Source organism: Allobosea sp. GW822-FHT03F07, assembly GCF_058801345.1.
Genome location: NZ_JBXAND010000012.1, coordinates 1 through 57,671, shown reverse-complemented (window position 1 = coordinate 57,671; position 57,671 = coordinate 1). Strand labels below are relative to the sequence as shown.

39 protein-coding genes (1 of these 39 running past the window's edge) are annotated in these 57,671 nt (G+C 65.1%); 23 read left to right on the top strand and 16 right to left on the bottom strand.

Annotation, left to right across the window (positions count from 1 at the left end; genetic code table 11):
• The 7 genes in view from AC1RMY_RS23785 to AC1RMY_RS23755 are tightly spaced (at most 48 nt apart) and all read left to right on the top strand, a layout consistent with a single transcriptional unit that may run on beyond the window.
• Positions 1-324 carry the end of an NAD(P)/FAD-dependent oxidoreductase gene (locus tag AC1RMY_RS23785; protein ID WP_492868807.1) on the top strand. 891 nt of this gene lie to the left of the window's left edge, so only the last 324 of its 1,215 coding nucleotides appear in the window; the start codon falls outside the window, past its left edge; its stop codon occupies positions 322-324.
• Between the two features lies 1 nt (position 325).
• Positions 326-3,046, top strand: a complete 2,721-nt coding sequence (locus AC1RMY_RS23780; protein ID WP_492868805.1) for a nitrate reductase — start codon at positions 326-328, stop codon at positions 3,044-3,046.
• Positions 3,047-3,094: 48 nt separating this feature from the next.
• Positions 3,095-4,003, top strand: coding sequence for a nitrate ABC transporter permease (gene ntrB / locus AC1RMY_RS23775; protein ID WP_492868804.1), 909 nt, complete (start codon positions 3,095-3,097; stop codon positions 4,001-4,003).
• A gap of 10 nt (positions 4,004-4,013) precedes the next feature.
• A complete protein-coding gene (locus AC1RMY_RS23770) occupies positions 4,014-4,805 on the top strand; it encodes an ABC transporter ATP-binding protein (protein ID WP_492868802.1) in 792 nt (263 codons plus the stop codon).
• 10 nt (positions 4,806-4,815) lie between these two features.
• Entirely contained in the window at positions 4,816-5,235 is a 420-nt protein-coding gene (locus AC1RMY_RS23765; RefSeq protein ID WP_492868801.1) for a globin family protein, read from the top strand.
• A 21-nt stretch (positions 5,236-5,256) separates the two neighbouring features.
• Positions 5,257-7,056: a NirA family protein gene (locus AC1RMY_RS23760; RefSeq protein WP_492868799.1), complete on the top strand. Its 1,800-nt coding sequence runs from the start codon at positions 5,257-5,259 to the stop codon at positions 7,054-7,056.
• On the top strand, positions 7,053-8,636 hold the full coding sequence (locus AC1RMY_RS23755) for a sulfite reductase subunit alpha (protein WP_492868798.1): 1,584 nt from the start codon (positions 7,053-7,055) through the stop codon (positions 8,634-8,636). Before AC1RMY_RS23760 ends, AC1RMY_RS23755 begins: the two co-directional genes overlap by 4 nt.
• Before the next feature lie 153 nt (positions 8,637-8,789).
• Here AC1RMY_RS23755 and uxuA read toward each other — a convergent pair whose 3' ends face one another.
• Together uxuA and AC1RMY_RS23745 are read right to left on the bottom strand one after the other, a co-directional pair.
• Complete coding sequence (gene uxuA / locus AC1RMY_RS23750; protein ID WP_492868796.1) at positions 8,790-9,986, bottom strand: mannonate dehydratase; 1,197 nt, start codon at positions 9,984-9,986, stop codon at positions 8,790-8,792.
• A gap of 88 nt (positions 9,987-10,074) precedes the next feature.
• Positions 10,075-10,770 (bottom strand): GntR family transcriptional regulator, encoded by a 696-nt coding sequence (locus AC1RMY_RS23745; protein WP_492868794.1) that lies wholly within the window; start codon positions 10,768-10,770, stop codon positions 10,075-10,077.
• Positions 10,771-10,930: 160 nt separating this feature from the next.
• Between AC1RMY_RS23745 and AC1RMY_RS23740 the strand changes: the two genes are divergently transcribed.
• The 5 genes from AC1RMY_RS23740 (at position 10,931) to AC1RMY_RS23720 (ending at position 16,196) form a co-directional block, all read left to right on the top strand.
• Positions 10,931-12,121: an ABC transporter substrate-binding protein gene (locus AC1RMY_RS23740; protein WP_492868792.1), complete on the top strand. Its 1,191-nt coding sequence runs from the start codon at positions 10,931-10,933 to the stop codon at positions 12,119-12,121.
• A gap of 149 nt (positions 12,122-12,270) precedes the next feature.
• On the top strand, positions 12,271-13,344 hold the full coding sequence (locus tag AC1RMY_RS23735) for an ABC transporter ATP-binding protein (RefSeq protein ID WP_492868790.1): 1,074 nt from the start codon (positions 12,271-12,273) through the stop codon (positions 13,342-13,344).
• A complete protein-coding gene (locus tag AC1RMY_RS23730; protein ID WP_492868788.1) occupies positions 13,341-14,231 on the top strand; it encodes an ABC transporter permease in 891 nt (296 codons plus the stop codon). The genes AC1RMY_RS23735 and AC1RMY_RS23730 overlap by 4 nt, the downstream gene beginning before the upstream one ends.
• Before the next feature lie 4 nt (positions 14,232-14,235).
• Positions 14,236-15,066 (top strand): ABC transporter permease, encoded by an 831-nt coding sequence (locus tag AC1RMY_RS23725; protein ID WP_492868786.1) that lies wholly within the window; start codon positions 14,236-14,238, stop codon positions 15,064-15,066.
• Positions 15,067-15,164: 98 nt separating this feature from the next.
• Positions 15,165-16,196, top strand: a complete 1,032-nt coding sequence (locus AC1RMY_RS23720) for a DNA topoisomerase IB (protein WP_492868784.1) — start codon at positions 15,165-15,167, stop codon at positions 16,194-16,196.
• Between the two features lie 3 nt (positions 16,197-16,199).
• Here the strand turns inward: AC1RMY_RS23720 and AC1RMY_RS23715 are convergent, their stop codons facing one another.
• On the bottom strand, positions 16,200-17,489 hold the full coding sequence (locus tag AC1RMY_RS23715) for an NAD(P)/FAD-dependent oxidoreductase (RefSeq protein WP_492868782.1): 1,290 nt from the start codon (positions 17,487-17,489) through the stop codon (positions 16,200-16,202).
• Positions 17,490-17,629: 140 nt separating this feature from the next.
• On the opposite strand from AC1RMY_RS23715, the gene dusA reads away from it, so the two are divergent.
• Positions 17,630-18,634: a tRNA dihydrouridine(20/20a) synthase DusA gene (gene dusA, locus AC1RMY_RS23710; protein WP_492868780.1), complete on the top strand. Its 1,005-nt coding sequence runs from the start codon at positions 17,630-17,632 to the stop codon at positions 18,632-18,634.
• Positions 18,635-18,829: 195 nt separating this feature from the next.
• On the opposite strand, the gene AC1RMY_RS23705 is transcribed toward dusA, so the two are convergent.
• The 9 genes from AC1RMY_RS23705 to AC1RMY_RS23665 all read right to left on the bottom strand — a co-directional run bounded on the left by AC1RMY_RS23705 (position 18,830) and on the right by AC1RMY_RS23665 (position 32,160).
• The gene (locus AC1RMY_RS23705; RefSeq protein WP_492868779.1) at positions 18,830-19,681 is read right to left on the bottom strand and encodes an alpha/beta hydrolase; all 852 of its coding nucleotides are present in this window, start codon (positions 19,679-19,681) and stop codon (positions 18,830-18,832) included.
• A gap of 2 nt (positions 19,682-19,683) precedes the next feature.
• Positions 19,684-21,681, bottom strand: a complete 1,998-nt coding sequence (gene fhuB, locus AC1RMY_RS23700; protein ID WP_492868777.1) for a Fe(3+)-hydroxamate ABC transporter permease FhuB — start codon at positions 21,679-21,681, stop codon at positions 19,684-19,686.
• 3 nt (positions 21,682-21,684) lie between these two features.
• The gene (locus tag AC1RMY_RS23695; RefSeq protein ID WP_492868775.1) at positions 21,685-22,557 is read right to left on the bottom strand and encodes an ABC transporter substrate-binding protein; all 873 of its coding nucleotides are present in this window, start codon (positions 22,555-22,557) and stop codon (positions 21,685-21,687) included.
• Between the two features lie 11 nt (positions 22,558-22,568).
• Complete coding sequence (locus AC1RMY_RS23690; RefSeq protein ID WP_492868773.1) at positions 22,569-24,980, bottom strand: TonB-dependent siderophore receptor; 2,412 nt, start codon at positions 24,978-24,980, stop codon at positions 22,569-22,571.
• Between the two features lie 99 nt (positions 24,981-25,079).
• A complete protein-coding gene (locus tag AC1RMY_RS23685) occupies positions 25,080-26,018 on the bottom strand; it encodes a FecR family protein (protein ID WP_492868771.1) in 939 nt (312 codons plus the stop codon).
• 93 nt (positions 26,019-26,111) lie between these two features.
• Positions 26,112-26,612, bottom strand: coding sequence for an RNA polymerase sigma factor (locus AC1RMY_RS23680; RefSeq protein WP_492868769.1), 501 nt, complete (start codon positions 26,610-26,612; stop codon positions 26,112-26,114).
• 370 nt (positions 26,613-26,982) lie between these two features.
• Positions 26,983-27,483 (bottom strand): hypothetical protein, encoded by a 501-nt coding sequence (locus AC1RMY_RS23675; protein ID WP_492868768.1) that lies wholly within the window; start codon positions 27,481-27,483, stop codon positions 26,983-26,985.
• Between the two features lie 1,285 nt (positions 27,484-28,768).
• Positions 28,769-30,847: a capsule polysaccharide biogenesis protein gene (locus tag AC1RMY_RS23670; RefSeq protein ID WP_492868766.1), complete on the bottom strand. Its 2,079-nt coding sequence runs from the start codon at positions 30,845-30,847 to the stop codon at positions 28,769-28,771.
• On the bottom strand, positions 30,820-32,160 hold the full coding sequence (locus AC1RMY_RS23665; protein ID WP_492868764.1) for a hypothetical protein: 1,341 nt from the start codon (positions 32,158-32,160) through the stop codon (positions 30,820-30,822). The genes AC1RMY_RS23670 and AC1RMY_RS23665 overlap by 28 nt, the downstream gene beginning before the upstream one ends.
• Before the next feature lie 286 nt (positions 32,161-32,446).
• On the opposite strand from AC1RMY_RS23665, the gene AC1RMY_RS23660 reads away from it, so the two are divergent.
• Both AC1RMY_RS23660 and AC1RMY_RS23655 read left to right on the top strand, forming a co-directional pair.
• Positions 32,447-33,451: an NAD-dependent epimerase/dehydratase family protein gene (locus tag AC1RMY_RS23660; RefSeq protein ID WP_492868762.1), complete on the top strand. Its 1,005-nt coding sequence runs from the start codon at positions 32,447-32,449 to the stop codon at positions 33,449-33,451.
• 291 nt (positions 33,452-33,742) lie between these two features.
• Positions 33,743-35,581 carry a glycosyltransferase gene (locus tag AC1RMY_RS23655; protein ID WP_492868760.1) on the top strand — a complete coding sequence of 613 codons (1,839 nt, stop codon included), beginning with the start codon at positions 33,743-33,745 and terminating at the stop codon, positions 35,579-35,581.
• A gap of 420 nt (positions 35,582-36,001) precedes the next feature.
• Here AC1RMY_RS23655 and AC1RMY_RS23650 read toward each other — a convergent pair whose 3' ends face one another.
• Positions 36,002-36,139: a hypothetical protein gene (locus AC1RMY_RS23650; protein WP_492868844.1), complete on the bottom strand. Its 138-nt coding sequence runs from the start codon at positions 36,137-36,139 to the stop codon at positions 36,002-36,004.
• Here AC1RMY_RS23650 and AC1RMY_RS23645 point away from each other — a divergent pair.
• Positions 36,075-40,484, top strand: coding sequence for a sialate O-acetylesterase (locus tag AC1RMY_RS23645; RefSeq protein ID WP_492868842.1), 4,410 nt, complete (start codon positions 36,075-36,077; stop codon positions 40,482-40,484). The two genes, AC1RMY_RS23650 and AC1RMY_RS23645, sit on opposite strands and share 65 nt — an antisense overlap.
• Before the next feature lie 82 nt (positions 40,485-40,566).
• Here the strand turns inward: AC1RMY_RS23645 and AC1RMY_RS23640 are convergent, their stop codons facing one another.
• The 3 genes from AC1RMY_RS23640 to AC1RMY_RS23630 all read right to left on the bottom strand — a co-directional run bounded on the left by AC1RMY_RS23640 (position 40,567) and on the right by AC1RMY_RS23630 (position 45,910).
• Complete coding sequence (locus AC1RMY_RS23640; protein WP_492868759.1) at positions 40,567-42,609, bottom strand: pectate lyase; 2,043 nt, start codon at positions 42,607-42,609, stop codon at positions 40,567-40,569.
• A 165-nt stretch (positions 42,610-42,774) separates the two neighbouring features.
• The gene (locus tag AC1RMY_RS23635) at positions 42,775-44,073 is read right to left on the bottom strand and encodes an HlyD family type I secretion periplasmic adaptor subunit (RefSeq protein WP_492868757.1); all 1,299 of its coding nucleotides are present in this window, start codon (positions 44,071-44,073) and stop codon (positions 42,775-42,777) included.
• Positions 44,066-45,910: a type I secretion system permease/ATPase gene (locus AC1RMY_RS23630; RefSeq protein WP_492868755.1), complete on the bottom strand. Its 1,845-nt coding sequence runs from the start codon at positions 45,908-45,910 to the stop codon at positions 44,066-44,068. The genes AC1RMY_RS23635 and AC1RMY_RS23630 overlap by 8 nt, the downstream gene beginning before the upstream one ends.
• 395 nt (positions 45,911-46,305) lie before the next feature.
• Here AC1RMY_RS23630 and AC1RMY_RS23625 point away from each other — a divergent pair, with 395 nt between their 5' ends.
• The 7 genes from AC1RMY_RS23625 (at position 46,306) to AC1RMY_RS23595 (ending at position 57,428) form a co-directional block, all read left to right on the top strand.
• A complete protein-coding gene (locus tag AC1RMY_RS23625) occupies positions 46,306-47,625 on the top strand; it encodes a polysaccharide biosynthesis/export family protein (protein WP_492868753.1) in 1,320 nt (439 codons plus the stop codon).
• Positions 47,626-47,728: 103 nt separating this feature from the next.
• Positions 47,729-48,490 (top strand): ABC transporter permease, encoded by a 762-nt coding sequence (locus tag AC1RMY_RS23620; RefSeq protein WP_492868752.1) that lies wholly within the window; start codon positions 47,729-47,731, stop codon positions 48,488-48,490.
• Positions 48,487-49,176, top strand: coding sequence for an ABC transporter ATP-binding protein (locus AC1RMY_RS23615; protein ID WP_492868750.1), 690 nt, complete (start codon positions 48,487-48,489; stop codon positions 49,174-49,176). The genes AC1RMY_RS23620 and AC1RMY_RS23615 overlap by 4 nt, the downstream gene beginning before the upstream one ends.
• A complete protein-coding gene (locus tag AC1RMY_RS23610; protein WP_492868748.1) occupies positions 49,173-50,531 on the top strand; it encodes a KpsE/RkpR family capsule polysaccharide export protein in 1,359 nt (452 codons plus the stop codon). Before AC1RMY_RS23615 ends, AC1RMY_RS23610 begins: the two co-directional genes overlap by 4 nt.
• Positions 50,532-51,169: 638 nt before the next feature.
• Positions 51,170-54,274 (top strand): Ig-like domain-containing protein, encoded by a 3,105-nt coding sequence (locus AC1RMY_RS23605; protein ID WP_492868746.1) that lies wholly within the window; start codon positions 51,170-51,172, stop codon positions 54,272-54,274.
• Positions 54,275-54,348: 74 nt separating this feature from the next.
• A complete protein-coding gene (locus tag AC1RMY_RS23600) occupies positions 54,349-56,085 on the top strand; it encodes a type I secretion system permease/ATPase (RefSeq protein ID WP_492868744.1) in 1,737 nt (578 codons plus the stop codon).
• Positions 56,086-56,102: 17 nt separating this feature from the next.
• A complete protein-coding gene (locus AC1RMY_RS23595) occupies positions 56,103-57,428 on the top strand; it encodes an HlyD family type I secretion periplasmic adaptor subunit (protein WP_492868742.1) in 1,326 nt (441 codons plus the stop codon).
• Positions 57,429-57,671: the final 243 nt, after the last annotated feature.

Below are 57,671 nucleotides of genomic sequence, written 5' to 3'. Positions count from 1 at the left end.
CTGGCGACGCGGCTCGCCGGCAAGCCCGCCGCCTATGAGGGCTCGCTGCTTGCGACCAATCTCAAGGTCAGCGGCGTCGGCGTCTTCTCGGCCGGCGATTTCGAGGCGGGCGAAGCCGACGAGACGCTCGTGCTGCGCGACCGTTTCGCCGGCATCTACCGCAAATTCGTGCTCCGCGAGGGCCGTGTCGCCGGCTGCGTCCTCGTTGGCGACACGCAAGGGGCGCTGTTCTATCTCGGCCTGATCCGATCCGGGCGGGACATCTCCGCCATACGTGCCGACCTGCCCTTCGGCGAGCCCTACTGCATCGGGAGGGCTGCCTGAGATGCGTGGCGAGACGATCCTCCCTGAAACCGGCACGCCCCGGGGCGATCTGCCCAAGGCGGCGGTCTGCACGACCTGCCCTTATTGTGGCGTCGGCTGCGGCGTTCTGGCGACCCCCGACGGCAAGGGCGGCGCGATGATCGCGGGCGATCCGTCCCATCCCGCCAATCTCGGCCGGCTCTGCTCGAAGGGCTCCGCTCTGGGCGAGACGCTGGGTCTGGGCTCGCGCGTGCTGCATCCGATGCGCCGCAACGCCGAAGGCGGCTATGACCGGGTGGGTTGGGATGTCGCGCTCGACGCGGTGGCCGATGGCCTGCGGACGATCAGCGAGCGCGACGGGCCCGATGCGGTCGCCTTCTACCTCTCGGGCCAGCTCCTGACCGAGGATTACTACGTCGCCAACAAGCTGATGAAGGGCTTCATCGGCTCGCCTCATGTCGACACGAATTCGCGGCTCTGCATGTCCTCGACGGTCGCGGGCCATAGGCGCGTGCTCGGTTCCGACACCGTGCCGGGCAACTACGAGGACCTCGACAGCGCCGATCTGATCGTGCTCGTCGGCTCCAATACCGCCTGGTGCCACCCTGTCCTGTTCCGCCGCATGCAGCAGAACCGGGCGCAGCGCGGCGCCCGGATCGTCGTCATCGATCCGCGCGTCACCGCGACGGCGGAAGACGCCGACATGGTCTTAGGCATCAAGCCCGGCTCGGATTCGGTGCTGTTCGCCGGCCTGCTCGTGCATCTCGCCGCGAACGGCCTGACCGACGGCACCTGGCTCGCCCGCCATGTCGCCGGTTACGACGCAGCGCTCGAAAATGCGCGCGAGCTCGCCCCGAGCATCGCGAAGGTGGCCGAGCGGACCGGGCTGACCCCGGTCGATATCGCCGCCTTCTACGAACTCTGGGGTGCGACGCCGGCCGTTGTCACGGCCTGGAGCCAGGGCGTCAACCAGTCGGCGCAGGGCACCGACAAGGTCGCTTCCATCCTGCATTGCCACCTCGCCACCGGCCGTATCGGCCGCCCGGGCGGTGGGCCGCTCTCCCTGACCGGCCAGCCCAACGCGATGGGCGGGCGCGAGGTCGGCGGCCTCGCCAACATGCTCGCCGCCCATATGGGCTATTCGGCCGCCGAGATCGACCGCGTCGGGCGCTTCTGGAAGGCGCCTAGCATGGCGCAGGCCGAGGGGCTCAAGGCGGTGGCGATGATGGAGGCCGTAGCCAGCGGCCGCATCAAGGCGCTCTGGGTGATGGCGACCAACCCGGCCGTCTCGCTGCCGCGCGCCGACGCGGTCAAGGCCGTGCTCGGCGGCCTCGATCTCTTCATCGTCTCCGAAAACGTGCTCTCGAACGACACGCTTTCGGCCAAGCCCCATTTCATCCTGCCGGCCGCAGCCTGGGGCGAGAAGGACGGCACCGTCACCAATTCCGAGCGCCGCATCTCGCGCCAGCGCGCCTTCCTCGACCTTCCGGGCGAGGTGAAGCCGGACTGGTGGATCATCTGCGAGGTCGCGAAACGCCTCGGCTTCGGCGAGGCCTTCGCTTATGCCGGCCCCTCCGAGATCTATGCCGAGCACGCCGCGCTCTCGGCCTTCGAGAATGACGGCAGCCGCGACTTCGACATCGGCGCCCATGCCGGCCTGCCGAAGCGGACCTATGATGCGCTCAAACCCGTGCAATGGCCGGTGCCTGCCGGCAAGCCGCTGGGAACGCCGCGTCTCTTCGCGCAGGGCGGCTTCTTCACCGGCGATGGCCGCGCGAAGATGGCGCCGCTAGCGGTCCCGGCGCTGGCCAATTCAACGAACGCGGACTTCCCGCTGCTGCTCAACACCGGCCGTATCCGCGATCACTGGCACACCATGACGCGCACGGGCCTCAGCCCCCGTCTCAGCGCCCACATTTCCGAGCCGTCCGTCCAGGTGAACCCGGCCGACGCCGCGCGCTTCGGGCTGACCGAGGGCGGTTTCGCCCGCATCAGCAACGCCTTCGGTGCGGTCGTCCTCAAGGTCGTATTCGACCAGGGCGTCCAGCCCGGCTCGCTCTTCGCGCCGATCCATTGGTCCGGCGAGACGGCCTCGCATGCCCGCATCGGTGCCGCCGTCCAGCCGGCCTGCGATCCCTTCTCCGGCCAGCCCGAGATGAAGGCGACGCCCTCGGCCATCGCGCCGGCAGCCTATGCCTCGCAGGGCTTCGTGCTGTCGCGCGACGGGTTCGCGCTGCCGGAGGGGAGCTGGTGGTCGAAGCTCGCCGTGGAGGGTGGCGAGGGCCGCCTCTTCGCGACCGATGCCACGCCGGCCGAACTGATGGCGGCCGTCCGCGCCGCCTTCGGCGAGGAGGGCCTGACCGAGATGGTCGATGCCAAGGGCGGCGTCTATCGCTGCGCCGTCCTGCGCGAGGGCCGGTTGGGCATGGCGCTTTTCGTAGCCCCGGCCGGTCGCGCGCCGCTCTGGGACACGGTCAAACTCGCCTTCGCCGATGCGCAGGCCCTGCCGGAGAACCGGCTGGCACTGCTCGCCGGGCGCAGCCTCGACGGCGCGGCCGATCCCGGCCCGACCGTCTGCGCTTGCTTCGGCGTCGGCCTCAACGCGATCCGCGCCGCCTTCGCCGGCGGCGCGGCCAGCCCTGAGGACATCGGCCGGCAGCTCAAGGCCGGCACCAATTGCGGTTCATGCCTCCCGGAAATCCGCCGGATCGGCGCGCAGGCGCGCGCCACGGTCGCGGCGTGAGGAGGGCGGCATGAACCTGTTCAAAACCAGCAACCAGAGGAGGACCCGATGGGTCAGGCTGTCTTGAAGGAAGCCACAGTGGGAGCGACCGTCGTCGCCCTGCCGGGCGCCAAGCCCGGCGTGGTGTCGTTGCCTGCGCCGACGCGCAAACCGCTGAGCCAGCGCCTGCTGACCTGGCTCAGGGCGGTGCTGGTCAATGTCCTGCCCCCGCTGGTGACGGTGGCGCTGATCGCGCTGTTCTGGCAGATCGCCGCGTCCGGTCCGCAATCCTCGCTGCCGCCCCCGACCAAGATCTGGGAGGAGGCCAAGGATCTGATCGTCGAGCCGTTCTACTGGGCAGGCTCGCAGGATATCGGGCTCGGCTGGCGCATCCTGGTCTCGCTCCAGCGCGTCGCCATCGGCTTCAGCCTGGCGGCGGTGGTCGGCGTCCTGCTCGGCGCCGTCGTCGGCCAGTCGGTCTGGGCGATGCGTGGGCTCGATCCGGTCTTCCAGGTGCTGCGCACCGTGCCGCCGCTGGCCTGGCTGCCGCTCTCGCTCGCGGCCTTCCGCGACAGCCAGCCCTCGGCGATCTTCGTGATCTTCATCACCGCGATCTGGCCGGTGATCATCAACACGGCGGTCGGCATCCGCAACATTCCGCAGGACTACCGCAACGTCGCGCAAGTGCTGCGGCTGAACCAGGTCGAGTTCTTCTTCAAGATCATGGTGCCTTCGGCTGCGCCCTACATCTTCACCGGCTTGCGGATCGGCGTCGGCCTGTCCTGGCTCGCCATCGTCGCGGCCGAGATGCTGACCGGCGGCGTCGGCATCGGCTTCTTCATCTGGGATGCGTGGAACTCCTCGCGCCTGTCCGACATCATCGTGGCGCTCATCTACATCGGCGTCGTCGGCTTCCTGCTCGACCGCCTCGTCGCCTTCGTCGGCACCATCGTCACCCGCGGCACCCTGACCAACTGAGGAGGCGAGCATGAGCTATCTCAAGATCGACCACGTCGACAAACGCTTCCAGCGCGGCGCCGCCACGACCGAAGTGCTGAAGGATATCAATCTCGTCATCGACAAGGGCGAATATGTCTCGGTGATCGGCCATTCCGGCTGCGGCAAGTCGACCCTGCTCAACATCATCGCGGGGCTGACGCCGGTGAGCGAAGGCGGCGTGCTGCTGGAGAACCGCGAGGTCCGCGAGCCCGGCCCGGAGCGCGCCGTGGTCTTCCAGAACCATTCGCTGCTGCCCTGGCTCACCGTCTACGACAATGTCGCGCTCGCCGTGAACAAGGTCTTCGGCGCCACCAAGAGCCGGGCCGAGCGGCATGACTGGATCATGCACAACCTCGAGCTCGTCCAGATGGGACACGCCAGGGACAAGCGCCCGGGCGAGATTTCGGGCGGCATGAAGCAGCGCGTCGGCATTGCGCGCGGCCTGTCCATGGAGCCGAAGATCCTGCTGCTCGACGAGCCCTTCGGCGCGCTCGACGCCCTGACCCGCGCCCATCTGCAGGACTCGATCATGCAGATCCACGCCACGCTCGGGAACACGATGATCATGATCACCCATGACGTCGATGAGGCCGTGCTGCTCTCGGACCGGATCGTGATGATGACCAATGGCCCCTCCGCCCGCATCGGCGAGGTGCTCGACGTCCGGCTCGACCGGCCGCGCAAGCGTCTCGACCTCGTTTCCGACCGGACCTACATCGCCGCCCGCGAGGCGGTGCTGAAGTTCCTCTATGAGCGCCACCGCTTCGTCGAAGCCGCCTGAGGAGCAGCAAATGACCCCCGATCAGGTTTCCGAGATCAAGGCGAGCTTCTCCAAGGTCGCCCCCATCGCCGAGCAGGCCGCCGCCTTGTTCTACGGCCGCCTGTTCGAGATCGCCCCCGAAGTCCGCCCGCTGTTCAAGGCGAGCGACATGAAGGAGCAGGGCCGCAAGCTGATGGGCACGCTCGCCGTGGTGGTGAAGGGGCTCGACGACCTGCCGGCCCTGATGCCGGCGGTGAACGCGCTGGCGGTCAAGCACAATGGCTATGGCGTGACCGCGGCCCACTACGCGCCCGTCGGCGCGGCATTGCTCTGGACGCTGGAGCAGGGGCTCGGCGACGGCTTCACGCCCGCTGTTCGGGACGCCTGGACGAGCGCCTACGGCACCTTGTCCGGCGCCATGATCGCCGCAGCCGGCCAAGGCACGGCCTGATCCGTCAGCCAGAGCAAGATCATGAGCGAAGATTTCACCCCCGACCAGAAGCGCTACCTCGAAGGCTTCATGAGCGGCATGCAGTCGGCCCGCACGGCGCGCGGACTGGGCCCGCTCGGCGGCGCGCCCGGCGCAGGCGGCTCGGGCAAGCCGAGCGGCCCGGACCGGGAACATCAGGAGGCGCAGGCGAGGACCGTCGCTGCTGGCGGCAAGCTTGCGCAGCAGGAGAAGTGGAAGCAGGCCGAGCACCCCTTCGACGCCTATGCCCGCTTCAAGGCACAGGCCGCAGCCGGCGTCTATCCCAAGCCGGAGGACGATTTCCGCTGGCGCTATCACGGCCTGTTCTACGTGGCCCCGGCGCAGAACAGCTATATGTGCCGCCTGCGCATTCCCAACGGCATCCTGAAGGCTTGGCAGTTCGCGGGCGTCGCCGACCTCGCCGAGAAACTCTGCGGCCCCTATTCCCATGTCACCACGCGCGCCAATCTGCAGGTCCGCGAGATTCCGGCCGAGAACGCCGCCGCGCTGCTCGAAGGCCTCGCCGATCTCGGGCTGACGGCGAAAGGCTCCGGCGCCGACAACATCCGCAACGTCACGGGTTCCGCCACGGCCGGCATCGATCCGCTCGAACTGCTGGACACGCGCCCCCATGCCCGCGCCTGGCACCACCACATCCTGAACGATCGCTCGCTCTACGGGCTGCCGCGCAAGTTCAACGTCGCCTTCGACGGCGCGGGCTCGATCGCGACGCTGGAGGACACCAACGATATCGGCTTCCAGGCGATCGAGGTCGGCGACGGCGCCTCCTTTGAGGGCCAGCCGGTCGAGCCCGGCATCTGGTATCGCCTCGCTCTCGGCGGCATCACCGGCCACAAGGACCTCGCCCGCGACACCGGCGTCATCGTCGCGCCATCCGATGCCATCGCGGTCTCGGATGCGATCGTGCGCGTCTTCATCGCCAACGGCAACCGCACCGACCGCAACAAGTCGCGGTTGAAATACGTTCTCGACGCCTGGGGCTTCGACACGTTCCTCGCCGCGGTCGAGGAGAAGCTCGGCCGCAAGCTGATCCGGCTCGATGCCGCCTTCGTGAAGCCCCGGCCGGTCTATGACCGCCTCGGCCATATCGGCGTGCACGCCCAGGCCCAGGCCGGCCTGAACTGGATCGGCGTCGCGCTTCCGGTCGGCAAGCTCACCGTCCAGCAGATGCGCGTCATCGCCTCGATCTCGCAGGCCTGCGGCGATGGCGACATCCGCCTCACCGTCTGGCAGAACCTGCTGATCTCCGGCGTGCCGGATGCCAAGGTCGAGGACGTCATCGCCAATCTCCAGGCCATCGGGCTTTCGGCGGAGACCTCGATCCTGCGCGCCGGGCTCATCGCCTGCACCGGCGCCACGGGCTGCAAGTTCGCCGGCGCCCACACCAAGGAAGATGCGCTCGCCATCGCCGCCCATTGCGAGCCGCGCATCACGCTGGATACGCCGGTCAACATCCACCTGACCGGCTGCCACAACTCCTGTGCCCAGCACTATATCGGCGATCTCGGCCTGATCGGCGCCAAGGTGCCGGTCAGCGACGAGGGCGACACGGTGCCGGGCTATCATGTCTTCGTCGGCGGCGGCTTCGGCGTCGAGGGCGGCATCGGCCGCGAATTCCGCACCAATGTGAAGGCCGAGGAGGCGCCGGCGCTGGTCGAGTCGATCCTGCGCGCCTGGCAGGAGCATCGCGCCACGCCCGACGAGAGCTTCGTCGCCTTCGCGCGGCGCCACGAGATCGCGGCGCTGCAGGCCCTGGTCGCGCAGACGGGAGACGCGGCATGACCATCCAGACCCCGTCCCCCATCGTCCAGGTCCTGCCGGAGACCGCGCCGTTCAGCGAGGAACAGCGGTCCTGGCTGAACGGCTTCTTCGCCGGCCTTCTCTCGCTCGACAATGCCGGCGTCACCGCGCTGTCGCCGGCCGAGAACGCTGCCGTCATGGGCGAGGCCGATGACGGCGCCCCCTGGCACGATCCGTCGATGGAGATGGCCGAGCGCATGAAGCTGGCCGAGGGCAGGCCGCTGCCGCGCAAGCTCTTCGCCGCGATGGCGCAGCAGGATTGCGGCCAGTGCGGCTATGTCTGCGAGACCTATTCGGCGGCGATCGCCGAGGGCAAGGAACCTCGTCTCAATCTCTGCGCTCCCGGCGGCAAGGACACGCTGCGGATGCTTAAAGCCCTGACGGAGGAGGCGGGTTCTGCGCCGGCCCCTCTTTCGGCGGAACCCGCCGCCGCAGCTCCGCTCGGTCCGCTCGGGCGCTGCCGCGAGAACCCGGCGATGGCAACCTTTCTGTCGCGCAGGAAGCTCAATGGCGAGGGCTCCGAGAAGGAGACCTGGCATGTCGAGTTCGATCTCTCCGAATGCGGGCTCGACTACATCGTCGGCGACGCCTTCGGCATCGTCGCGCAGAACGACCCGCGTCTCGTCGATGCGGTGATAGCGCTGCTCGGCGCCCGCCCCGATGCCGATGTCGGCGGTACCACGTTGCGGCAGGCGCTGATCGCCGAGCGCGCGCTCGGGCCGGCGCCGGATGCGCTGTTCCAGCTCATCTCCTACGTCACTGGCGGCGAGACGCGCGCCAAGGCCAAGCGGCTGGCGGCGGGCGAGGACCCGGACGGCGATCTCGACCGTCTCGACGTGCTCGGCACTCTGCACAAGTTCGGTCAGGCCAGGCTTTCGGCGGAGGCCTTCGTCGAGGCGCTCGATCCGCTGCAGCCCCGGCTCTACTCGATCTCCTCCTCCTGCATCGCCACGCCCGGGCGCATTACGCTTACCGTCGATACGGTGCGCTACAAGATCGGCAGCCGCCCGCGCTGGGGCGTCGCCTCGACCTTCCTCGCCGAGCGCGTGCAGCCCGGCGACAAGGTGCCGGTCTACGTCCAGCGCGCCCATGGCTTCGGCCTGCCGGAGAACCCGGAAACGCCGATCATCATGTGCGGCCCCGGCACCGGGGTCGCCCCCTTCCGGGCCTTCCTGCACGACCGGCGCGCGACCAAAGCGCCGGGCAAGAACTGGCTGTTCTTCGGCCATCAGCGCCGGGCCAGCGACTTCTTCTACGAGGACGAACTGACCGCAATGAAGGAGGAGGGCGTCCTCACCGGCCTGACGCTGGCCTGGTCGCGCGACGGCAACGAGAAAATCTATGTCCAGGACCGCATGCGCGAGCGCGGTGCCGAACTCTTCGCCTGGCTCGAGCAGGGTGCGCATTTCTACGTCTGCGGCGATGCCAAGCGCATGGCCAAGGATGTCGAGCGCGCGATGGTCGACGTCGTCGCCGAGCACGGCAAGCGCTCGGCGGACGAGGCAGTGGCCTATGTCGCGGCGCTGAAAAAGGCCGGCCGCTATCAGGCCGACGTGTATTGATGTCCGGAAAGCTCGCTCGGAACCACAACGTCATCCCGGACGTAGCGAAGCGGAGCTCCGGGATCCATCGTAGAGCGCCGGAGCCCTCCGATGGATCCCGTGGCAGGCACGGAATGACGGGCGTGGCAACGAGCAAGCCCGCTTATCGACTGCTCAGGCGTGATACCCACGGAGCGAGCTCACCGCTGCCATCACGCCACGCAGTTCCGCGAGCCCGCGCAGGCGCCCGACTGCCGGATAGCCCGGGAACGAGCCCTTTCCGGCATCGTCGAGCAATTCATGGCCATGGTCCGGCCGCATCGGGATCTGCCAATGCGCCCATCCTGCCGCCTTGCGGCGCTGTTCCTCGGCCAGCAGGACTTCGACGAGGGCGACCATGTCGGTGTCGCCGCCGAGATGCTCGGCTTCCATGAAGGAGCCATCCGGGTCCTTGGCGACATTGCGCAGATGCGCGAACCAGATCCGGTCGGCGAAGCGCTTCGCGATGCCGGGCACGTCGTTCTTCGGATTGGCGCCGAGGGAGCCAGAGCACAGCGTCAGCCCGTTCGACGGGGAATCGACCGCGCCGAGGATGTAGGCGATGTCGTCCTCGTCCGAACAGATGCGCGGCAGGCCGAAAAGCGGGCGCGGCGGATCGTCGGGATGGATGCACATCCGGATGCCGACCTCCTCTGCGGTCGGGATCACGGCTTCGAGGAAGCGCTTGAGATTGGCGCGAAGCTGATCGTGGCTCATGCCGTGATAGCGCTCCAGCATGCGCTTCAGCCCCGGCACGTCGTAGCGGTCATAGGCGCCGGGCAGGCCTGCCATGATGTTGGCGAGAAGCCGGTCGCGATCGGCCTCGGAGGAGCGCTCGAACCAGGCCTTGGCGCGATCCATGATGTCGGCCGAATGCCCCTCCGCCGCGCCGGGGCGCTGCAGCATGAAATGGTCGAAGGCGACGTATTCGTGGATGTTGAAGCGCAGCGCCGTGCCGCCGCCGGGCAGGCGGTGGGCAAGCTCGGTGCGCGTCCAGTCCAGCACCGGCATGAAGTTGTAGCACACCACCTCCAGCCCACAGGCGGCGAGGTTGCGCAGGGACTGCCGATAGTTCTCGAAGATCGGCTCGAGATCGCCTTCGCCGATCTTCACCGTCTCATGGATCGGCAGGCTTTCGACCACGTTCCAGCGCAGCCCGAGGCTCGCATCACCCGTGATGATCGCCTTGCGCGCCTCGATCTCCTCGACGCTCCAGACCACGCCATAGGGGATCTGGTGCAGGGCGTTGACGATGCCGCGCGCGCCCGCCTGCCGGGCCTGCGAGAGCGTGACCACGTCGTCGGGGCCGAACCATCTCCAGCTCTGTTCCATCAGAAGCCCCGTTCGTTGAGAACATGGGTCATGGTCGCGTATCCTCTTCGTGTCTTTGCGTGGTCGTTGTTGCGGACCGGCCTGTGGATCAGTCGAGTCGGGCAGGGGTGGCGCTGCCGGCGAAGGCATCGACCTGGTCGCGCGCGATCGTCTCGATCGCGTCGAAGACGGTGCGCAGATGCGCCCGCATCGCGGCTTCCGCGCCCGCTTCGTCGCCCGTGACGACGCAATGCAGGATTTCGCGGTGCTGCGTCAGGATCATGTTCGGCCAGGCCGCGCTTTCGAGGGAAAGGCAGCGGACGCGGTCGAGCTGCGCCTTGACGCCCTCGATCAGGCTCCACACGGAAGGGTGGCCGGCGAGCCTCGCGAGTTCGGCATGGAACGCCTCGTCATGGCGGAAGAAGGAGACCCTGTCACCGGCGGCAAGGTCGCGCTCCTGCTGGCGGACGTTCTGCTCGAGCGCCGCCTTGCCCGCTGCATCGGCATGGCGGGCGGCCAGCGCGACCGTCCGGCATTCCAGCGTCTCGCGGACGAACTGGCTGTCATGCACGGCGGCGAGATCGATCGGCGCGACGAACGTCCCGACCTGCGGCACCACCATCAGGAAACCCTCCTCGACGAGGCGCTTGAACGCCTCGCGTACGGGCGTGCGGCTGACCCCGAAACGCACCGCCATGCGCGCTTCAGACATCGCCTCGCCCGGGCGCAGCGCCGCCGCGAGGATGTCTCCTCGCAACAGGCGGTGGATCTGATCGGTGCTCTGACGTGCTGCGGGGATGCCCATTGCCAAGCTCTGGTCGACTAGTATACTAGGATACCGACTATTCCGGGGTCGCGTCAATCGGCGCGAGCAACGGAGCCATCGAGGTGGCATCCTGATAGGGGTGCCGGCAGCTCGATCAACAAGAACGAAGCGGAAAATCCGCATCACCGGAGGAGAGGTCATGGTCCAGAGCAGAATCAATCGGCGTGAATTCATCGGCGGCGTCGCGGGCCTCGCTGGCGCCGCGCATGCGCCTTCCGTCTTCGCCCAGCAGCTCAAGCTGCCGACATCTCCGGTCGTCCTGTCGATCGTCGACGTCGCCGGCAATCTGGCGCTGACGCAGAAGGCGATCGAGAATTACCGCAAGGCCAAGCCCAACCTGGTCTCGCGCATCGTCTTCACCAAGGCGCCGTCGCCGGAACTCCCCGGCAAGATCAAGGCTCAGCAGGATGCCGGCCGCGTCGACATCGACATGGTGCTGACCGGCACGGATGCGCTCTCGGCCGGCGTCGACCAGAAGCTCTGGGTGCCGCTGCTGCCGCAGCTGGCCGGCAGCCTGCCCAAGCTCGACGAGATTTACCTCGAAGGCGCCGCCAAGATGCAAGCGCTTGCCAGCGGGCAGGGCGTCGTCGTCACCTATTATCCTTCCGGGCCGCTGCTCGAATACATGCCGGCCAAGGTCAAGACGGTCCCGACGACCGCTGAGGAATTGCTGGCCTGGACGCGCGAGAACAAGAACCGCTTCATCTATCCGCGCCCGGGCAATTCCGGCCCCGGCCGCACCTGGATGATGGGCCTGCCCTATCTGCTCGGCGACTCCGACCCGAAGGATCCGGTCAAGGGCTGGGACAAGACCTGGGCCTATCTCAAGGCGCTCGGCGAGAACATCGAATACTATCCCGGCGGCACCGGCGCGACGATGAAGGAGCTCGGCGACGGCTCCCGCGACATGACCGTGACCACGACGGGCTGGGACATCAACCCCCGCGTCCTCGGCGTCGTGCCGAAGGAAGCCAAGATCGCCGCGCTCAAGGGTTTCCACTGGGTCACGGACGCGCACTACATGTGCATCCCCAAGGGCGTTTCGGACGAGAAACTCGCCGTCCTCGTCGACCTGATGAACTTCCTCCTGACCAAGGAGCAGCAGGCCTACACCTATGACGAGGGCTATTTCTATCCGGGCCCGGCCGTGAAGGGCGTCACGCTCGACATGGCGCCGGCGGAAAGCCAGGCGGCGATCAAGGAATTCGGCCGGCCCGAATACGAGAAGCTGATCGCCGACAACCCGCTCCAGACACCGCTCGACCCGGAGAAGATGGTCGTCGCCTTCCGCATCTGGGACGAGCAGGTCGGCGGCGCCAAGCGCAAATGATCTAAGCGCAAATGATCTAAGCGTAAGCGGTCATTGCACAAGTAGCGCTGCGCAGGTGATCTTGCGCAGTCGGATGAATCGACCGGCGGCAGCCCGATATGAGCTGCCGCCGACCGGATCCTCGATCGAGACTTCAGCACGCGGTGGCCATGACGATTCACGCAGCTTCTTTCAGCGAGCTTAGGCTCGATCGCCTGAGCCGGGACTTCGGCACCCACAACGCACTGAAGGACGTCTCGCTGACGATCGGCAAGGGCGAATTCATCGCGCTTCTCGGCCCATCGGGTTGCGGCAAGTCGACGACGCTGAACATCATCGCGGGCCTCCTGCCCGCGACCGGCGGCGGCATCTGGCTCGACGACAAGCGCATCGACCCGCTCCGGCCGGAAGAGCGCGGCTTCGGCATGGTCTTCCAGAACTACGCGCTGTTCCCGCATATGAGTGTGACCAAGAACATCGGCTTCGGGCTGAAGATGCGTGGCGTGGCCAAGGCCGAGATCGAGCGCCGTGTCGCCGAGGCGGTGGCGCTGGTCCGCCTGCAGGGCCAGACCGAGAAACTCCCCGGCCAGCTCTCCGGCGGCCAGCAGCAGCGCGTCGCGATCGCGCGCGCCATCGTCGTCGAGCCGCCGCTAGTGCTGATGGACGAACCGCTCTCCAACCTCGACGCCAAGCTGCGCCTCGAGATGCGTGCCGAAATCCGCCGCATCCACAACACATTGGGCGCCACCACGATCTATGTGACGCACGACCAGGAAGAGGCCCTGTCGCTGGCTGATCGCATCGTGGTGATGCGCGACGGACAGGTCCGTCAGGTCGGCGTGCCGGAAGATCTGTTCTCACGACCCGACCATCTCGACGTCGCCGAATTCATGGGCTTCCGCAACAAGGTCGCCGGCCGTGCCGTTTCGGTCGCCGGCGAGCATGCGACGGTCGCCGTCGGCGAGGCCGCCATCGTCGGCCGTGCCCGCAGCACGATCGCGCCGGGCGGTGCCGCCCATGTCGCTGTTCGCCCCGAGGATCTGCACCCGGTTGCGGCCGGCAGCGCGGGCCTCAAGGCGCAGGTGATCTCGACCGAGTTCCGGGGGCGCGAATTCGTTGGCTTCGCCCGCATGGCCGACGGCACGGACCTGTCCTTCCTCGCCCATGACAAGCTCGCGCCCGGCGCCGAGGTCACGCTCGCTGCCGAGCCCGACCGCGTCCTCGTCTATGGGGATGCGGCGTGACCAGCTCCGCTCCCTCCATCCCGCTGAGCCAGAGGCTCGCCGCGCGCGGGCTCGACGGCCTGACCCTGCTGGTCCTGCCGGCGGTGTTCTTCTCGCTCGCGTTGTTCATCTACCCGTTCTTCTACGGGCTGTTCCTGTCCTTCACGCCGAAGGCGGGCGGCGTCCTCGCCAATTACCAGCGCTTCTTCTCGGACTCGTTCCTCTACGGCACGATCTCGACCACGCTCTGGCTGGCGCTGCCGGTGACAATCCTGACCTTGCTGATGGCGATCCCGATCGCTTTTCGCGTCCGGCTGATGACACATCAGCGCCTGCTGACCACGATCCTGGTGATCCCGATCACGCTCGGCACCGTGCTGGTCGCGCAGGGGCTGCTCAACTATCTCGGCCCGCAGGGCTGGTTCAACCGCGCCCTGATGACCGCGGGGCTGATCTCGTCTCCGGTGAAGCTCCTTCACAATTACTGGGGCGTGATGATCTCGCTGGTCATCACCGGCTTCCCCTTCACCTTCCTGCTGACGCTGTCCTATCTGTCGGGCGTCGATCCGGCGCTCGAACAGGCCGGCGCGACGCTGGGCGCCGGCCCGTGGCAGCGCTTCAAGCACATCCTGCTGCCCCTGCTGCTGCCGGGGCTCGCCATCACCTTCTGCCTGAGCTTCGTGCAGGCCTTCTCGGTCTTCCCCTCGGCTGTGCTGCTCGGCGCGCCTGCGGGCCCGACGCGCGTGATCTCGATCGCGGCCTATCAGGCGGCGTTCGAGGAATACGACTACTCGATGGCCTCGGCCGTCGCGATGATCATGGGCGTCGTCCAGCTCTCGATCGTCGTCGCGGTCCTGGCAGCGCGCGGGCTGCTCTATCGCGGCCCGGCCGGCGGCGGAAAGGGCTGATCCGATGGTCAAGGACACCCGCCTTTCGACCCGTCTCTGGGCCTTCGCCAACTGGGCCGTGATCGCCTTCTTCATCCTGAACCTGTTCGGGATGATCGCGACCGTGGTGACGAGTTCCTTCGCCACGCGCTGGCTCGGCACCTGGCTGCCGGCAGGCTGGACCACGCGCTGGTATTCCTCTGCCTGGGACGAGTTCCAGCTCTACGATGTGCTCTCGGTCACCTTCCAGATCGTCTTCCTGGTGGTCTTCCTCTCCGGCCTGATCGGCGTCCCGGCCGCCTATGCCCTGGCGCGCCGGGATTTCCCGGGCAAGAAGCTGATCATGCTGCTCTTCCTGCTGCCGCTGCTGGTGCCGCCGATCACCTTCGGCATTCCGCTGGCGACGGTGCTCTATCGGGCGGGACTGGCCGGCCAGATGTCGGGCGTCGTGCTCGCCAATCTCGTGCCGACGGTGCCCTTCGTCATCCTGGTGATGATCCCCTTCATCGAGCAGATCGACACCAAGATCGAGGCTGCGGCGCGCGTCTTCGGCGCCAACACCTTCAAGCTCTTCATCTACATCCTGCTGCCGCTGCTGGCGCCGGGCATCCTGGCGGCGCTGCTGCTCGTGCTGGTGCGCACCATCGCGATGTTCGAGCTGACCTTCCTCACCGCCGGCCCGACCAGCCAGACATTGGTCGTCGCGCTCTACTACGCCGTCTTCGCCGCCGGTGTGCGCGCGGTTCAGTCGATTGACGCCATGGCGGTGATCTACATGGTGACGACGCTGGTCTGGCTGCTGATTGCGCTGCGCTTCGTCAACCCGACGCAGATCGTGGCCCGCGCCAAGCGCTGACGGGCGGCACGCCGCCATCGCGGGACAGAAAACGAAGCCCCGTCCGGAACCGGACGGGGCTTTCGCGATTGAATCCGGGCAATCCCGGAGTTCCTGTCATGGCGCGCGTGATCTTCGACGAAGCCGATCCTGCCCCGGCGCCTTCGGCTCGCCTCAAACGCAGTTCGGCGGACAGGCTGACCATCACCCGCCGCAAGTCCGGCAAGGGCTTCAGCTATCGCGACGGCGACGGTGAGCGCATCACCGATCCGGCGACGCTCGCCCGCATCCGCTCGCTGGCCATCCCTCCGGCCTATTCGGACGTCCGCATCGCAGCCGATCCGCGCGCGCATCTCCAGGCCGTCGGCCATGACGAGGCCGGCCGCATCCAGCATCGCTACCATCCGGATTGGGAGAAGGTCCGCGAGCGCCGCAAGCTCAAGCGGCTGAAATGCCTGATCGATGCGCTACCGAAGCTGCGAATGGCGGTCGCGCGCGATCTCCGGGGTCGCAAGCTCAGCCGGGACAAGGCGCTGGCCTGCGCCGCAGCGATGATCGACCGCTGCCATATCCGCGTCGGCAACGAAGCCTATGCCAGGGCCAACGGCAGCCATGGCGCCTCGACGCTGCTGAAGCGCCACGTCACGATCGCGGGCAACCGGATCGAATTCGCCTTCAAGGGCAAGAGCGGCAAGCAGATCGCTTGCGCCCATGAGGACCGGACGCTAGCGCGCGCCCTGACCCGTGTCATGGCCCTGCCGGGCCGGCGCCTGCTGCAATATCGCCGCGACGACGGCAGCGTCGCCGAGATCAGGGCGAGCGAGATCAACGCCTATCTCAAGCGCGTCAGCGGCCTGCCGGTCAGCAGCAAGGATCTGCGCATGCTCGCCGCCAATGCCGCAGCGGCCGAACTGCTTCTGGCCGGCGAAACGGTCGCGACCGAAACCGGCAAGAAGCGCCAGCTCGCCGACATCATGCGGGCGATCTCCGAGCGGCTGGTCAACACGCCGGCCGTGGTGCGCAAGAGCTATGTCCACGAGATCGTGCTGCGCGCCCATGCCACCGGTCGGCTCAAGCGCGCTTACGACAAGGCGAGGGCGCGTGGCGCCTGCTCGCGCATCGAAAGGGCGCTCGGGCTGCTGGCAGCGTGAGCGTCAGGGCTTCGCCTCGGGCCCCTTGCGCCCCTGCGTGATCAGCCTGGCGCTGTGCTGGCCTGAGATGAAGGTCCAGAACCAGCTCCAGGCGACCGCGACGCGGCTGCGTGCGCCGATCAGGAAGAAGATGTGGGCGATGCCCCAGAACCACCAGGCGATCCAGCCGCGCAATTGAAGCCAACCGAAATCGACCACCGCCGCGCTCTTGCCGATGGTTGCGAGATTGCCCTGATGGCGATAGCGGAAGGGCGGCGGCGCCGGCTGACCCGCCAGACGCGCACGGATCACCCGCCCGACATGGGCGCCCTGTTGCTTGGCGGCTGGCGCGATGCCGGGAACCGGCTTGCCGTCGGCGGTCGGGACAGCAGCCGTATCGCCGACAACGAAGATCTCGGGCCGCCCCGGCATGTTCAGATTCGCATCGACGATGGCCCGTCCCGCCCGGTCCGCCGGCATGCCGAGCCAGGCGGCGGCGGGCGAGGCCGCGACGCCGGCCGCCCAGACGACCGTGCGGCAGCCGACGAACTCCTCCCCGACCGTCACCCCGTCCGCCCGGATGTCCGAAACCGGCCTGCCGAGCAGGACTTCGACGCCGAGCTTGTCGAGCGCCGCCTTCGCATAGTCCGACAGCGAGGTCGGGAAGGCGGCCAGCACGCGCGGCCCCGCCTCGATCAGCAGGATCCGCGCCTCGCGCGTGTCGATGTGGCGGAATTCCTGCCAGAGGACCTGCTTGGCGAGTTCGGCTTTGATGCCGGCGAGCTCGACGCCGGTGGGGCCTGCCCCGATCACCGCGAAGGTCAGGAGCGCGCGGCGCGCGGCCGGGTCGGTCTCGCGCTCGGCCTGCTCGAAGGCGAGCAGCATGCGCCGGCGGATCGTCGTCGCATCCTCCAGCGTCTTCAGCCCCGGCGCCAGCGCCTCCCATTCGTCGCGTCCGAAATAGGAGTGCCTCGCGCCGGTGGCGAGAACCAGCGTGTCGTAGCCGATGGTCGAGCCGTCGGAGAGCAGGACCTGCCGGCCATCCGCATCGACGCCCGTCACCTCCGCCAGTAGCGTCGTGACATCCGCTCGCTCCCGGAACAGCCGCCGGATCGGCCAGGCGATCTCGGACGTGGCGAGGATCGTCGTCGCGACCTGATAGAGCAGCGGCTGGAAGAGATGGTGGTTGCGCTGGTCGATCAGCGTGATCCGCAGGCCGGCACCCTTGAGATCGCGCACGAGCTGCAGCCCGGCGAAGCCTCCACCCACGACGACGAGATGGTGTGCTGCTCGAGATGGCGCTGCCTCGGCCATGACATGCGGCCCCTTCGCATTCGGCGCGGCTGCGAGACCGCCTTCACAGGCCGCCATCTTGCCCGGCCGCCCGGCCGGCGCAAGGCCAGCCCTCACGCGCCGGGGATGCGCGAAGGCCGGTTTTGCGCTAGTCAGCCGCCATGACCTCGCTTTCGCCAGAGCTTTTGCGCTTCTCCGTTGCGCCGATGATGGACTGGACTGACCGGCATTGCCGCGTCATCCATCGCCTGATGTCGCGCCGCGCCCGGCTCTATACCGAGATGGTGACGGCGCAGGCCGTGATCCGGGGTGACCGGCAGCGGCTGATCGGCTTCGACGCAATGGAGCATCCCGTCGCTCTCCAGCTCGGCGGGAATGATCCCCACCTGCTGACGCAAGCCGCCCGGATCGGCGCCGATTTCGGCTATGACGAGATCAACCTCAATTGCGGCTGCCCCTCCGACCGCGTGCAGGGCGGCGCTTTTGGCGCCTGCCTGATGCGCGAGCCGGCGCTGGTCGGCGATTGCGTCGCGGCGATGAAGGCATCCGTGTCGATCCCGGTCACGGTGAAATGCCGCCTCGGCGTCGATGATCAGGACCCGGAAGCCGCGCTCGACGCGCTCACCACCGCCGTTCGCGAGGCCGGCGGCGGCGCGCTCGTCGTCCATGCCCGCAAGGCCTGGCTGCAAGGGCTCTCTCCCAAGGAAAACCGCGAAATTCCGCCGCTCGATTATGAGCGCGCCTATCGCCTGAAGGCTGCGAACCCTGATCTGCTCGTCGCCATCAATGGCGGCATCCGCGGCCCCGAGGAATGGGCCGGCCATCTCGTCCATCTCGACGGCGTCATGATCGGCCGCGAGGCCTACCAGAACCCCGAGATCCTGTTGCAGGTCGATCCGCTGCTCTTTGGCGAGGCCGCGCCGGTTTCCGACGCCTTCGCCATGCTGGAGGCGCTCGAACCGCATCTGGCCGCGCATCTGGAAGCCGGCGGCCGGCTGCATGCGTTCACGCGCCATCTCGTCGGGCTCTTCCCGGGGCGCCCGGGCGCACGCCAGTTCCGCCGCCATCTCGCCGAGCATTGCGTTGCGGCAGGCTCCGGCATCGCTGATCTTCGCGCTGCGATCGCCCATGTCGCACGCCATGAAAGTGCCCGCGCGGCCGCCTGACGAGTTCGTCATGAGCGATGCGCCGCAGGCCGAAGCCGAGATCGTCAGGCGCATCGAGGCGAGCTTGGGCAAGCAGAGCTTCACGACGATGATCGGAGCGCGGCCGAGCCGTGTCGCTGCCGGCAAGCTCGAGTTAGAATTGCTGAGCCGAGGCCGCTTCACCGGTGTTGAAGTCGGATCCTTGCTCGATCCGATTCACGCACGGCCCTCCGCTTGTGGCCCGAGGGCGAAGCGGATTGCGCGGTTGATCGCGACGGGCAGCACGGACATGTGCGTCTCGCCTTCGAATACGGCGAATTCGACGGGCCGACCGGCACTCTGCAGCCGCACGGCCATGGCATGCGTTTCGTCAATCGTCCGCGCCTCCTGAAGGCGCTGGCGCCGGGCGTCCTCATCGGGCGCCCCGATCTGGAAGGGGGCGAGCGCCTGCTCATATTCGCCGACGCCGAGCAGGATGCGGGCGGGCGCCTGCGGCGCTGTCGCGTGGCGCAGCAGATTGTACCCCTCCCACCAGATCGCGGGGCTGATCGCAATCCAGTCACGAAAGGCCTGTGGGCGCGTGAACAGGGCGTAGAGCACGAAGAGGCCACCAAAGGAGTGGCCGAAAATCGCCTGATGGTTTCGGTCGATGGGCACGCGCCGGGCGATCTCGGGCTTCAGCTCGTCTTCGAGGAAGGCCAGGAATTCTTCCGCGCCGCCGGTGCGGACATCGGGACCGCCCTCGCTATGCGGCGGGTAGGTCTTGCCGGGCGGCGGACCGTAGTCCCATGAGCGGCGCACGCTGTCATAGGCACCGTCGGTCGGATAGCCGATGCCGACCACCACTGCATCGCGAATGCCGGTGCCGAGCGGATAGGCGGCCTGCACGCGCAAGGCTTCTACTGTCGTTGCGATCACGGCATTCGCGTCGAGGAGGTAGATCGCAGGCCAGCGCGACGCGGGTGGCGACCCGGGCGGTATCCGCAGAAAGATGCGATAGGGCGAGCCCCCCTTGCCGGGGGCGAGATCGAACTGGATCGTTTCGGGGAGCGGCGGCGCGCGTTCCATCGTCATTTCCTTGCGAGCAGCACGAACAGCACCGGCCCGCCGATCAGCGTCGCGATCAGCCCGGCCGGCATCTGCCAGGGAAAGGCGATGACGCGGCCGAGCCAGTCGGCGGCGACCATCACGAGCGCGCCGGAAAGCGCCGCCGCGGCGAGTTGTGGCATCGCGCGACGCAGACCGAGCAGCCGGGCAAAGTGCGGCGTCATCAGGCCGACGAAGGTCAGCGGTCCGACGATCAGCGTAGCGGTAGCGGTCAGCGCCGCAGCCAGGAGGAGTAGCAGGAGCCTCGCCAGAGACAGTCGGACGCCGAGCGCCTGCGTGGTCGCATCGCCCAGGATCATCAGGTCGAGCCAGCGCAGCAGCATCGACACGGGCCCAACGAGAACGATCGCGACCCCGGCCGCCCACGCCATCTGCGTTTCGTCGACACCATAGGTCGAGCCCGTCATCCAGCTCATCAGCAGCATTGCGCGGGGGTCGCCGCCGGCGAGCAAGGCGCCGACCAGTGCGTCCAGCAGGGCGTCGATAGCGATCCCGGCAAGCAAGGTGCGCTCCGGCGTGAAGCCTGACCGGCGCCCCAGCGCCAGCATCACCGCGAGGATCGCGGCCGAACCCGCTGTTGCGGCGACGAGTTGCTGGTGGCGGCTCACCGCCGGCAACAGGAACAGCGCCACGATGAGGCCGAAGGCGGCACCGGCGCTGATGCCCAGCACTTCCGGACTCGCCATCGGATTGCGCAGGAGCCGCTGCAGGATCACGCCCGCAAGGCCGAGCATGACGCCGGCGGCAAGCGCGGCCACGGTGCGTGGCAGCCGCCAGGGCGAGAGCGCTGTGAAAGCCTCGCCCCAGGCGAAGGACCAGCCACCCGTCGCGGAGCGCCCGAAAGTCAGGGAGATCGCGACCGTCGCCGCCAGGCCGAGGGCGAGCAAGGCGAGGATCAGGCCCGGATGTCGGCTGCGCAGCTCGCTGCGAGGGCTGTCGGTCGGGAGCGAGGCGGTGGCGCGCAGGCGTGGCAGCAGCCACAGCAGAACGGGCGCCCCGAACAGGGCCGTGACCGCGCCGGTCGGCAAGGGGCTGCCACCCTGTCCACCGAGCTGCAGCACGAGCTGGTCGGTCAGCCACAGCAATCCGGCGCCGATCACAGGCGCCCACAGCATCTGCTCGTCCAGTCGTCTCGCGCCGGCCAGCCGGGCGATGGCGGGCGCGACCAGGCCGATGAAACCGATCACGCCGACGAGGCTGACGACGACCGTGCTCAGGGCCACGGCGACGGCGAGCGCCGTGAGCCTTGCGAGGTGGAGCGAGAGACCGAGGCTGCGCACGCCCTCGTCGTCGAGCGCTAGCAGAGTGAGTGGCCGGATCAGCAGGATGGCGAGGAGGCCGAGCAGGGTGATCCGCCAACTAAGCGCCTGCGCGACATCCCAGCCTTGCTGGATAAGCGAGCCGTTGCCCCACAGGAAGAGACCCTGGAGGTAGTGCTCCTTGAACAGCAGCAGGAGCGCCGAGAGCGCACCGCAATAGAGGCCGAGCACGAGGCCGCCGAGCACCAGGACGAGCGGCGCAAGGCCACGCCGCCAGGCGAGCGCGACCGTCGCCGCCATCGCCGCCGCCCCGCCGATGAAGGCGATGCCGTCGCGCCCCAAAGTCGACAGGAGCGGCGCGCCCAGCACCGTCGCGAGGCCAAGCGCGAGCTTGGCGCCGGCCGCGACGCCGAGGGTCATCGGGCTCGCGAGTGGATTGCGGAGGACCTGCTGGAAAACCGTACCGGCCAGCCCGAGCGCCGCTCCGCAGAGAATGCTCACGACCATGCGCGGCAGCAGCGATTGCTGCAAAATTAGGATGTTCATGTCGCCATGGGCGCCGGCCGTCAGCAGGCTCGGCCATTGCTGGGGCGGCAGCCTCGCGGCAAGGGTCCAGAGCGAGAGCGCGAATGCCGCCGCGAAGAGCGGCAGGGCGAGCCGCCATGGGCTTGCCGGGATGGCCTCGCCTGTCAGCGCTCTCATCGCTCAGCCTCGCGACGCGACGACTGTGTCGCTGATCAATCGCGCGAAGCGCATCGCCGAAGGGATGCAGCCGAACATCAGCACGGGCGGAAGCCGATAGTTCCGGCCGCTCCTGACGAAAGACAGCGATTGCCAGATCGGATTTCCCGAGAGCGAGGACAGCACGCCGGGCGGGACCGGATCGAAATAGATCAGCAGCGCATCGGCACCCGTCTGTAGGGCCTCGATGCCGACGGTCGCGAAGCCCCAGTAGTTGGTCTGTCCGGTCCAGGCATTGGTCAGGCCGATCCGACGCAGCACGTCGTCGAACAGGCTCTTCGCGCCGTAGACCCGCACATGGCGCTGATCCATGAAGTTGACGAGATAGACCGGCGGCAGCGGCCGGCCGCTCAGTGCTGCGCGCGCTTGCGCGAACACCGCCTCGGCCTCGGCCTTCAGGCGTTCCGCGGCGTCCGGGTCTCCGATCAGGGTGGCGAGCCGCGTGGCGGCTTCCCCCGCCAAAGCGAGCGGCCGGCCTTCGGGCACATAGACCGGCAGCGAAATCACCGGAGCGATCCGTTCGAGCCGGTGATGGATGCCTGCGAGATAGGGTGTGCTGATGATCGCGTTGGGCCGCAGCGCCTGCAGAATTTCGAGGTTCGGCTCCCGGCTGGTGCCTAGATTGACGGTCTCGGCCGGCAGCGTCGGCTCGACTACCCAGCGCTCCCAATCCTGTGACGCGACGAGCGCCTCGGGCGGGCAGCCGAGACGGATCAATGTTTCGGCGAGGCCGTAGTCCATCGCCGCCAGCCGCCTCTGCGGACCGGCTGCATAGGCTGGCGGTGTGATCGCCGCCGCGGCACAGCCGAGCAACAGCGACCGCCGCGAGACCGGCATTCCGCCCGCCATCACCAGCGATAGGTCAAGGTGCCGATGACCGTGCGGCCCTGGCTGAGATAGCAGTAGCCGGCATTGCAGACGCTGACCTGCTTGTCGGCGATGTTGTTCGCCGCGACCGAGGCGCTGAGGCCCGCCAATTGCGGGCTCACCTTGCCGAAGTCGTAGCGGAGCACGGCGTCGAACAGCGTGTAGGCATCGTTCTTCGCGATGTTCTCATTGGTGGTCCAGGTCTCGCCGACATAGCGCATGCCGACGCCGGCGCCGAACCCGGCGAGCGGTCCGCTCTGGACATTGTAGTTCAGCCACAGCGCGGCGACATGGCGCGGCGTCACCGCAGGGGTCTGGCCATATTCGCTGGCGACCGTCGTCTTGGTGATCTCGGCGTCGGAGAAGGTGTAGGCTGCCGTCAGGTCGAGCCCATCGAGCAGGCGCGCCTTGGCTTCCAGCTCGATGCCGCGCACCGTCACCTCGCCGACCGAAACATAGTAGGGCAGGGCGCCGACATAGCCGCCGACCTTGGGAGTGTTCTTCTCCTTCAACTGATAGGCGGATGCGGTGAGCAACAAGCTGCCGTCGCTGGGCTGGTACTTCACACCGGCTTCGATCTGCTCGCCTTCCGAGGGTTCGAGCACGGCGCCGTTCAGCCCCTGGCTGGTGACCGGCTGGAAGGAGGTCGCGTAGCTGACATAGGGCGCGAAGCCATTGTCGAAGAGATAGAGCAGGCCTGCGCTATAGGTGAAGGCGTCGTTGCGGTTCGCCGCCGTCACCGTGTCGGTGATCTGGTTGCTCTGGTTGCGATCGGTCCAGTCCTTGCGCGCGCTCAGCGCAAGGCGCCAGTTGCCCAGACTGATCTGGTCCTGAACGTAGAGGCCGAGCTGTTCGAGCTGCGAGCGCGTGCGCGTCGTATAGGCTGGAGTCGGCCCGGAGATGCCGTAGCGGGGATTGGTGATGTCGAAGGCATAGTCCGAGAGGACGGGGCCGAACCCCAGGCCGAAATGCCAGAGATTGTAGTCGTAGTTGAGGCCGAGCAGCAGCTTGTGGGCGGCCGGACCCGTGCGGAAGTTCGCCTCGAGATTGTTGTCGATCTGGAAGCTCGTCAGCCGGTCACCGACTGACACGGCGCCGCGGTTGTAGATCGTCGAAGCCGCGCTGGCGAAGCTGCCGCTCAGATAGCGCGATTCCGCATCGATCTGGCTGTAGCGGACCTTCTGACGGAAGGCGAAGACGTCATTGAACTTGTGCTCGAAGCTGTAGCCGATCTGGCCCTGCTTCTGCTTCAGATAGTCGTAATGCGGATCGCTGGCGCGCAACTTCAGGAGCTGCCCGTTCCTGTTGAGCGCGGCTGCGCTCGCGTCGCTCTCGTCCTGCTGGTAGAGCGCGTAGAAGGTCAACGAGGTCGCAGCGGTCGGGCGCCAGGTGAAGGACGGCGCGATCATGAAGCGCTGATCGGCGATTTCGAAATTGGTGTCGCCGACGCGCCCGAGGCCGACGACGCGGTAGAGCATGGTCTTGTCGGGGTCGACGGGGCCGCCGATATCGAAGGCCGATTGCAGCCGGCCATAGGTGCCGATCTGCGCGGTGACTTCGCGGATATTGTAGTCCGTCGGGAGCTTCGAGCGCCTGTCGACGATGCCGCCCGGAACGCTCTGGCCGTAGAGCACCGAGGCCGGCCCTTTGATCACCTCGATGCGATCGAGGCCGTAGGGCTCGGTGCGGAAGGTCGTGAAGCCCGCCGGGAACTGCTTCAGGCCGTCGCGGAAGTCACCCAGCGTCGTCATCGGGAAACCGCGGACATAGATCTGGTCGAAGCGCGGATCGAAGCCGAAGGCGCCCGTCGTCACGCCAGCCGTATAGCGCAGCGCCTCCGGCACGCTCGTCACGACGCGATCGTCCATCTCCTGGCGGGTGACGACGCTGATGGAGCGCGGCGTTTCGATGAGCGGCGTCGAGGTCTTGCTGCCGGCTGTGCTGCTGCGCGCGACATAGCCGACGCTGTCGCCCTGGCCTCGCACCTCGACCGTGTCGAGCGCGATCGTGCTCTCCGGCGCCGACACCGTGCCGCCGCTCGAGGCCCAGGCGATAGTCACGCTGTCCGGGCCGGAGAAGCGGTAGGTCAGGCCCGTCCCGGCCAGAAGCTGCGCGAGACCCTGCTGGATCGTGTAACGACCCGAGAGACCCGTGCTGGAACGGCCGCGCGTGACGCCTCCGCTATAGATGAGCTGAATCTGCGCGGCATCGGCGAAACGGTTGAGGGCGCCGGCCAAGGGGCCGGCTGGAATCGAAAAGTCCCGCTGCGCAGCCGTGCCTGCCTGCTGGGCTTGCGCCGACGACGGCAGGACCACGCACGGCACCGACAGCAATGCTGCGATGCTCGCGCTCCACATCAGGGACGCGAACCGCCCCGTCCTCGACGCCTTCATACCGATCTCCGTTCGACGCATCCGCGGGGCCTGTTTCGCCCGCTTGCTGCTATGACGACGCGGCTCGCCGAATGAGGAGGTCGGTCTGCGGAAAAATTCTCAGCGATGGAGAAGGACGAGGTAGCTGGTCAGCCTGGTCGCGCGCAGGCCGAGGGATGCCTGGATCAGATCGAGCGCATGCAGCGGGTTCTTCGTCTCGAAGACGCCGCTGACGCGGTGGCTGTGGAGCGTAGGGTCGACGATGCGGATGAGACCGCGATGGTAGCGGTTGAGTTCGCTGACGACTTCCCCGAGAGGCCTGTCGACGAAGATCAGCTTGCCGCGCCGCCAGGCCGTCTCTGCCTCGGCATCGACCATCTCGACCGAGGCGATCCGCGTGCGCGAGAACCGCGCGCTCTGGCCGGACGAGACAGCCGCAGCCTGCCCGGCCGCCGCGGCCGGGGCGACCGCGACCCGGCTCTCGAGCACGGTGACGACGGTCTCGCTGCCGGTCTGCCTGACGGAGAAGATCGTGCCGAGCGCGGCGGCCGAGCCCGATGCAGTCTCGACGATGAACGGCCGCGCCGTATCCTTGGCGACCGTGAACAGCGCCTCTCCCTCGACCAGACGAATCCGGCGCTCCTGCTCGCCATAGCGGATCTCCAGCGCGCTGTCGGTGTTGAGGTCGACCCGCGAGCCATCGGCCAGAACGAACTCGCGCGTTTCGCCGATGCCGGTCACGACGTCGGAGCGCCAGCGGGCCCACCACGAGCCGTCGAGGACCGCGATCGCCAGCATCGCCGCCAGCGCTGCGCCGAGCGGCGCCCAGCGCCATGACCTGCGCCAAGACCGGCGCTGCGTCGCCGGCGCGGCAGCGGGGCGCTCGATTTCGCCCAGCGCCGCCCATGTTAGCGCGATTTCGTCATAAGCCGCGCGATGCCGTGGGTCCGCGAGCCAGTGCCGGAAGGCGGCATCCTCGGTCGGAGACAGGGTTCCGGCGTCGTGCCGAAAATACCAGGCTGCCGCCTCGTCCCTGATCGCCTCGTCTGTATCCGTCATCCGGCCGTTCCGCCTGCCTGCCATTGCCTGCTGACTCGTTAGACGACCGGCAGCGAAGAAACAGGAGCTTACACGGCAAAGAGGGGCCTCTGGTCAATCGTGCTCGCGCAGCCGGCGAGCGCAATGCAGTGCGGCAGCGCGCAGATGCTTCTCGACCATGTTGCGCGAGATCCCCATCCGCCTCGCGATTTCGTCCTGCGAGAGGTCGTCGAAGCGGCGCATGACGAAGCATTCGCGGCAGCGTGGCGGCAATTCCTCGACCGCGCGCGACAGGATCGCCAACCGCTCGCGCCAGATCAGGGCATCTTCGGCGTTGGCTGCGGGATCGGCCGCTTCAACCTCGTCGAGAGGCGTGAGCGGCTGCCGCGCTTGCCGGCGCTGATGATCGATCACGAGATTGGCCAGGATGCGATGCAGGAAGGCGCGCGGCTTGGCGATCGTCGGCGTCGGTGCGCTCGTAAAGCGCAGACATGCCTCCTGGACGAGGTCATCGGCCACATGTCCTCCGCCGAGCCGCCGGCGTGCGAAGCGCAGCAATTCGCCATAGCAGGCCTCGACCAGCCGCGATGAGGACTCTGAGGCTATGGGACTCATCGGAAGATGCGTATTGACCGAGCCAAGGGGGAGCATAGCCAATACGTCGAGAAGAATATCTGTGCAATATCAATATTTTAGATCGTTTCCAGACTAGTCCTGCCGACTGCTGAGTTTTCACGCACGTCGTCGACGGCTCCAAGTGCTCCTCGATGGATAAGCGCTCAGTTGCGAGCCAGCGTTCAGGCTCTCGGTATCGCCCCCGCAAACCGAGGCGTTGCCCTCGCGTTTGTCTATCCGCATATAGTCTTCGGACGAGGCTGCTTTGGCTGTGGTAAGCATGGGCGATGGGTTCAGTCGATGACCGGAGCCCTGTCCGCCAGTTCGAGAAACAGCGCGAGGCAGGCCATCCAGACGATGCCGAACCAGATCACGAGAACCGGGGCTCGCAACCGGGGCAGGTCACACCCATCAAGCGGAACCGCTGTCCGCCAGTATGGATGATGCCGACGCTGCCTGCTTGGCCACGGTCCGCCGTGCCGGGCATCCACTTTTCCTCATTGGTGGCGTGGCACACGGCATTGCGCATGTCGAGGAAAGCCTTGAGGATCGGGGCGATCGCACTCCTGGCCCCCGCTCGGCTGAGCGCGGAGAGACCTGTTGCTTGCGCCCCCGCATTGGTTGGGACGGTCTTGCCGGGGAAGCGGGGCGGGAAGGTCGTGATCAACACGCGCGGCGGGGCCATGGCGGCTCGGGCGATGTCCCTCCACCGAACTTTCGTCGTCTGCGCCATTGCGCTCGAATCTACACGGTCGTTGGTGAAGCCATATGCCGGGGCGAATTCGGGGTAGGGCACAAGCGGGCCGAGATAGTTGATGCCCGCTGGGCGCTCGGCTTCGACCATGACGTCATAGGCTACAGGCGGAACCATGTCAGGACGCCTTCTGGATGACGATGTAGGGCAGTCCAGGTATCTGAAGGGTTTCGATGGAAACACCCAGAAACGTTAGGTCAGTCTTGCGGGTATCGCCAGCAAGTGTTGAGAAATGCTCGTCATCTTTTCGAAGTACACGATCTGGTTGCTACCCTCGCGATCTGTCCAATAGACGTAGCCTGAGCCATCAGGCGGGGCGGCACCCGCCCGTACCATTGGTAAAGGCGGGCGCTGCCCGCCTACCCGATCTCGGCGAGCGAGATTGGAAATTAGGTTCGCAATCGACTCCCCCAACAAATGAAGTTGCCTTCGCTCATTGCGGAGCCGTCATCTCGCTGTTGATGGGTTTCTAGCTATAGATCGATACGAGAAATCGATAATGACAATCGAAAATAATTGGAAATTGTTTGAGTGTATTGTATTTAAAAAAATACATATCTAAAAAACTCAATAGATTTTGTAAAATATAATGACGTTTATTTATTAAAATGACAAATATATTTCATTCTTCAATTAAAAATTACAATAACTCTATCGATTATGAGTCTTCCGTCGATTTTTGATGCTCAGACTGCTCTTATAGGAAAATCTGGCCTGCGATTTTCGCATTGGGACAACATAAATACGCTCGATTGATCGACGCAGAGACCCCTGCCATCTCGAGCACTATTGTGAACCTCAGCGTTCGTGCAGCAAGCGTTTCGCGCGGTCAATCCGGTAAAGTCGGCTTAGGTCGCGGTTTTTTCGGAGTTCCCAAACAGGCCGGGCCACGAGCACAAAACGGAGCGGACGGATCTTGAACGGTGCGAGCCACGATCGCATTGCACAGCCTCAAATTTCTGCGCCGCTATGAGCAAAGCAAAATTCGCACCATCAGTGGAAATAGCGCCTCAAACTGGTGCAATTATTGCAACATGAATTGCGGCTCTTGGAGGGAACGCGATGAGCGCCAGTACCAATGCCATTCGATGCGAAGACTGTGGAACGACATCTATAAGCCTACCCAATTGGCCACATGACGACGCTGAGATGTTCTGTCGCGGCTGCGGAGAGAGCCTGGGGACGGTTCGGCACCTGCGCGAACTGCTGGAAGCCACTCTGAGGGATGAATCGGACCACTATTCAGACAACGATAATTAGTGCCAGCATCAGCGAGATTTATCATAAGGATCAATACAATCAGTATTTTATATGGGCCCCAAGGTGATCTCCCGTAAAAACCTGCCGTGGCGCGGGCCTTGCGAACGGGCCTTGCGAATGGGTGTTGCGCCCATACGCGCCATCAGTTCAGCATCGGTCCGGACATGATCATTCGCCGAGTCCGCGCGATGATGTGGCGGGCCTTGCCAGCGACGACATTCATCAAACTTGGTGGTGCCGCGAGCTGGCTCCGAATGCGCCGGACGAGAACCTCCGCCGGGCACGGTCTTCCCGACACCGGATCGACATAGCGCGGATAGATGATCAAGGCGACTGCGACGAGTTCATCGATGCTGAGACGACGGGTCCTGCGGGCGCAGGTCGCCAGATCATCCGTCAGGCCCCATCCGGCATAGAAGGGCATGCCGTGAGTCGTTACAGGTTTTCCACGCAAGAGTGCCTCGAAGCCGGTGAGGGACGTCATCGTTTCGACGGCATCGCACCAATCGAGCAGATCGGGCATAGGGGCGTCCGAAACGACTGCGTCCGCATGGGCCAGGGCCTCGCGCAAGCTGACCCGGCCAGGCCGATAACCGTGCTCGACGTCAGGATGCGGCTTGAACAGGATGAAGGCGTCAGGGTGGCGGCGCCTTGTGGACTCCAGCAGGTCGATCGAGCGCTGCAGTCGAGCCGAGCCGAGCGTGAGCGATGCATCGCCATCGACTTGGCCGGGAACGAGGATGCGCCGTTGCCCGGGTGCCGAAGGCAGAGAAACCGATCTGCCGGTATTGTACTTGCTGAGCCGGGCGGAAACGATCGCCTCCCTCAGGCGCTCCGCGCGCGCCAGGATCTCGGGATCGCCGACGCCGGCCTCGGCCAGACGCTCGAAGTCGCTGGTCCTCCCGCTGTCGTAATAGATCCCGCTTTGGTCGAGAGCGAAGGACGAAGCAGGAACGAAGGCCGAGCCGAGGCCCCGAGACCTGATGAAACCGTCCTCAGCGCGGATGACGGGGATCGCGGCACGGTCCGCCGCACCGGTGTCTCTGTGGCCCCACACGAGAATCCGGCCATCCCGGCCCTGGGTCTTGTCCATAGCGGAGGCGAGGCGGCGAACATGGAGGGGGCGGCCATGGCGGCCTTCGAGAAAGGGGCTGACGGCTTTGCGCTTCCAGCGAGACAAGCCGACGGTGATGGTCGGCCTGTCATTCTCCCAGTAGCGGTCGCGCAGGAAAGCGAGCTGCTCGACGGCTTCCTCGAAGCTGATCGGCGTCCGGTCCCAGGCGTCGAGATAGTGCGGATACAGCAGTAGCGTCGCGGCGATCAGTTCCTCGACGGTGCATGTCCCGCGCGGCACCGTGGCCTCATCGCGAGTTACGCCCCAGCCCGCATAGAAGGGCGTGGCAAAGCAGGTCACCTCGCGACCGGCGAGAAGCGCCTCGAACCCGAGTTGACTCGAGACGGTGAAGACGTGCTCGAACCCGTCGAGCAGATCCCAGACGATGTGACGGCCATCCGCAATCGCGACGCCGAGATCCCGGGCGAGCGGGACAAGATGGCCGGGCTTTCGTCCCGCCAGCGTTTCCGGATGCGGGCGCACGACGACATTGTCGCGGCCGAACCGCTCGAGGGCCGAACGGAGCATCCACGTAAAGTCAGAACGCTTCCCGCCTGCTCCCGTGATCGAAGCATCCCCCTCAGTCTGGTCGACGACGAGAACCTTGCCCGAGGGCGCGCGATCCAGAGCCGATGAACAATGCGCCGGCGGGCAGGTATCGTTGTATTTCGATACGCGCAGCGCGCGCATTCGCGCGGCGCAATCGCGAGCACGCCCCATCAGCGTCTCGTTCATGTGCAAGCCACTGCGGATCAGATGTTCCAGGCGCGAGGGTCGAGCGGTGTTGTAGTAGATGCCGAGATCGTCGGCGACGTAGGACATCGATGCTCCGACGCTCGGCAGGACCGATCTGAGCGGCCCGTCTTCGAGGGCGATGTAGGGAAGCTCACTGCGTCGGGCCAGCGCGCGGGCATGCGCCGCTGTCGGCTTGAAGCCCCAGCCGACGATTGCATCGACAGGCCGGAAATGCCCTCCCATCAAGACGGGCTCGGCATTGAGAAGGCGGGCGATGTCGTGTCGCAGGCGCCATAGCCCGGCACTGAGAATGCCGACACGCGTCGCTGCGCCGCCATCGGCCGTTATGGTGTTGTGCAAACCAGCGGCCACGGCTTGATGCCTCCCGTAACGCCAGCCTTTCGAAGCAGGCAGGTGGCGAGCTCCAGCGGATCGGCTTCGGGCACCATGAGCGGCTTGCGGTCCAGGGAGACGAATGCGAGCGCCCGGGCCGGCTCCTTCTCCGAGAAGCGAATGTAACCAACATGGGCATTGTCCCGCAGCGCGACGACCCCGTCCGGCTCGCTGCCCCCGCCATTGGCGGCCCGCACCGCGGAGATCGACCCCGCGCCGACACGCGTCCCGTTCGACGCATTGACGAAGATGTTCCCCTCCGCCACCAGCACGCCGCCGCCGCCGGCCGCCGCGCCATAGACGGCACTGTCTTCGCCGGTCGAGTAATGCGTCGGTGCCAGCACGACGAGATTGTTGACGAAATGGACGGCTGCGTTGGATACGACTTTCGGGTGCCGCTGGCTGGTGCGATCGAACACATTGCCCGCAATCGTCACGAAGATGCTGGGCTTCAACGGTCCGTCGAGATTTGCATTGGGATTGTCGCAGCCTTGCGCCGTGCGATCCTTGTAGCAGGTCAGGGTGCCGACCAGCATGACCTTGTTGTGATTCTCGATATGGTTGAACGCCACGGTGACGCGCGACGTGACATCGGTGATGCGGTCCTTGCGGACGATATCGACACATCCGTCACCGCATCGGCGGAAATTGTTGTGCAGCACGGCAATACGATCGAAACTGCCGGTCAATCCGACGGCGTCGCCGGTCTTGTCCTCCTTGTCGTCATAGACGTCCCGGGCGAAGATCAGGCCCTTGACGATGATGTTCTCGGCGCCGGCAATCCCCAACTGCGTGATGCGCGCATTGGAGATGATTTCGACCTGCGTGCAACCGCCGTCGATCGTCACATTCGAAGGGAGCTGCAACCCGGCTTCGAGGCGGATCTGCCGTCCCTTGAGTTCAGGTCCGAACACGATCCAGCCGCCGCCGCGTTGACGGGCCAGGTCGACAGCGGCCCGAAGCGAACCAGCCGGCGCGGGCCGGCCAGGCGACGATTTCGCGTCGGCCGCATTGGCCACGACGATGAGCGGTTTTCCCTGACCTCCGGTGGTGCCGGCAGCGAAGCCCCCGACGCTGCCGATCAGCGCACTGGTCGCGACGGTGCCGTCCGGCGACAGGGTCGGGAAAGCGTCCTCGCAGCGCGCGCCGGCTGCGGCCGCGTTGGCCTTTTCGAGGAAAGCGGACGGCTCCAGGGCAGGCTTTGCCGCTACCGCCATAGCCCAGATCGTCGCGATTGCGGCGACCCCATGTGGCAAGAGCCCTATGTGCGCCTTGCTCAGAATCCCCTGCACCGGCGAACTCCCAACCTTCGCCGCCGACGCGACGTTCACTGAATTCCGACAGGATACAGCCGGATCAACCACCCGCAATTCAACAACGGGAGGTCGCCTACGCCTTAGGTAGTAGAAATGGAGAATAGAGATTTCGTCTCTTGGCGAGCCGCCCCGATGAATTCAATGCGAACTCCTCTTTATGCGTAGCCCCGTCGACATTTGACGGTCTGTAGCGCGCGCCCGGAATCCGTTTGGATCATCTGAGCCTTGCCGACAGGCTGGCATTTGGGCGGAGGACTGGTTTGTGCGATTCTTGATCACTGGGACGGCTGGTTTCATCGGCTTCCATGTCGCCAAGCGATTGTTGCGCGATGGGCATGAGGTGGTCGGCCTGGATGGCATGACCTCCTATTACAATGTCGAGTACAAGCGACGCCGCCACGCGATGCTGCTTCAATCGGCCTCGTTCAGCGCCCATGAGATCATGCTCGAAGATGCCGAGGGCGTGGCGCGTGTCTGGGACGAGGCCCGGCCCGAGGTCGTCATCCATCTCGCCGCGCAGGCCGGCGTCCGCTACAGCCTCGAGAATCCGGGCAGCTACATCACCTCGAATGTGGTCGGGACCTTCAATATCCTCGAGAATGCCAGGCGAACCGGGCTGGCTCATCTCCTGCTGGCATCGACGAGTTCGGTCTATGGCGGCAACGAGGAGATGCCGTTCTCGGAGCGGCACAGGGCCGACCATCCGATGACGATCTATGCGGCCACGAAGAAATCGGCGGAACTGATGGCGCATTCCTACGCGCATCTGTTCGACATCCCGACGACCGCCTTCCGGTTCTTCACCGTCTATGGCCCCTGGGGCCGCCCGGACATGGCGCTGTTCAAGTTCGTATCCGCCATCTTCGACGACAAGCCGATCGAGCTCTACAACGCCGGGAAGATGGAGCGCGACTTCACCTATATCGACGATCTCGTCGAAGGCATCGTTCGGCTCGTCGACACGCCTCCGGGCGAGCGAGGAGACACTCCGCTGGAGTGCGATTCCATTTCGCCGGTGGCCCCGTTTCGCGTGGTCAATATCGGCAGCGAGAACCCCGTTGCGCTGCTCGATTTCGTCGAGGAGATCGAAGCGGCAACCAGCCGCAAGGCGATCCGCGTCAACCGGGAGATGCAGCCCGGCGACGTGCCGAGGACCTATGCGGATGCCTCGCTCCTGAGCGAGCTCACCGCATACCGGCCGGCGACACCGATCTCGACGGGCATCGCCGAATTCGTCGCCTGGTATCGCGATCACCATCAGGTTTGATCCAAGCACGAGGTTTCAACCGTCTTGATGCGCGTGGCGTTCGAGCAACTCCTGGCTTCTCCTCCGGTTCGGGGAAAGGCGGCCCAGGGCATTCGCCCGGCTCGCGACAGGCAGGAATTTAAAGGAGGTGGCGCGCCTGACCCCATTACGGGTCACGTTCTGCTCGGCCAGGCCCAGGGGCTGGGCGCCGATCAGCCGAATACACGGGTGCTGGCTTCCGCTTCGGATCTGTCGCGTCTGGCTCACCAGGGGGACAAGGCGCCGGCCGCCCTGGATCGTCTTCTGGTCCTCGTGGCGCGTTATCCATCCTGCGAACGCCTGCAGGTGCTGGCGGCCCGTGTGATCGAGATCGCTGACAAGGAGGTCGACGCCCGTGCGGTTTGGGCCGGCGTGCAGCAGCGGTTCCCGATGTCCGTCGAGGCGCTGCGGCTGCTGCTGCGCTGGACCGCGCGAGACAAGGGGCGCGAAGCCGCATTGCGGCTGATGGAAGAGCGATTTCCCGAGCGCCCCAGTTCTGCCGGCGGGTTGCTGGCCTATGCCTGGGGATGGGACGAGCTGAAGATCTTCGCGCGGGCGGATGCGGCTTTCGAAGCGCTTCTGGCTTCGGATGAGCGTGACTGCGCCGCTGCGATTGCCTTTTCCAAATCGCTCCTCAATCGGGGGGAGGTCTGGAGAGCCTTCAGCGTTCTCGATGGAGCACGCAAGTCGCGGGGCACCTCGCCGAAGCTCGCCAAGGCTCTCGCGCCTGTCGAGGCCAAACTGCAGCAGTTGCGCGCCCTGTCGCCGGGCTTCAGAGAGGGGCGGGCCTCGGACGCCATCCTGTCCGGAATTTTCGAGGACCTCGGCCGCCAGCCGGTGCTACGGCCGGAACGGCGCAGTTTCGTCGGCTCGGTCCTCATGATCATCGGGTCGCTCGGGGCGGGCGGGGCGGAGCGGCAGTTCGCCGTGACCGCAGGAGCCCTCCAGCGCGCGATTCATAGCGGCGAGGCGACGGCGGGCTATGATGTGATCGGCCCGCTGAACATCTTCTGCCGTTCGCTCCGGTCTCGCGAAGCGGCGGATTTCTTCGAGGGCAGCCTGCGCTCCCAGAACATCCCCGTCTATGAATATGCGGATTTCGAGGCCTTTGGCGGCAACGAGGGACAATCCGTCGTTGCGCCCATTCGCGAGGCCCTGCATTTTCTGCCGCAGCAGATCATCGACGGCACCACCCGGCTTGCCGACAGCATCCGCTATCTGGCGCCCGACGTGGTTCATATCTGGCAGGACGGCTCGATCCTCGCCGCCGGCCTTGCTGCCGCCATCGCGCGGGTTCCGCGCATCGTTCTGACGGTGCGCAGCCTGCCCCCGATCGACCGCCCCGATCGTTACCGGCCGGAATATGAAGTCGTCTTCAGGTCGCTGCTGGCGCTGCCCAGCGTCAGGCTCGTCGCCAATTCCAACACCGCCGCCCGGCGTTACGAGGAATGGCTCGAACTCGAGCAAGGCAGTGTCGATGTCATCTATAATGGCGTCGATGCGCTCGACGATGTCGCGCGGCCCGAAGACCTCGCAAAATCGTCGGCGTTCGACGCCGCCACGGCCGGATGGTGTTTCACGGTCGGAAGCGTGATGCGCCTCGACGAGAACAAGCGCCCATTTCTGTGGCTCGACGCCGCCGCCGCGATGCTGCGGTCGCAGCCGGCGATGCGGTTCATCCTGGTCGGCGACGGCCCGCTCAAGGCCGCCGCCATCGACTACGCCTCGCAACTCGGCATAGCCCATCGTGTGCTGTTCACGGGGCGCTCGCAGTCCGTCGGCTACTGGCTCAGCCGAATGGATGCCTTTGCGCTGCTCTCGGCCGTCGAAGGCTTGCCGAACGTCCTGATCGAGGCGCAGCACGCAGGCGTTCCCGTCATCACGACGCCCGCCGGCGGTGCCGCGGAAACCGTCCTGGCCGGCGAGACGGGCTTCGTTCTGCCATTGCGCGATGGTGAGCCGGATCCACAGGACGTGGCTGACCTGGTGCTGGCCTTGCATGCCGACCCGCGGCGGAGGGCCGCAATGTGCGCCCGCGCCCGGGACTGGGCCCATGCGACGTTTTCCGTCTCCGTCATGACGGAGCGCATGGTCAAGACCTTCATCGCATAGGGGCGCGGCGCAACCGCTTCCCGCACTGCTGCTCTCGTCCGGTGGCCAGACCATGCGATATTTCCGCGAAGCCCTGCCGCCATCCGGCGCTGGCCGCGCAAAAGGCGCCTGGCCGGGATTCCCACAGGAATCTGGGCTTACCCCGCTACCCATTTCGTCGGAGCCTGCGAGCCCGCCTCAATAAGGTGGTCCACCTATAGGCGGTGTCGCCGCGCCGGCCAGATTTCCCTACTTTTTCAGTCCGCCGGGCGTTTCCCCGCCCGTCCCCTGGAGAGGCGTGATGATCTTTGTTCAACGTGACGGAACGACTGGTTCGCTGACCTTCACCGGCGAGCAAGCCCGCGTTCTCGACAGCAATGGCAATGTCGTCATCGACTGGACCAGCGGTGGGTCGCTGAGCGGAATCCCCCAGGGCGACGGCTATACGCTGGAGGTGAAGAACGGCAGCTCGGTCACCTCGGAGGCGCTGGCCGTGGGCGCCGTGATCTTCGTGATGGGGCAGTCCAATATCCAGCGCTGGTTCGATGGATCGACGGCGGTTTCGAACACGCCGAGCACCTACGAGATGTCGTCGAGTGGTGCGATCAGCGCTGTCGATGGTGCTGCTTCCCGGTTGTTCGTCGCGGGCTACGCGGCGGAGGTGGGCGTGCCGGTCCTCATCGTCAATGCGGCTGAAGGTGGCACCGCGCTGACGAAAGCCGCCGACAAGGGCAATGGCTACTGGATGGATACGGCGCCGGGTTCGCTTTACGCGACGGCGCTTTCTCTACTGGAGAAGGTCGGCGGTTCGGCCGAGTTCGTGCTTTGGGGACAGGGCGAAACGGATGCTTCCGGCGGGGTCTCGACCTCGACCTATGCCAGCGCACTGACGACTTTCATGAACAGGGTTCTGACCGATTTCGACCCGAAATCGGTGCTGATTCAGGAGCTTGGCCCTCATGGCAACAATGACGATCAATATGACGACATCCGCGTTGCCCAGCATCAGGTCGCGAGCGCGATGGCCGATGTCGATATCGGGGCGCTTGCGACCGACCTCAATACGCTGGCGGATGGCATTCACCTGACCGGCGCATCCCGCGCGTTGGCGGCCGACCGCATGTTGGTATCGGCTCTCGCCGAGATCGGAATTGACATCTCACGCACGTTGCAGACCGGCCAGGACAACGCGGCATCCGCAGACACCCTCAACGGCACCAATGCACGCGACGAACTTGTCGGGCTTGCTGGCAATGACACGCTGAGCGGCGGCGGCGGCGACGACGTCGTCCTCGGAGGCGAAGGCGACGACGTCGTCCAGGGCGGCGACGGTCACGACATCCTGCGTGGCGATGCCGGCAACGACGTTGTCGACGGCGGCGCAGGCGACGATATCCTCTCGGGCGGCGGTGGCAACGATGCCCTGACCGGCGGCTCGGGAGATGACGAGATCTGGGCGGATGCGGGTGACGACGCGGTCACCGGCGGCGCCGGCGATGACTTCATAGATGCGGGAGCCGGCTACGACACGGCCCATTTCAGCGGTGCCTTCGCAGGCTACAGCGTCATCGTCTCCGGCGGCAGCATCACGGTACGTGACATCAATCCGGCCGACGGCGACGAGGGGACAGATACCCTTCAAGGGGTCGAACTGCTCCAGTTCAGCGACAGAACCTTCGATCCACTCGGCCCGGGCCTGCCACCACTCTTCGGCGCGAGCAGCGACTTCGCGGACTTCGCAACCATTACGAACGGTACCTATGCCCCGCTCTCGCTCTACTCGGCTCTCGGCGGCGACGACGAGGTCTACCTGCCCTTCGACGAGGCGGCTGCGTTGGCCGCCGGCTACGACAGCAGCGCGACCTTCGATGCGGGCGCGGGCGACGACATCGTCATCGGTGGATCGCTCGACGATCGGATCAAGGGTGGGGAGGGAGACGATATCATCAACGGCGGCGGTGGCTCCGACCGTCTGGAAGGCGGAAAGGGCAACGACACCTATTATGTCGACGTCACGTCCGTCTCGGGCTCGGGCGATGTCGTGGTCGAGAAGGCCAATGAAGGTATCGACACCGTCGTCAGCGGCGTGACCTTCACGCTCAAGAGCAATGTCGAGAATCTGACCCTGACCGGTGTTGCCGACATCAATGGCACCGGCAACGACATCGACAACGCCATCTATGGCAATTCCGGCGCGAACAAGCTGAGCGGCAAGGGAGGCACCGATCAGATCTACGGCGGAGCCGGTTACGATACGCTCATCGGTGGCGCCGGAAACGACTTTCTCGACGGCGGCACGGGGCTCGATATCGCGACGTTCTCGGGGACGATTGCAGACTACAGCATCACTGTTGTCGATGGCGTCGCGACAGTCAGCGATCTGCGCTCGTCCGCACCGGACGGCATTGATACGGTCCAGAACGTCGAAACGCTGAAGTTCTCGGATGGTCTGGTGTTCGTCACGGTGCCGCCGCCTGAGGGCGCGTTGTTCGGTGTCGGCGCCGACACCATCGACTTCGCGGACGTGGTCGCCGGGACCTATACCGAGGGGACCCAGTACTTCGGCTATGCCGGCAACGATCACGTGACCTTACCGACGGATGCAGCGGCTGCAGCCGCGGCCGGCTACAATCTGGCCGTGGCCTTCGATGCCGGAGAGGGCGACGACTATGTCCTCGGAAGTTCGGTCGCTGACTTGATCAGGGGCGGCGCAGGCGACGACATCCTCGATGGAGCGGCTGGCGCCGACCGCCTGGAAGGCGGTGCGGGCGACGACATCTACTATGTCGACACCGCCAGCGACCTCATCGTCGAGAAAGCTGGCGAGGGCAATGACACGGTCTTCTCGTCCGTCTCGCTGACGCTGAAGAGCAATATCGAGAACCTGACCCTGACCGGCGTGGCCGCGCTTACCGCAACCGGAAATGATCTCGGCAACGTCATCTTTGGCAATGACGGCGTCAACAAGATCAAGGGCAATGCCGGCGACGACTGGATCTATGGGGACGAGGGCGACGACATTGTCACCGGCGGCCTCGGGAACGAACATATCGACGGCGGCGCTGGCAAGGACACGGCCGTCTTCTCTGGCAAGATCGCCGACTATTCCATCACGACCGTCGGCGGCATAACCACGGTCGTCGACCTGCTCGCCTCGGACGGCGACGACGGCACCGATACGCTGCAGGGCGTCGAGATCCTGAAGTTCTCGGACAAATCCTATACGGTGCCGCCGCCCGCGGGGGCGAGCCCGCTATTTTCCCTTAACGCCGATACCGTCGACTTCAACGGCGTCACGGCAGCGAGCTATCTCGCAGGCAGCCAGTATGCGGGCCTGGGAGGAGACGACCATGTGACTTTGGCGGACACCCTCGCGGCTGCTGCTACGGCAGGGTATGATCCCACCGTCGCCTTCGATGCAGGCGATGGCAACGACACGGTGTTCGGCGGCGCGCTGGCTGACCTGATCAAGGGTGGCGCAGGCAACGATGTCCTCGACGGGGGCCTCGGCGCTGACCGGATGGATGGCGGCCTCGGCGACGATGTCTTTTACGTCGACGACGCCGGCGACATCGTAGCCGAAAAACTGGGTGAGGGCATCGACAGCGTCTTCGCCTCCGTCAGCCACACGCTGAAGAGCAATGTCGAGAACCTGACGCTGACCGGGACCGCCGCATTGACGGGCACCGGCAACGACCTGGACAACATCATCTATGGCAACACCGGGGCCAACAAGATCATCGCCAATGCCGGGAATGACTGGGTCTACACCGGCGACGGCGACGACACGATCACCGGCGGAGCGGGGAGCGATCACATCGATGGCGGCGCTGGCCAGGATATCGCGGTGTTCTCGGGAGCGATGAGCGGCTACGCCATCAGCACCGTCGATGGCGTCACCACGGTAACAGATACGTTGATATCCGATGGCGATGACGGCACGGACGTGCTGCAGGGCATCGAAACCCTGAAGTTCGCCGACCAGTCCTATGCCCTGCCTCCGCCCGTCGTCCTGAGCGCGCTCTTCTCGGAGAATGCCGACACGGTCGATTTCAACAGCGTCACGGCATCTGACTACTTGCCCGGCTCCCAATACGCCGGCCTCGGTGGCGAAGACCACGTGACCCTGGCCTCGACCCTGGAAGCGGCGGCCGCGGCCGGCTACGACACCACGATCGCCTTCGACGCCGGCGAAGGTAACGATACCCTGCTCGGTGGCGCCTTCGACGACCTGATGAAGGGCGGCGGCGGCAACGACACCCTGGATGGCGGCCTCGGTGCCGACAGGATGGATGGCGGAGCCGGCGACGACACCTTCTATGTGGACAATGTCGGCGACGTCGTAGCCGAAAAACTCGACGAGGGCATCGACAGCGTCTTCTCCTCAGTGAGCCTGACGCTGAAAAGCAATGTCGAGAACCTGACACTGACTGGGGCGGCGGTGGCCGACGGCACCGGTAACGACCTCGCCAACACCATCGTTGGCAACGAGGCCGCCAACATCATCAGCGGCCGCGATGGCAATGACGTCCTCTCCGGCGGCGGTGGTGCCGACCAGATCGATGGCGGCCTCGGCGCCGACATCATGACGGGCGGGGAGGGCAATGACCGCTTCATCTTCCGGACCGCCGCAGAAATCGGCGGCGTCGCCGGGCAGCCTTCCGACTTCATCACCGATTTCCAGAAGGGCAGTGACAAGATCGATCTGTCTCGTCTCGATGCCCTGCCGGAGACGGTGGCCAACGACGCCTTCACATTCGTCGGCACCGCCGCCCTGACGGCCGTCGGGCAAGTCCATTACGTGCAGGATGTGGCGGCCAACGTGACCTATATCGAAGCCATGATCACCAGCACGGACGGCCCGGATTTCCAACTCGTCGTTGCCGGTCTGCACAGCTTCACGACCACCGATATCGTGGTCTGAGCGGCCTGCCGAAAACGATCAATGCGCGCCGGTCAGGGCACGCATTGGTCAGGCGGCGACTGCGGCTGGCGGCGCGGCGGCGTCAGTAGACGACGAAGTCCCGCTGCGTCAGCGCGAGATGCATATCGAGCTGTGCGAACTGGACCGCTGCCGCCGCCCCTGTGCCGTCGGGATCGTAGTAGAGCGCTCCCGTATCCCGGTTGTAGATGATCCGATCGTCGGCATCATGCGCCGCCGTGCCCGTGAAGAAGGCGTTTGCACTGAGCGTGCCGGTCTTGCCGAGATTGGTGTAGACGGCATGGTCGAGGCGCATCGTGTCCTCGCCGGAAGTGAAATCGGTGATCTGATCCCTGTTCGAGGTGCTGTTCGGCAAGGTATCGAAGTGAAACCGGTCCTTCCCGGCACCACCGGTCAGGATGTCATTGCCGAGTCCGCCGAAGATGCGGTCATTGCCGACGTCGCCTTGCAGCTTGTCCGCGCCGGCCAGGCCATAGATCTTGTCGTTGCCACCCAGTCCGCTGACAGTTTCGTCTTTGACGGTGCCTATCAGCGTGTCGGCGCTGTTCGTGATCTTCAGGGCCGTTGGGCCGGGCGTCGTCGGCACGGTCGGATCGGTCGGGTTCTGCGGCGCCGGATCGTCATCGCCGGGAGCAGGATCGGGAACCGTCCCGCCGCTGCCGCCCGTAACCTTTTTCAGATAGTCCTGGAGCAGGGTCGTGTTCTCGTAGAATTCCTTGGCCGTGATATCGGTGCCGCTCTTCCAGTATCCGTCGCTGCTGAGATCGTCGATGATGCTGGCCGCGCTCTTCTGCAGGCTGGATTCCGTCTTCAGGGAGGTTTCGGAATCATAGAGGGGCTGATCGAGGGTCGTGTTCACGAAGAGCGGATATTTGGCCAGATAGGCGTCGCGGCCGAGAGACATGACGAGGTCATAATCGGCCTTTGCCTCGGCGACGTTGAAGTCGTCCTGCCAAGCGTAGTGATTTTTGTCAGATGCAGGAAATTTGCTGTAGTCGTAGACGATTGTTCCGTCGCGCTTGCCATAGATCGGGCGATCCGTGCCCAGTTCGTAGAAGCGGGAATACTCGTCGTTGCCGAGCTTGACCGAGTCGAGCCAGTCGAGCGCCGGCTTGATCGGCGCCAGATATTTGGGGTTGCCCGTGATCAGATAAGTCTCGAGCAAGGTCCGGATATTGTCCGCCGTGACCGCGCTGTCGATCGCTGCCGGCTCGAAGGAGCGGCCGGCAGCGGGTTTCAGGTTGCTGTCATATTGCGCCGCCCAACCAGCCTGACCATTGCTGGTGATCTGGGTCTTCAGGATGAAGTCCGCACCTTCCAGCGCCGTGACGAGGTAAGCCCGCTCGCCATATTGGGCGTAGGCCCTGAACATCGTGTCGATGGTGCCGTTCATGGCGCCGTCATTGAAGGTCAGCAGATACCGATAATCCGGCGCGCCGCTGCCATAGGATTGCTGCCATCCACCGCTCGCCGTCTGCGACGACACGACGAAATCAAGGCCGGCCTTGACCGCGCTGGTCAGCCAGGCCGCATCGACATGTTTGTCGAGATGCATGAGCGCATCGAGCGCGCCCTGGGTAACCATGTCGTCATAGGTGGTGTAGGGGCTGTTGGCGCTGCGGGCCGTGCCGTCCCCATCGCCGATATAGTTCCAGCCGCCACTGGCGAGCTGGGCATTCGCAAGGGCCTGACCGGCTTCCACGGCGTAGCCGAGAACCTTCGTATCCTTGGTCAATTCGTAGGTTCTGATCAGGCTGTCGGTGATGGCCGGCGTGCCCGGCGGTTGAACCCAAATCTGATCTTCAGCGAGGCTCTGCGACGACGACTCACCGTATTGCTTGCCGTTGCTCTTGTAGATGCCAGCGTATCCGCCGGTTTCTGTAAGTTTATGGAAAGCTTCGGCGCTCTGAGTCAGCGCTTGCGCGACTTCCAAAGCAAATCCTGACAGAGCAGGAGCTCCAGTTGATGTTGCCATGATTAGTCCTCGTTGAGTGGGAAGCACGCTCGTGCTTTCAGCCACGCATTTCGGAGAGGCTACCCGAAACGCAAAAATGGAACGCACTTGAAAGGCGGTTAAAGGGGTGCGCGGATCGGCGTGCTCCGTCAACCAAAATATCGCGCAATTTTGCTTATTATTTAGTCAAATATCGCGAATTGGCTGCAATATCGAGACTTTTCTGTAGGGTTGCCGTTGTCGCGCTTGCCGCAACCAAGGAGTCTGATCGGTCGATCTGCTGGTCGCTTTCCCTCGATCCCGAACGCTGATTCGGGGTCACCGCTCGCGGAAGGCACGCATGATCTGGTCGGACATCGGCTTGGTCAGGAATGAGATGACCGTCCGCTGGTCCGTCGTGATGAAGGCTTCGACGGGCATGCCGGGAACGAGCCGAACGCCTGTCAATCTGGCAACCTCCGTTTTTGGCAGCGAGAGCCTGACGGTGTAGAAGCTCCGGCCGCTCTGCCGATCGAACTCTGCGTCGGCGCCGACGCGCGTGACCTCCGCATGGAGTTCGGGGGTGGTGCGCTGGTTGAGAGCCGAGAGGCGCAGGAGCGCCCGCTGCCCGACGCGCAGCTGGTCGATGTCGCGCGGGGCGACCTTGGTTTCGACGGCCAGGGCTTCATTGGAAGGGACGATCAGCATCGCGGGCTCGCCCGCGGCCACGACCTCGCCCCGGGTGTGGATCGAGAGTTGGTAGACGATGCCGTCCTGCGGGGCCCGTAGATCGGATCGATTCAGCTGATCGACGGCTGTGACCTTGCGTTCCGTCGCCTCCGCGATCTTGACCTGGATGTCCCGCAATTCATTCGATGCCTCCTTGCGCAGATCCTGGTCGACCTGCAGAATCTGCAGCTCGGTTTCGATGATCTTGCCTTTCGTCGATGCGATGTTGGCGACGAGTTGCCCGCTTTCGCCCAAGATGCGTGTGGCATCGCGCTCGAGCGCGGTCACGCGCGCGACCGGAACCAGCTTCTTGCGCCAGAGTTCGCGCAGACCGGTGAGCTCTTCGAGAATGAAATCGCGCTCCTGCCGCTTGGCCTCGACCTGTTCTTCGAGCCCGCGGATCTGTTCGCGGGCCTGGCTGATCCTCTGCTCCAATTGCGAGATCTGCCCGGCCCTTGCCTTGCGCCGGAAGGACCATAACTGGCGCTCGCCTTCCATCAGGCGAGTCATCTCGTCGTTCATATTGGCGGGCTCTATGATGTCGCCGCGGCCGTCGCGCTCCGCCTCGAGCCGGCTCTGCCGGACCAGCAGTTCGTTCAGCGTGCCATCGACGATCGCGAGATTGGCACGCGTCACTGTATCGCTGAGCTTGACGACGATGTCGCCCGCCTTGACGAAAGATCCTTCCGAGACGAGCAGTTCGCTGACGACGCCGCCGTATTGATGCTGGACCTTCTTGACGTTGGTCTCGACCACGATCTGCCCGTTTCCGATCACGGCTCCCGAGATTTCGGTAGCGAAGGCCCAGCCGCCGACGCCGAGGACGAGCAGCAGCGAGAGCGCGATACCGTAGCGTTGATGCTCGCGGATCGAGAGCAGGGTGTCCTGGCCTTGTCTGTGATCACGCACGGGTCCCGTCCTTGGTTCCGTCCTGACCCATCGCAGCGAGCGGGAGCGATGGTGGTTTGGCATTGTTCTTCATGAGGTGCCGCAGTACCGAATCCTTGTCGCCGTAGAGGTGGACCGTGCCCGCGTTCATGATCATCACAAGGTTGACGTGAGCGAGCATGCTCGCGCCGTGAGCGATCACGATGCCGATTCCGTTGCGAGCACGAATGCCGGCGAGGGCCGCATTCAGCGCCTCTTCGCCTTCCGCGTCCAGGCTGGCGTTTGGTTCGTCCAGAACGACGAGGAAGGGCTCGCGGAACAATGCACGCGCGAGCGCGATGCGTTGGCGCTGCCCGCCTGACAGTTCCGCGCCATCCTCGCCGATCTGTGAATCGTAGCCGGCGGGCAGCCGTGTGATCAGTTCATGCACGCCCGCTGACTTCGCCGCCGCGATGACTTCGGCCGAAGTGAAGCTGGGGTCGAAGCGTGCTATGTTCTGGGCAACCGTTCCCGCGAAGAGCTCGACATCCTGGGGCAGATAGCCGACATGGGCGCCAAGCGCCTCGGGCGAGAACTGGTCGAGCGCGGCGCCGTCGAGGCGCACCGCGCCGCGGACAGGCGGCCAGATTCCCACCAGGCCGCGGGCGAGCGACGATTTTCCGCTGCCACTGCGCCCGATGATGGCGAGGATGTCGCCGGGCCCGAGCTTGAAAGTCACATCCCGAACCAGCACCCGCTGGCCGTGGGGCACGGCAAGCGACAGGTTCTCCACGTCGAAATTCTGATAGGGCGGCGGCAGGGCGGTCTTGTCTTGGGGCTGTGCCAGCAGCAGCGCCCTCGAAAGGCGATGGTAGCTCTGCCGCGCCTTCACGAAGGATTTCCAGTGCGCGATGACCTGCTCGATGGGCGCCAGGGCGCGGGACACGACGATTGAACTCGCGATCATGACGCCAGGCGTGGCCTGGTCGATCACCACGAGATAGGCGCATAGCCCCAGGGTGAAGGATTGCAACCCCATGCGAATGACCCGCGATATTGCCGCCATGCCGAGTGCGATGTCCGAGGCCGTGTTGTTGGCGGCGAGGTAGCGCCGGTTGGCAGCCTCCCAACGCGCCGACATGCGCTGCGCCATGCCCATCGCGATCAGAACCTCGACATTGCGTCGGCTCGCGTCGCCGATCGCGTTCCTGGCGATGAGATGCCCCGTCGCCAACCCCATAGGCGCGCGCGTTCCCCACTCGGTGACCAGCGTCATCGTGAGGAGAGCGACTGCGCCCGCGACGGCGGCCAAGCCCACCCAGGGATGGAAAAGGAAACAGATGGCGACATAGAACACCACCCAGGGCAAATCGAACAACGCGCCAAGAGCACCGCCGGAAATAAAGCCCCGGATCTGGTCGAGGTCGACGGCCGGCTGCGAGGCGCTGCCCTCCCTCGTTCTGAGAGCCAGCATGATCGACGTATCGAAGACATTGCTGCACAGCCGCTCGTCGAGCGCGGTGCCAATGCGCACCATGATCCGGGTCCGCAGCAGGTCCAATGCAGCCTGAAAAATATAGAGCATCAGAGCGAGCGCGCCGAGCCCCAGCAGGGTGGGGATACTCCGGCTCGGCAGCACCCGATCATAGACTTCAAGCATGAAAAAGGGGCCGGTCAGATAGAGCAGATTGATCAGGCCGCTCATCAACGCGATCGTCACGACAGCGCTCCTGAACGGCCTGAGCACGGCGGCGAGGCCCTTGTCGTCTGACGGGTCGGGCGGTCCGTCCGTCAGGATTCGGGCGGACTGCGGTCGCAGCCAGCGAGCCAGGGCCTGCCTCCCGCCTCTAGCGATCGCGCTCGAGCGCTCGAAAGCCATGTGCGAGAAGGAGCGGCCGCGCGATAGGGCGGTTCCGAGCGCCCGCCGGGATCGCGCTCGCCAGTATCGCCATCGGCTTTCGAGCATCACATCCGTCTTGCCTGCGTTTCGGCGCCAAATCATGAAATTACATGGCTTCTCCCGGACTCGGACCAGCGTCCTTTGTCGGAAGGCGTAACCGCCCTGTTACGCCATTCGGACGTATTGAACATGTCGGCAGAGCGCTGCAGGCTGAACTCCAGTAATCCATGTTGCGTGAGACGCGGATCTTGTTCCGTGGGCGGTTTATCTGTGGGTTCTGTGGTTATTTTGTCTTGTTCACTATTGGTCGACGTTCAATTTTCCCTGGCGCATGAATCATGAGGATGTCGATGCGCTTCTGTAAGAATATCTTGATGATGAAGCCCCTCGGCGGAAGCGCTTTGCTTGTGGCGGGCATCATATCGATGTTCCCCGGGGAGGGGCGCGCTGACCAGGCCGATGTCTATCTTCTGGGCACGCTCGACAAGGTGCGCGTCACCATCTCCGATATAACGATCGCCGCCAACACGAGGGAAGGTGGTCTGCGGCCACAGGTCGACGGCGTCTTCGCAATTGGCGCGGACGGAACAGTTCCGCTTCCCTTCATCGGGCCCGTCAAGGCCGTGGGAAGGAGCCCGGGCGCTCTGGCCGACGCGATCAGTGAGCAATTCCGGGCGCGGCTCGGCATAATCGATAACCCCAGCACCTCGGTGGAGATCACTGAATACCGCCCGTTCTACATCGTCGGTCTGGTGAATCAGCCCGGAAGCCATCAATATCGACCCGGAATGACCGTGTTGCATGCCATCGGCATCGCCGGCGGGCTGTTGCGGCCGCAGGACAGCGGTGCAATGCGGCTCGAACGGGACATCATCTCGGCGAAGGGGGATGTCCGGAGCTATGACGCGGCGCGGCTCAGCCTCCTCGTCACGATCGCGCGCTTGCAGGCGGAGGTCGCTGGAGAGGCCGCGATCACGATCTCTGGCGAGCTCAAGGGCAGAGTCGATGTGCCGGCGGCGGAGGCCGCATTGCGCGATGAACAGGCGTTATTGACCAACAGGCAGGCCTCGCTCAGGGATCGTCTGGCGGAGCAGACGCAGCTCAAGGAACTCGGCCAGAAGCGCCTTTTGGCTCTGAAGGCAGAGGAGGAGGCGCAATTGCGCCTGCTGAGCCTGCTGAGGGCCGAGGTTGGCGACCAGAAGCAGTTCGTGGCTCGCGGCATTTCGACGGCGCAGCGCACCACCACGATGGAAGCGCGGTTGGCTGAAGCCGAGGCTCGCCGGCGTCAGGTCGAAGGCGATGCTTTTGCCGTGTCGCAAGAGATTCTCAAAGCCGAGTATGCGATCGAGATGCTGCGGAACACGCGGCGCGACGAGGTCCTCAAGGAGCTCAAGGAGGTGCAGGCCAAACTCGAAGAGGTCGAGCATAAGGCGCTGACAGCCAAGCAACTCTCGTGGGACGGCAATCTCAGCATCGGCGCCGCGGCAACGGAGACGCCGGTCGCCTATTCGATCTTCCGGCCCGCCGGCGATGGTATGCGCGAAATCGCCGCTACTGAAGTGTCGGTCGTCCGCCCCGGAGATGTCGTCAAGGTCGGAAGGACGGAAGTCTCGTCCGCTCGCGCCACATTCGCGGAAACGCCACGGCCGGCTCGGCGCGAGTCGGCAGAAGCGCAAACGGTACCACGCATGTGATGGGGGCACGCGGGCCCCGGAAGAAGCGCATCGAGCATCGGCGATAATGAGGTCCAACGGGTAAACTATGGCGCGATCGGAAATTCTCTCGTTCGGTTCTGCGTTGACGACGCAACTCGACACAATTGGCGCCCTGGTGCTGCGCGAGACCCACGTCCGTTTCGGACGGACGAGACTCGGCTATCTCTGGCTTCTGATCGAACCGATCGCCCACATTGTCGTCCTGACGGTGATCTATTTCATGCTCAATCGCCGGGCTCCGCTGGGCGGGAGCATGCCGCTGTTTCTCCTGACCGGTCTGCTGCCCTATTTCCTCTGGAACAAGGTCGCGCGCAGGCTGTCGACGACCTTCACTTCGGACCGTGCGCTGCTGCACTTGCCGGTTATCACGGGTTTGGATCTGCTGATTGCTCGCAGCCTTCTGGAAGGCGTGACATGGCTGCTGGTGGCCTGCGCCATGATCTCGCTCCTGGTCGTCACGGGCCACGGGCATTGGCCGACACATTTTCCGTCGCTCGCAGGCGTCGTGGGTATCACATTCATGCTGAGTTTCGGAGTTGGAACGATCAATGCCGTTCTTGGAAAGATGTTCTCCTCTTGGCAGAACATATTCGATATCGCGATCAGGCCATTATACATTTGTTCCGGGATTTTTTATCTCGTTGATCAACTGCCTGCTGTCATTAAAAGCATACTGATCTGGAATCCGATCGTTCATGCGATCGAGTGGTTTCGCTATTCTTTCTATCCGACCTATACCAGCGCGACCATGGATCAGGCCTATCTGGTCCGGTTTTCCGTCATCGTCTTCCTGGCGGCACTTCTGATCGAGCGCCTGACTCTGCGGAGGGTTTCAAGCGAATGATCGTTTTTGAGAATGTTTCGAAGAGTTTTCGCACGGCGCACGGTCTCAAGGTGATACTCGACGACTTCGACTGCGAATTGTCGACCGACAGGAACATCGGAATCCTCGGGCGCAATGGCTCGGGAAAATCCACCTTGATCCGCATGATATCGGGCTCGCAACGCCCCGATAGCGGGCGCATCTACAGCGATGTCCGGCTTTCCTTTCCGGTCGGCCATACCGCCGCATTGAGCCCGATGATGACGGGCAGGGAGAATGCGCGCTTCATCGCGCGCGTCTATCGCGAGGATCATCACCGCGTGGCCCGGTTCGTCCATGAGTTCTCGGAGCTGGGCGACGATTTCGACGAGCCGTTGCGCACCTACTCCAACGGCATGCGCGCGCGGCTGGGCTTCGCCATCTGCATGGCCATCGATTTCGACGTCTACCTGATCGATGAGATCACCTCGGTCGGCGATCTTGAATTCAAGCGGAAATGCATCCGCTTCTTCGCCCAGCGGCGCAAGAGCTCGACGGTCGTCATGGTCTCGCAGAACTACAAGACCATCCGGCAGCTTTGCGAAGACGTCGCGCTGCTGGCGGATGGCGGCATTCAGATGATCCAGCAGCCCCCCCTGCCGATTGCGCTGGGCCCGGGCGAGGGAGACGCGAGCGACGTGCTCGCCGAACAAGGAGAGTTCGCATGAGCAGTGTGCCTACGGCAGTCGGGCTGGGTGTCTCGCCCCTGCGCAGTGTTCTGAAGCAGCGCTCGGACAATGCCGCGGCCATGCCAGCGGCCGATGCGCGGCGGACCGCCGGCCAGGATGCCTTGCTGCGTGACGACACGGTCGCGCGTGAACAGGATCTGAAGCCGATCACCTCTCCCGGCGGACGCGGCGCGCTCGATGTCACCGATGACGGCTCCGGCATCGATTTGCTGAGGCCGCGCTTCACCTCCAAGCGCCGCAGGCCACGCCGGGGTCTGTGGGCATCGTTCCTTCTGCTCGTGGTGGCGCCCACTTTGGCGGCCGCGATCTACTATGCCGGCTTTGCCGCGAACCAGTATGTATCGTCGGCAAAATTCTCCTTCCGCGCTGCTGACCAAGGTACGGGTGGCGACATGCAGGGTTTGCGTGATGCGCCCAGTTCACCTGCTGCAATCGCCGCCTCCTTTGTCGTGGTCGACTATCTGACGACGCGCCAATTCGTCGACGAAGCCGAGAAGACGGTTGGGCTTCGTGCCATGTTTTCGAACCCTGCCGCTGATTTCTGGACGAGGCTGGAGGCGAATATTCCGATAGAGCGCTTGGTGACCTACTGGCGCAGCATGATCAGCGCCAGCTACGATCTCTCGACCGGCATACTCAGTGTTTCCGTGCGGTCCTTTACGCCGGAAGACAGCCTGCGGTTGGCGAGCGCCGTGGTCGATGGGGCCGAGCGGACGGCCAATCAGCTGACGCAGCAATCCCGCCAGGACATGCTGGCATCGGCTGAACGGCAGTTGGAGCGGGCTGAAACACGCTTGAAGGAAGCGCAGGCGAACATCGCCGCGTTCCGCAAGAGCAACGGCGCCTCCGACCCCAGCAAGCTTGCCGCTAGCAATGCCGATCAGTTGGCGAGGGCTCGCAGCGAGTTATCTGCGATGAAGACCGAGTTCTCCTATCTCTCGACGATGATGACGCTCACGGCGCCTCCGATCCGCCTTCTCGCCGCCAAGCTGAAAGCGAAGGAAGATCAGGTCGCGGAACTGGCGGAAGTTGGGGCTAACGTCAGCTCTTCCAGCGCGAATGTCGGCGCCGCGATCGGGCGCTTCGAAGCCCTCGAATCCGATAGGGCTCTGGCCGAGAAGAACTATGCCGCCGCCATGGACAATCTGCAGCGGGCGAGGACATCGGCGGATCGCCAGCAGATCTATCTGTCGGCCTATGCCAAGCCGGCCCTGGCGGAATCATCGCAATACCCCAATCGCCTGGCGTCGATCGGGCTGGTGGCCGGCGTTGCGCTGATGGGTTGGCTGCTGACCGTCCTTCTTGTCCTCGGGGTGCGCGATCACATGCGGTGAGCAGGCACCGCTTTGGAGAGCGGCCTTGGTCCACCTTGTCGGGAAGTCGTGGCGCTTCCCTTGATCAGAATTGCTTCCTGCGGAGCTGAACCGCCCAATGCAGGTGCAACCTGGAAACCGGCGACGGCTGCTGCGGTAGACCAGCGGTCACGCTTGAATCTGCTGGCTCGGGGCGCGGCGCTGAAACGCGCTACATCTGGTTCGGCGCGATCCGGCGCGCCTCCAGATGCGCGAGCCGGGTCGCGCCGCCCGCAGTCCCTTCAGCCGAACCCGGCATACGCCTTACGGATTATTGCTTGCTGAAAGCCGTAACGGGGTACGACTTATGTGCGCGTATTCTATAAATCAGCCTTGGGTAAGTTAGCACGCTCTGCCTGAATTGAGTGTTGAGTTGCGTAAAAACTCGATCCATAGAAATCCTGGACAGTGCGATGGCGAACTTTCTTTCCGGAAAAGGGCTTTCAATACCCGGGGACTACACGATTCTAGAGCACGATGACGACATCGATCAAGGCAGTATTGATTCTCAGATCTCGATTCGAAGCAGAGATGTTCAGCAAGGCGCCCAGGCAGCCAGTCTTGCGAACAATGCAACGGCCATCGCGCAGGATGCGACAGGCAATCCGTACATCGACGGCATGCTTATCGGACTCAAATGGGACGGCGATGTCACCTTCAGTTTCCCGCAACTTCCGAGCCAGTATCCGGACGATTACGGCGCCGAGCCCTCGAACCAGTTCGCGCCGATCAGCTTTGCCCAGCAGGAAGTCGTCCGAGCGGCGCTGACAGGCACGACGGTCGGTGGCGCGGTGGGGATACTGACTTACAATTCCGTATCCGCTTTCACCAACCTCGATATCTCCGAAGCCAATGGGCCGGGCGCGGGTCTCGATGGGACCGGAGACATTCGTCTTGCCGAATCCGATCGACCTTTTACCGCTTATGCGTCTTATCCCGGTGAGGGCAGGGGAGGAGATATCTGGTTCGGCATCGCCTATGCCGGGTCGTTCTACGATTATCGGGTTCCGGTCCTCGGCAACTACGCCTATCAGACGGCGGTGCACGAGCTGGGGCACGCGCTCGGCCTCAAGCATAGCCAGGAGGGCGGCGGCCCGGGAAACACGGCGATACCGGCCGACCGGGACGCCATCGAATTCTCGACGATGGCCTACCGTTCCTTCATCGGCGGCGACATCAACGGATACAGCTACGAGCCCTGGGGGGCGCCGCAAGGGTTCATGATGCTCGACATCGCGGCCTTGCAGACCATGTATGGCGCCAACTACAGCTCGCATGCGGGCGACACCACCTACCGCTGGGACGCGACCACCGGCGAGATGTCACTGCGGGAAGGCGCCGCCGGCAGCTTCATCGGCCAGGGTCGTCCCGGCGACAACCGGGTCTTTCTGACGACCTGGGATGGCGGCGGCAACGACACCTACGACATGTCGAACTATGCGACCGGGGTGTCGATCGACCTTCGCCCCGGGCAGTGGAGCATCACCTCCGACAGCCAGCGAGCTCATCTCGGCTATGCCTACGATGAACAGAGCGGCACGTATGAGGAGGTCCTCGCCCAGGGCACCGTCTATAATGCGTATCTGTTCGAGGACAATCCCGCATCGCTGATCGAGAACGCGATCGGCGGCGCCGGTGTCGACACCATCGTCGGCAACCAGGCCGACAACGTTCTGGTCGGCAATGGCGGCAGCGACACTCTCGCCGGTGGCGAGGGCCGCGACATCTTCCGCGACAGCGCCGCCGACCATGACGGGGATACCATCACCGATCTCAGCAGCTTCGACATCATCGACGTCACCGATGCGATCGGAGCTGTCTTCGACCTGCTCTATGACGGAACCTATCTGTCGTTCCGGCTCGCTGCAGGAGCGCTCCGCGTCTACACGATCACGGTGCTGGGCTACGCCATCGGCGACGAGGTCTTCCAGCGCGCCGACACCGTCGACGGCGGTGTCGAGATCTACTTCTCTCCGGGCCTGCCGACGGAGACGCCGACCATCGCGCTGGCACCGGCTTCCGATACCGGCGTCTCGAGCAGCGACGGCATCACCAGGCTCACGACGGTGACGCTGACGGGCCGGGCTGCGGCCGGGAGCACCGTCGGCATCTTCGAAGATATCGACAATGACGGGGTGCAGGATTCAAACGAGTCGACTTTCGGCAGCATCCTCGTCGGCGCGACGGCAACAGGCTACAGCCTGGAAGTGGGTCTGTCCGAAGGCGAGCACAGGCTGCGTGCCTATCAGACCGATGCCAGCGGGGTGCGCTCGCCCGTGTCGGCGGCTGCGCACATCTTGGTGGACAGAACTGCGCCGCATCCGACGGTGTCGATGAACGATACGCAGCTGACGGCCGGAGAAACGGCGATCGTCACCTTCCAGTTCGACGAGGCCGTCTCGGGCTTCGGCTTCAACGATATCGGCGTCAGTCACGGCACATTGAGTAACTTCAGTGCGGTCGACGGCGACACCTACACCGCGCTCTTCACTCCCGAGGCGAATTTTGCCGGGACGGGCGGCGTCAGCGTCGGCCAGGGGCTCTACAGCGACCTTGCCGGCAATCTCGGTGTCGACGGCGTCGTCAGGCTCCCGATCGACACGACCTCGCATGATCCGGTGCTGACCGGCACGTCGGGCAAGGACGTGCTCAAGGGGACGTCGGGCGACGACATCCTGGATGGCAAGGGAAATGCCGACAAGATGTACGGCTATGCCGGCAACGACACCTATGTCGTCGACAACAAGAAGGATGTCGTCGTCGAACAGCCGGACGAGGGCATCGACACGGTGCGCTCCACCGTCGACTACGTGCTCGGCGACAATGTCGAAAAGCTGATCCTGTTCGACCGCGACACAATCAACGGCACCGGCAACGCGCTGAACAATACGCTGACCGGTACGAGCGGCAAGAACATCCTCGATGGCGGGCTCGGCGACGACAAGCTCATCGGCGGGGACAACAACGACACCTATATCGTCGACAGCTATGGCGACGAAATCGTCGAGTTCGAGGATGGCGGCTCGGCCGATCTCGTCAAGACGAACCTCTCGGCCTATCGGCTCGGCGACTATGTCGAGCACCTGACCTATACCGGCGCGGGCGATTTCTTCGGCGGTGGAAACGAGCTCGACAACATCATCACCGGCGGGGTCGGCAACGACCGGCTCGACGGTGAAGAGGGCGGCGACAAGATGGCCGGCGGCAAGGGTGACGACACCTATGTCGTCGATTCCAAGAAGGATGTCGTCACCGAGGCTTCCAATGCCGGCACCGACACGGTCGAGACCAGCCTGTCGAAATACACGCTCGGCAAGAATGTCGAGCAGCTGATCTTCATCGGCGAGAGCGATTTCAAGGGCACCGGCAATACCGGCGTCAATACCTTGCTGGGTGGCTCCGGTGACGACGAGCTCGACGGCAAGGAAGGCGCCGATACGCTGGTCGGAGGCGATGGCGACGATGTTTTCGTCTTCCATTTCGGCGAGGCGAATGGCGACCGCATCATAGACTTTACCAATGCGGGACCGAAGTTGGGCGATCAGCTCGAATTCGTCGGCTATGGCGCGGGAACGCTGTCGCGGGTGGGAAATACCGACTTCTACCTGATCACGCCCGATGCGAAGCACGGCGGCGGCGCCAAGGCGGAGACGATCCAGATCAGTGGCGTGTTCGATCTCGAGCTGCAGCAGGGAGCTGGCCATAACGACTATGCCTTCGTTTGACCTGTCGCGGCAGCGAGGCCGGGTCGCCGCATGAGACCAGGGGCGCTGCGATGCCTAGTTTGGGAAGCGTGTGAATGAGTGATCCGTTTCAGGTGGGAGGCCGCTCGCCCGAGGTCGGCGCAGCGTTGCGGTCATGCGCGGGGTGGCTCGGCGGCGTTGCCCTGTTCTCGGGGCTGGTGAACATCCTGTATCTGACCGGCTCGCTATACATGCTGCAGGTCTACGACCGCGTTCTGACGAGCCGTTCCGTTTCGACGCTGGTCGCCCTGTCCCTCATCGTTCTGGCTGCATTCCTGTTGCAAGGCACGCTCGATGGATTGCGGACGCGCATGCTCGCGCGCATCGGAGCGCGCTTCGACGAGACGCTCGCTCCGCGCGTCTTCCAGATCGTTGCGGACCTGCCCCTGAAGGGCGTGCGCGGCGCGCAGGTCGTGGCGCCCGTACGGGACCTCGACCAGGTTCGGGGCTTTCTGTCGGGTCCGGGGCCGACTGCGCTCTTCGACATGCCGTTCATGCCGATTTTCCTCTGCGTCACCTTCTTGCTCCATCCGTGGCTGGGCTGGCTGACCGCCGGCGGCGCGATCGTTATCGTCGGGCTCACCCTGCTGACCGAGTGGCGAAGCAGGCAGCCGGCCCGCGCTCTCGCTGAAATCGGAACGCGGCGGCAAAATCTCGTCGAGGCGATACGGCGCAATGCGGAATCCGTCGCGGCGCTGGGCATGCGTACCTCGTTCCAGGCTCATTATGCCGGGCTCAGCGAGCGCCATGTCGCCGAGACCTTGCGGGCCAGCAACGTCGTCAGCGGTCTCGGTGCCTTCGCGAAGGTTTTCCGCATGATCCTGCAGTCCGCGTCGCTTGGGCTTGGTGCTTTCCTTGCCATTCGCGGTGAGATCTCGGCGGGCTCGATCATCGCCGCGTCGATCCTCACCTCACGAGCCTTGGCGCCCGTCGAAACCGCCGTGTCGCATTGGAAGAGCTTCACAGCCGCCCGGCACGGCTATCGCCGGCTGGAACGCAGCCTGATGCTGGTTCCTCCTCCCGAGGCTCATCTGCCGCTCCCGGCGCCGACCCGGTCTTTGACGGCCGACGACATCTTCGTTGCTCCCCCCGGCTGGCCGAAACCCATCCTGACCGGCATCGCCTTTCGACTGACGGCAGGCGACGCCGTCGGGATCATCGGTCCCACCGGGTCGGGCAAGTCGTCCTTGGCGCGCGCGCTTGTCGGCGTCTGGCCGACACTGAAGGGCAGCGTACGGCTGGACGGGGCGGCGTTGGAGCATTGGGGCGAGCAGCTTGGCCGCCATGTCGGCTACCTCCCGCAAGACGTCGAGTTGTTCGACGGTACCGTTGCGGAAAACATCTCCCGCTTCGTGGTCGGGCCAGATCCAGCCGTGATCATCGCCGCGGCTCGCGCCGCGGCGGCCCACGAGATGATCCTCGCACTGCCCCAGGGTTACGACACCCGCATCGGCGAGGCCGGCGCAGCCTTGTCGGGCGGCCAGCGCCAACGCCTGGCTCTGGCCCGGGCGCTCTATGGCGACCCGTTCATGGTCGTTCTCGACGAGCCCAACGCCAATCTCGACAGTGATGGCGACGAGGCGCTGAACGCGGCGATCCAATCGGTCCGCGCACGCGGCGGCGTGGCGGCCATCGTCACGCACCGGCCCTCCGGCCTGGCGGCGGTCAATCTCGTCATGGTCATGAAAGAGGGCCGGATCGCCTCACTGGGCCCGCGCGACGTGGTGTTGAAGAATGCAATCCAGCGCGTGCCGTCGGGAGGCTCTCGCCCTGCACGCGCGATCTCGACATGAGCGCGACATATCCGCCCATGTCTGATTCTGTGGGCGCTCTGCCCAAAGGGCAGGATCACCGACGCTCGCTGCGCCGGCAATTTCTGTCGGGGCTTGCCGTCCTGGTAGCATTTGCCTGCACGCTCGGAATCTGGTCGACGACGACGACCTTGCAGGGCGCAGTTGCGACAGCCGGCCAGTTCGTCGTTGCCAGCGACGTCAAGAAGATCCAGCATCCCACCGGCGGGGTCGTTGGGGAACTGCTCGTGCGCGAGGGCCAGCGGGTTATGGCGGGGGATGTCCTGCTGCGCCTCGACGATACCGTTGCACGCGCAAACTTTCAGATCGTCTCCAAACAGCTCGACGAGTTCGCGGTCCGGACGCTGCGGCTCGAGGCCGAGCGCGATGAAGGCGAGGGGCTGGTTCTCACGCCTGAGATCGCCTCACGCCTCACCGACCCGGAGATCGGGAGGCTCGTTGCAGCCGAAAGGCGGCTGTTCGAGATGCGCCGCGCCGCGCGAGACGGGCAGAGGGCGCAGCTGCGCAAACGCATCGCCCAGTTGCGTGACGAGGTCATCGGTCTAAGGGCGCAGCAGGCGGCCAAGGAGCGCGAGGCGGCGATCATCACGGTCGAACTCCTGGGCGTCGAGGATCTCTACAGACGCAACCTGATCCAGCTCACCCGCCTGAGTACGCTCCAGCGCGATCAGGCCAGCATCGAGGGCCAGCGGGGGCAATTGGCCGCGAGCATCGCTCAGAATGAAGGCAAGGTCGCCGAGATCGAGCTGCAGACGATTCAGATCGACGAGGACAGGCGGGCCGAGGCGATGAGGGAGCTGCGCGATATTCAGGGCCGCGAAGGCGAACTCGTCGAAAGGCGCACGGCGGCACAGGATCAGCTCAGGCGCATTGACCTGCGCGCGCCGAGCCAGGGGACCGTCCATCAACTCGCGATGCATACCGTCGGCGGCGTGCTGCAGGCCGGCGAGGCCGCCATGCTGATCGTGCCTGGCGAGGAGGCTCTTCAATTGGATGCCAAGGTCGCTCCGAGCGATATCGACCAGATCAGCTTCGGCCAGACCGTGCGCGTGAAGATACAGGCCGGCAACCAGTCGACCAATCCCGAGCTCGCCGGAACGGTTTCGCGGATCAGTGCCGATGCAACCTATGACGACCGCCGCGGGTTGTCCTATTACACCGTCCGCGTCGACCTTCCGCTTGGCGAGCTCGACCGCCTGGCGCCGCTCAAGGTGATTGCCGGCATGCAGGCGGAAGCCTTCATCGAGACCGTGCCGCGCAGCCCGATGGGCTTCCTGATGAAGCCGATCCTTGTGCAGATCGATCGCACCTTCAGGGAGCGCTGACGAACACCGCGGCAGCGAGACCCGCGCAGAGCAGCGGCAGATCGGTCGCAATCGCGCTGGCGACGAGAGGGCTGCCGGCGCCACCACGCCGAGGCATCAGGCCTTGAAGATGGTTTCGGCGGCAAGGCCGTTTCGGGCGCATGCGTTTCGGGTGTCGACGACGAGTTTGGCATTGCGGACGATGAGGCCGTAATCGACGTCGTCATGGTCTGTCGCGATCAGCACGGCGTCGAATCCGGCGAG

Bases quoted from the DNA above. Each gene is read 5' to 3' on its own strand.
- AC1RMY_RS23765 (WP_492868801.1), top strand. From the start codon at position 4,816: ATGACCCCCGATCAGGTTTCCGAGATCAAGGCGAGCTTCTCCAAGGTC.
- AC1RMY_RS23605 (WP_492868746.1), top strand. From the start codon at position 51,170: ATGCTTATCGGACTCAAATGGGACGGCGATGTCACCTTCAGTTTCCCG.
- AC1RMY_RS23680 (WP_492868769.1), bottom strand. From the start codon at position 26,612: ATGAGTCCCATAGCCTCAGAGTCCTCATCGCGGCTGGTCGAGGCCTGC.
- AC1RMY_RS23760 (WP_492868799.1), top strand. From the start codon at position 5,257: ATGAGCGAAGATTTCACCCCCGACCAGAAGCGCTACCTCGAAGGCTTC.
- AC1RMY_RS23675 (WP_492868768.1), bottom strand. From the start codon at position 27,483: ATGGTTCCGCCTGTAGCCTATGACGTCATGGTCGAAGCCGAGCGCCCA.
- uxuA (WP_492868796.1), bottom strand. From the start codon at position 9,986: ATGGAACAGAGCTGGAGATGGTTCGGCCCCGACGACGTGGTCACGCTC.
- fhuB (WP_492868777.1), bottom strand. From the start codon at position 21,681: ATGAGAGCGCTGACAGGCGAGGCCATCCCGGCAAGCCCATGGCGGCTC.
- AC1RMY_RS23690 (WP_492868773.1), bottom strand. From the start codon at position 24,980: ATGAAGGCGTCGAGGACGGGGCGGTTCGCGTCCCTGATGTGGAGCGCG.
- AC1RMY_RS23740 (WP_492868792.1), top strand. From the start codon at position 10,931: ATGGTCCAGAGCAGAATCAATCGGCGTGAATTCATCGGCGGCGTCGCG.
- AC1RMY_RS23625 (WP_492868753.1), top strand. From the start codon at position 46,306: ATGATGAAGCCCCTCGGCGGAAGCGCTTTGCTTGTGGCGGGCATCATA.
- AC1RMY_RS23685 (WP_492868771.1), bottom strand. From the start codon at position 26,018: ATGACGGATACAGACGAGGCGATCAGGGACGAGGCGGCAGCCTGGTAT.
- AC1RMY_RS23745 (WP_492868794.1), bottom strand. From the start codon at position 10,770: ATGGGCATCCCCGCAGCACGTCAGAGCACCGATCAGATCCACCGCCTG.
- AC1RMY_RS23705 (WP_492868779.1), bottom strand. From the start codon at position 19,681: ATGGAACGCGCGCCGCCGCTCCCCGAAACGATCCAGTTCGATCTCGCC.
- AC1RMY_RS23630 (WP_492868755.1), bottom strand. From the start codon at position 45,910: ATGGCTTTCGAGCGCTCGAGCGCGATCGCTAGAGGCGGGAGGCAGGCC.
- AC1RMY_RS23755 (WP_492868798.1), top strand. From the start codon at position 7,053: ATGACCATCCAGACCCCGTCCCCCATCGTCCAGGTCCTGCCGGAGACC.
- AC1RMY_RS23610 (WP_492868748.1), top strand. From the start codon at position 49,173: ATGAGCAGTGTGCCTACGGCAGTCGGGCTGGGTGTCTCGCCCCTGCGC.
- AC1RMY_RS23720 (WP_492868784.1), top strand. From the start codon at position 15,165: ATGGCGCGCGTGATCTTCGACGAAGCCGATCCTGCCCCGGCGCCTTCG.
- AC1RMY_RS23770 (WP_492868802.1), top strand. From the start codon at position 4,014: ATGAGCTATCTCAAGATCGACCACGTCGACAAACGCTTCCAGCGCGGC.
- AC1RMY_RS23600 (WP_492868744.1), top strand. From the start codon at position 54,349: ATGAGTGATCCGTTTCAGGTGGGAGGCCGCTCGCCCGAGGTCGGCGCA.
- dusA (WP_492868780.1), top strand. From the start codon at position 17,630: ATGACCTCGCTTTCGCCAGAGCTTTTGCGCTTCTCCGTTGCGCCGATG.
- AC1RMY_RS23725 (WP_492868786.1), top strand. From the start codon at position 14,236: ATGGTCAAGGACACCCGCCTTTCGACCCGTCTCTGGGCCTTCGCCAAC.
- AC1RMY_RS23735 (WP_492868790.1), top strand. From the start codon at position 12,271: ATGACGATTCACGCAGCTTCTTTCAGCGAGCTTAGGCTCGATCGCCTG.
- AC1RMY_RS23615 (WP_492868750.1), top strand. From the start codon at position 48,487: ATGATCGTTTTTGAGAATGTTTCGAAGAGTTTTCGCACGGCGCACGGT.
- AC1RMY_RS23695 (WP_492868775.1), bottom strand. From the start codon at position 22,557: ATGCCGGTCTCGCGGCGGTCGCTGTTGCTCGGCTGTGCCGCGGCGGCG.
- ntrB (WP_492868804.1), top strand. From the start codon at position 3,095: ATGGGTCAGGCTGTCTTGAAGGAAGCCACAGTGGGAGCGACCGTCGTC.
- AC1RMY_RS23780 (WP_492868805.1), top strand. From the start codon at position 326: ATGCGTGGCGAGACGATCCTCCCTGAAACCGGCACGCCCCGGGGCGAT.
- AC1RMY_RS23595 (WP_492868742.1), top strand. From the start codon at position 56,103: ATGTCTGATTCTGTGGGCGCTCTGCCCAAAGGGCAGGATCACCGACGC.
- AC1RMY_RS23715 (WP_492868782.1), bottom strand. From the start codon at position 17,489: ATGGCCGAGGCAGCGCCATCTCGAGCAGCACACCATCTCGTCGTCGTG.
- AC1RMY_RS23645 (WP_492868842.1), top strand. From the start codon at position 36,075: ATGGGGCAGTCCAATATCCAGCGCTGGTTCGATGGATCGACGGCGGTT.